Raw genomic sequence first — 57,671 nt, forward strand, 5'->3', positions numbered from 1 at the left:
TGCATCACGCGATTATCGCCGGCGACACCGCCTACGGCAGCTGGCGCGACGGCGGCCTGACCCTGCTCGATGTGCAGGATCGCTCTCAGCCGAAGCTAATCAGCCACCGTAACTGGAGCCCGCCGTTTGGCGGCGGTACCCACACCGCGCTGCCGCTCCCGGACCGGGATCTGCTGGTGGTGCTTGATGAGGCGGTACTGGATAACCAGCAGGATGGGGAGAAGCTGATCTGGCTGTTCGACATTCGCGAGCCGACAAATCCGGTGAGTATCGCCACTTTCCCGCAGCCGGATGAAGCTGATTACGTGGCGAAAGGTGCGCACTTCGGTCCACATAACCTGCATGAGAATCGCCCCGGCAGCTTTGTCAGCTCAACGCTGATTTTCGCCACTTATCAGAACGCGGGCGTTCGCGCTTACGATATTTCCAACCCTTATCGGCCGGTGGAAACCGGGGCGCTGGTGCCCGCCGCGCCGGCGAAAATGATGGATACCCGCCCCGGTCGTCCGCGGGTGATCCAGTCCTGCGATGTGTTCGTCGACGCTCAGGGAATAATCTACAGCACCGACTATAACGGCGGGCTGTCGGTGATTGAGTATCTGGGGTAGGGGATGGTGGGTTGTTGCCTTCCCGGGTCGCGGCGCAAACGCCTTAACCGGGCTACAGACGGTGGTGCCCCCGTAGCCCGGACAGATGCGAAGCATCGCCTCCGGGGAAAGAGGCCAATACCCGGAGGCGGCGCCTGACGCGCCTGTCCGGGCTACCGGCCCACAGACGGCGGTGCACTCGTAGCCCGGCTAAGCGCAGCGCGAGCCGGGAAAGGCTGGACGGAGATTCAACCGTACTGGCGAATTCGCGCAATCAGCTCATCCACGCTGTCGATGCGATCGGCAATCACAATCAGCGCTTTACCCAGGGTGATGGCGTGGCGCAGGCATTCATGACGCATGGCTTCGTCCGGGATAGCGTCGATATCCGCCACGTGCGATAGCCCGACGCTGCGGCGAATCAGCTCGGTGCCGCAGAAGCCGACCGCGTCGGCCCACACTTTTTTCAGAAACGCGGAGGCATAGCCGGGGCAGGCCAGCGCCACGTCGCGGGATTTCTCCGCCGCCAGCGCCTGGAAACGCTCGGCAAAGGTGGTCCAGAACTGCTGTATATCGTTGAGGCGCTGTTCGCGAGCGGCGGCGGCATCGCGAATGCCCAGATGCCCAGGCAGGCCGCAGTAGTTGAGCAGCAGGTTGCCGATGGCGGTGCCGATATCGAAGCCAATCGGGCCGAAAAAACCGAACTCGGCGTCGATGGCCTTAAAGCTGCCTTCGGCGACGAAAATTGAGCCGCTATGAATATCGCCATGCAGTAACGCTTCGGCATGGGAGAAAAACCGGTGCTTCAGCGCGGCCACCACCAGCTTCAGCTGGGTATCTTCTCGCAGGGCGGCGACGTCGGTTTCCAGCGCTGATGGATAGCTGTTGCGCTCATGAACCTGATACGGATCGTTAAAGAACAGATCCTCGGTAATTTCGCACATCTCGGGGTTGATAAATTGCGCCACATGGGCCTTTTTCTCGTGAGGATGCAGATAAAAGTCGCTGGTGTGGAACAGCGCCTGGGCCAGGTATTCCCCCAGCTGGCTGGCGGCGCGCGGGTAGTAAACGTTGTTAATCAGCTCACCGCGCCAGATGCGGTGATCGGAAAGATCTTCCATCACCATCACCGCCAGCTCGGGATCGAAATGCACAATCCGCACCGTGTGCTGCGGGCAGTGCTGATGGTGAGCCACCAGGGTTTGCGCCTCAAGGCGCGCGCGGTCAAGGGTCAGCGGCCAGGACTCTCCTACGCAGCGCACGTAGGGCAGCGCCTGCTTAACGATAATCCGGCTCACGCCCTCGGTATCAAAAATTTTAAACACCAGGTTGAGGTTGCCATCGCCCACTTCCTGCGCGGACACCAGTTCTGTCGGATTATCGATACCGCCAAATTGTTGGGCGTAAGCCACCGCATCGCTGGCCGTGAAAGTATGGTATTGCGACATTGCCTCGATCCTCAAAATTCTGATTAAGCCGTTCAGACGTCTATACTTCTGGATTTCATCCTGACACAATGTGATACAACAACGCAACAGGGATTTAACTAAATGCAGACACTACAGACCACCAGCCTGCGGGTAAGCGAAAATCAGCTCTTTATTCTTGACCAGCAGGCCTTACCGCAGGAAAAACGCTGGCTGGCGGCGGATAACGTCGAATTGCTGGTGGACCATATTCACGCCCTGCGGGTACGCGGCGCGCCGTTGATTGGCCTGTCCGCCAGCCTGCTGCTGGCGCTGCTGGCGCGGCGCGGTCTGACCCGCGATGCGCTATCTGAGGCGCTGGAGACGCTGCGCGCCGCGCGTCCAACGGCGGTGAACCTGATGAATAATCTGGATCGCATGAAGCTGGCGCTGGCGAAGGAGCACTATCCGCAGGCGCTGGAAGCGGAAGCGCTGCGCCTGATCGCCGAGGATAAACAGCTTTGCGCCAGCATCGCCGAGGCGGGCAGCGCGCTGGTGACGCCGGGTAGCCGCCTGTTGACCCACTGCAATACCGGCGGCCTGGCGACGGCGGGCGTCGGCACCGCGCTGGGGGTGATTGCGCTGGCGTATCAGCAGGGGAAAGTGGCAAACGTCTGGGTGGATGAAACGCGCCCTCTGTTGCAGGGCGGGCGCCTGACCGCCTGGGAGCTGGGTGAGCTGGGGGTGCCGTATCGGCTGATTACCGATTCGATGGCCGCCAGCCTGATGGCGCAGGGCCAGGTCGATGCGGTTTGGGTGGGCGCTGACCGTATTGCCGCCAACGGCGACGTAGCCAATAAAATCGGCACCTATTCGCTGGCGGTTCTGGCAAAATATCACCAGATCCCGTTTTACGTAGCCGCGCCGCAAACTACCCTGGATCGCCATTGCCCGAACGGCGCGGCGATCCCGATTGAGCAGCGGGCAGCCGCCGAAGTCACCGGCGTCGCCGGCAGCTTTGGCGCGGTGCAGTGGGCGCCGAAAGAGGCTGCGGTTTACAATCCCGCGTTCGACGTCACGCCCGCAACGTTAGTCAGCGGCTGGGTGCTGGATAGCGGCGTGGTCACCCCGGAGCAGGTCGCCGCCGGGGCGTTCAAACCAGAAAAAGCCTGAACCTGAGCCAAAAAGCGAAGCGACCGCCAAAGCTTCGCCTTCTACTTATTTATGGCAGCACCATCTCCACCGCCGGAGCGGACTGCGGATCGATATTGCGGCCCAGCGCGGTCAGCGCCGCCTGGTAAGGGCACAGCGTCCCGACATCGGTCGTCTGGCAGCCCGCCTGACGCCACTCCTGGCGCAACAGCGGATGCTGGCTATCCGGCGTTTGCAGGCGGCGCAAATCGTCCAGACTTTGCGCCTGGAAGTAGACGCGCAGGTAGCGTTGACCGCTGCGGGTATCGCGCCAGCGTTCCAGCACCAGGCTGCTGCCCGGCGGGATATTGCCGCGGCTGTACCCTGGCAGCTGCCAGCTAAAGTCCATTAACGTCCGCACCATGGCGATATTCGTATCGTGCGCTACCAGCAGCAGCCAGCGCACGTTCGGCGCGGCGCCCTCTTTTACCCCTTCAAGCATGGCGTTGAGCAGAATCGAGCCGCGTTTTTGCGCGGTATAAAACACATCGTTGCTGAGATCGTAGTTCTCCGTCAGCAGCGGCAGCAGGGCGGTTATCTGGCTGGAACGGGTAATATGGCCCCACGCCAGCTGGCTGAGAGGCAGGTTCTCGCTCCACCCCAGACGCAGCGTCTCAACCATATTGGCCATCACGCTCAGTCCGCTAATCGAGGTTTTGCCGCTTTTGCTCTGCTCCACCTGCCACGGTAGATCAAACACCGGGCAGGGCTTATCGGGTACGCAGACCGCGTTTTTCAGCAGCTGAATTGCCGGAGCCAGCGCCTGCCGACGCTGCGCCAGATCGCCGGCCTTCTTCTTCACTTCCGCCAGCTGGCGGGCGGGGTCGGTTTGCGTGGCGGCAAATTTGTCGGTCTGAAACAGCGGATCCGCGTCGCCGCTGACGTGATGAATCATCACGCCGCAGCCGGGAAAGGCGCCGTCCACCAGCGCCTGGGCGGTGGCCCGCGTACGCTGCAGGGGGCTGGCGCGTACATAAATCTCACCGCTCGCCGGGCAGCCCGCCGTCAGTAGCCCCAGCTGGCGAAAGCGCGCGCCCTCATCGCGCCCCTTATTGACGACGGCGGCATAGCCGTGGCCGGTCAGCTCGCCGTCGTGGGTGGTCCACTGCGTCCACGGACGCTGGGTCGCGGCTTCGATGGCCTCCCGGTTGCCCTCGGTCGGCGGACGAATGCCGTGGCGGCTGAGTTCAACCACTTTTTCCAGCGCATACTGCGTGGCGGCATGGCCCGGTGCGGCCAGCAGCGGCAGAGCGCAGGTAAGCAGCAGGCGTAGCAAAACCTGATGTCGTACAGGCATCATAAAATCTTCCTTATAAGTTAAAAGGTTATGACGAGAATGAGGTCTGACGTTCTATCGCGTGTCGCCTGGCGACAATCGCAGCGGTGGTAAAACAGAATAGCGCGGACACGAGGCCGGTGCCTACCCAAAACAGCGACAGCGTACTGAAGTCATATAGCGTTTTGCCGTTTTCGATCATCGAGGTTTTATCGATGATGATGCCGGTGAGAAACTCGCCGAGTCCCGCCCCCGCGTAGCTGGCGATACCGATAGTGCCGAGCGCGGCGCCCGCGGCTTTACGCGATGAAATATCGACCGCGATCAGTCCGCCAAGGAAGCAGGTCAACGCTCCGATGGTGGCGCCGAAGATAATCATCGCCAGAATATCGGTGTAGTAGCCGTGCGGCGACCAGAGCATCAGCGCGAAGCCGGCGGTGTTGAGCAGGCTGATAAACCCGGCCATCACGCTGCGGTTACGCGGGAAAAAGCGGTCGGAGAGCATCCCGGCGATAATGGTTCCGGCAATACCCGCGATAGCGTTGACCCCGATAATCCCGGACGCTTCGAGAGTAGAGTAGGCTTTATCCTGTTCCAGAAAGAAGATCCCCCACGAGTTCACCGCGTAACGGTCGATATACATAAACGCCGAGGCCAGGGCCAGCGTCCACAGGGCCGGGTTACGCAGCGCCAGCAGCTGGTTTTTAAATACCGAGCCGCGGGCTTCCGTCTCCTCCTGCGGTTCATCGCGAATGACGTTGATGGGCGGGAAGCCGCAGCTTTGCGGCGAGTCGCGCATAAACAACAGCATCAGCACCACCCCGGCGGCGCCGAGCGCGGCGGTCGACAGGTAGCCCATCTGCCAGCCGAATCCGGCAATCACCGCGGCGATCACCATATAGGTCATCGCTTCGCCGATGTTATGCGCCGTCGACCAGATCGCGTAAAAAGTGCCTCGTTCTTTACAGCCGTACCAGCGCGCCAGCGATACCACGCACGGGCCAACGCCCATCGACTGCGCCCAGCCGTTAATCCCCCAGAAGATTGCCAGCAGCATGGCGTTGCTGGTCATCCCCATCATCAGGTTCATTCCGGCGCTTAGCAGTAGCCCAAGGCTCATGTAGCGCACTACGTTGGCATGATCGGCAATAAAGCCGTTAACCAGCTTGCCGATGGCGTAGCTGAAAAATAGCGTTGAGCCGATCATGCCCAGCTCCGTTGGGGTTATGCCGAGTTCCACCAGCGCGCTTTTGGCGACGGTGAACGATAGCCGGCAAACGTAGAACGTGACGTACGCCAGGGTCATGGTGATAAAGGTTTGCCAGCGCACGCTGCGAAAGCGCCGTTCATCGAACTCTCCGCCCGCTTTGGGCGGCGAAGCGCGAAAAAATGCGATAATTCTTCCAGACATAATGGTATCTCCGAAGGTCGGAGGCCTGACTGATTAGTGTGGTTCGTCCATGAGGTTTATCGTCGTTGTGTAGAGTACATAATCAGATAAAGCCTGACCCGATACGGTTAAGGTAATGGGTGACAAAGCATGTTTTTTAATTGTGGGTAGAGCGTCTTGCTGGCCAGCAGCAGCGGGTTGCCGTGACGAATCCCGTCGTTTGCCAGATAATCGTTGCTAAGGCCGCCCGCTTCGCGCATCAGCACCAGCCCCGGCAGCCCGTCCCAGGGGTTCATATGCGGTTCGTAGTAGCCGATAAGCCTGCCTGCCGCCGCCCAGGCGCTCATCAGCGCTCCGGAGCCGTTGCGGATAAACATCCCGCCGTCGCTCAGCAGCGCATCGAGGAAGGGCAGAAAGAGCGCAGGCGTCACGCGGTGCGAGGTGCCGACGCCCATCACTCCCTCTTTGACCGTCGCACCCGGATGCGGCGCGACAGGCGCATCGTTAAGCCATGCGCCCTGGCCTTTCAGGGCGTGGAACAGCTCGCGATGGTTGGGGTCGTACACCACGCCGATAACCGGTTCCCCGTCGGCGACGATAGCCAGCGACAGGCACCAGGTATGCAGGCCGTTAAGAAAACAGCTGGTGCCGTCGATAGGATCGACAACCCACAGGACGCGGGCGTCCGGCATCTGCGTTCCGCTCTCTTCGCCGAGAAAGCCGTCCTGCGGGAAGGCGTCCATAATGCGCTGCTTCACAAACGCTTCGACCTGTTTATCGGCGACGCTGACCACGTCCTGCAGGTCATCGCCTTTATGATCCACCGCCAGCCGGTCGCGCTGCTGATAGAATTCGAACGCCAGTTCCGCGCCGGCCTGCGCCAGCTCGCAGGCCAGGCGGTAGCGGGCCTGCAGTTCATGTAATTCCAGTGATTTCATCGTAACTCCCTATTTTGCACACGTGTGCAATTTGCCTGAAAAAAACAGCCCCGAAGGGCAAAATGAGTGTGGATGGATTAAAAAAATTATTCTGTGATCGCTCCGGCATAAAATGAATTTTTCATTTTGCACTTTGACGAACGATCAGTTTCACCGGCACTTCACGATGGCGTGACGGCAGACTGAATTTGGCGATCCGCGTGACCAGCAGATCCACCGCATGGTGGGCGAGCAGGGCAGTATTTTGCTGCACGGTAGTCAGCTGATAGGGCTGCCAGTCCGCCTGCGGGATATCATCGAAGCCGATAATAGCGGGTAGCGAAGCGGCGGGGTTGTCTGCCCGCAGACCGTCCAGGGCGCCGAGCGCCAGCATATCGGTGGCGCAGAAGAGCGCCTGCAGCTGCGGATGTGCGGCAAGCAGCTGTCTGGCGGCGGCAAATCCCGCCTGATAGCCGCTGCTGTCGCAGAAGTGCGCGGCGATCTCCATGCCCTGGCTATGGGCAACAAACGCTTCGTAGCGCTGGCGGGTGCTGAAGTTATCCAGACTTTCGCCGATAAACCCGGCCTGGCGCCACTGGCGCTGAGTACACAGGTCGGCGACCAGCTTCGCGCCCTGCGCGTTGTCGCTGCACACGCGATCGCAGCCGGCCAGGTCGGCGTGGCGGTTGATAAGGGTGACCGGGATTTTTCGCTCCAGATACTCCTCCGCCAGCGACAGCGGCGGCGCCCCGGAGGTAATAATGACGCCTGCGACGTGATAGCTCAGCAACTGTCTGAGCGACGGGGCGAGCTGCTGCGGATCGTCGGCGTTCATCAGCAGCGGCATAAAACCGTTGAGCGCCAACTGGTGGACCAGCGGCGACAGCAGCTTACTGCGGAACGGGTTATCAAATCCGGCGGTGACGATGCCGATAAAGTTGCTGCTGCCGGTGTTCATCGTGCGGGCGATGATATTCACCTGATAACCCAGCGTTTCCGCCGCGGCGAGAACCTTCTGGCGGGTTTTTTCCGCCACCGACGCGCCGGGGGTAAAGGTGCGGGAAACTGCGGAACGGGAGACGCCAGCGAGCCGGGCAACGTCCTCTGCCTTAATCCATTTTTTTTCGCTCATAGTATCAGGGTACGGGTTGTCCTCAGTGAGCCCGCGCCGACGCAGGAGCCCATCGTCGGCACGGAAAAAGTAGTAAGAAGGTACCACATAAATCCTCGGCCGAGCAGCGGGTTGACGCGGCACAGGTACCGCGCCAACGTCAGGCTTATGCCGGATAGCGAATCTGCTCCGCCTGGCGCTGCAAAATGATTTTGCCGTGACGAATGGAGGTCAGCACTTTTGCCTGGCGGCGCAGCGCGTCATAGTCGTTTTCCGCATCGAGGATCAGCAGGTTCGCCGGGCGCCCTTCGGCAATACCGTAGTTATCGCCGAGGCACAGCGTGCGGGCGCTGTTATCGGTAATCAGATCGAGGCAGCGCTGCAAATCTTCGTATCCCAGCATATGGCAGATATGCAGCCCGGCGTCGAGAATGCGCATGATGTTACCGTTGCCCAGCGGGTACCACGGGTCCTGAATGGAGTCCTGGGCGAAGCAGACGTTGATCCCGGCGCGGTCCAGCTCCGCCACCCGCGTCACGCCGCGGCGTTTCGGCCAACTGTCGAAGCGCCCCTGCAGGTGAATGCTTTCGGTCGGGCAGGAGATAAAGTTGATGCCCGACGCTTTGAGCAGGCGGAACAGCTTCGAGCAGTAGGCATTATCGTAAGAACCCATAGCGCAGGTATGGCTGGCGGTGACCTGCGCGCCCATGCCGCGCACCCGGGCCTCTTCCGCCAGCACCTCCAGAAAGCGCGACTGCGGATCGTCGGTTTCATCGCAATGCACGTCCACCAGGCAGCCGTGGCGCTGGGCCAGGTCCATCAGAAAAACCAGCGAGCTGACGCCCTTATCGCGGGTGTTTTCGTAGTGCGGGATACCGCCCACCACGTCGGCGCCCATTTCGATGGCGCGGGTCATCAGCTCGCGTCCGCCGGGGAAGGACTCAATGCCCTCCTGCGGGAAGGCGACGATCTGCAGATCGATAAGATGAGCCGCCTCCTTTTTCACCCTCAGCATTGCCTCAAGGGCGGTCAGGGAAGGGTCGGTAACATCAATGTGGGTACGCACGTGCTGCACGCCGTTGTCGCGCAGCATGCCGATGGTTTTCAGCGCCCGCTGGCGGGTATCTTCGACGGTGACGCTCGCTTTACGCTGGCTCCAGCGGGCGATGCCCTCAAACAGGGTACCGCTCATATTCCACTCCGGCTCGCCCGCCGTCAGGGTGGCATCGAGATGAATATGCGGCTCGACGAACGGCGGGATCGCCAGCTTTTGCTCTGCGTCGATATCGTCGGCGTCAGCCGTCTGCACGGCGGTCTGCGCGGTGATGCTCTTAAACAGACCGTCCTCTAGCTCAAGGGTATAAAGCGCTTCTTGCTGGCGCAGACGCGCGTTGATAATTTTCATGGTTGTTCCCGTAAATGGTTTTGCGACATACGCCAGATCGCCAGGGCGACCGAGGCGTTGAGATGAAATTGCGGATGGCTGACCGGATAGCCGGTCAGCTTTTCAATACGCTGAATGCGTTGATGCAGCGTGTTGCGGTGGATACCCAGCCGCTCGGCGGCCCGGACCACGTTGCCGCTCTCCTGAAGCAGCGTTTCCAGCGTCTCCATCAGCAGCCATGGGCTTTTGCGATCGGGTTCGATCAGACAGCCGAGGGTGTCGTGCATAAAATCGCTCAGTAGCCCAGGGTCGCCGACGGCGGAGAGCAGCTTGATAAAGCCCAATTGCTGGTAGTCGCTGATACGCTGGGCCGGACGCAGGCTATCGCTGAGGTCCAACGCCTGACGGGCCTGCGACAGCGCGCGCTGATATTCCTGTAGCTGCTGCACCGGCGCCGAAAGGCCGCACAGCAGCGATAGCCCGTCGTCGCCCTCCGCCAGCGCATGCAGCCACGTCTGGAGCCACGTTTTCTGCTGATAAAACTCGCCCTCTTCATCCGGCAGCAGGAAGAGAAACATATTGCCGCGCTCGACCAGCGGAAAGGGATTGCCCTGCTGATTGAGCTGCTGCTGCAGGCGCTGGCGTACGGTGCGGCGGGCCTGCTGCAGCCAGGCCTCGGCCTGCTCCGGCGGAAACTGACGAAACAGGCGTTGGATACCTTCCAGCCGCAGCGCCGCTACCCGCAGCGGCCGGGTAAAGTCCAGCTGCTGGTGGAGCGCGCGCTGATGCAGAATTTGCAGGTCGGGAAAGTCGCCGGTTAACAGCTGCAGCAGAATATCGCGCTGCGATTGCAGGGCGTTTTCGCTGCGCACCAGCGCGGTACCGATGCGTTCGGTCACGATCACCATCTTCAGCAGATAGGGCTGTTCGATCAGCGGTATGCCCAGTTCATCGGCCAGCGCAATCAGGCGCGGCGGGATCGCCTGAATGTACGCATCGCCGGTGAGGATCACCATCCCGGCAATCCCGCGCTGCTTGCCCTCCATCAGCAAATGGATCAGGTTGTCTTCATCGCGGGGATGGTTGATCCCGGTGATGAACACCAGCTCCCCGCCCATAATCCATTCGGCGATATTTTCATTTTCCGCCACGTAGTACCAGCGCACCGCCAGCTGTAGCCCCTGCTTACCGGCGCGCAGGCGCATGGCGGAAAGCCCATCAAGGGCGAGGATTTCGCCCACCGTCAGGCTCATGACTACTGTTCCACGACGGAATCAGCGGCGGGCTGGCGTTTGCTCAGACGAGTCAGCGCGATATAGACCAGCGCGGAAACGGTGATACCGACCAGCGGGGCGATCCACGGCGAGAGGTAGGCCACCACCGCGCCCACGGCGTAGGCGCTAAGCCCCAGCCAGTTAAAACGCGGCAAACGGGCGGTGTGCAGCAGCGGGTAGCGGCCGCCGCGATAAAACCAGTAGTCGGCGAGGATCACGCCGCCGATGGGGGGAATGATGCTGCCCAGCAGCACCAGGAAAGGAATCAGCATTTCATACATACCGCCAATGGCCAGCAGAATGCCGACTCCGGCGGCGACTACGGTCAGGGTGCGGCGACGCTCGCTGCGCAGCAGATGGCAGGCCGCCGCCGAGACGTTATAAATCGTCGGCCCCTGAATGGTCAGCAGATTGAGGCACAGCATCACCACCGCGGCGACCGACAGCCCCTGCAAAATCAGCACTTCCACGATATCAGCCTGCTGGTAAACGATGGCGCACCAGGCGCCGGCGATAATCATTAGCCCGTTGCCGATCAGGAAGCTACTCATGCTGGCGACGATGGCGGTACGGCTGGAGTTGGCCAGCCGCGTCCAGTTGGTCGCCTGGGTCGCGCCGCTGGCAAAGGTGCCGAATACCATGGTGATGGCCGCAGACCAGCTCATGGTTTCGCCGGGTTCGATTTGGGTCATCGCCTGCCAGCCGCCGGCGTGATGGGCGGCAAGGTACATCGACACCACCAGCAGAATAAACATCAGCGGCACCGATACACGCGACAGTGCATCCAGCCCCTTGTAGCCCACCAGCGCGGTGACGCAAAACAGGATACCGAACAGGATCATCAGCGGAGTCGTCAGCGCCTCAGGAAGGGCGAGGATTTTGACCAGCGAGATGGCGACCGTCGCCGTACCCCAGGCGTACCATCCCAGCTCGGCGAAACCGAGGATAAAATCGGCGAGCTTGCTGCCGATTTCCCCGAAGCAAAAACGCCCCATCAGCACGGTATTTAGCCCGCTGCGCGCGGCAATCCAGCCGAGCGACGCGGCGTACAGAGCCAGCAGAAAGTTACCGATTACCGCAATCCACAGCAGGTTAACGATGGAGAAAGAGACGCCCAGCTTGCCGCCCGCGAACATGGTGCCGGTGAAAAAGGTAAAGCTGAACAGAACCATCGAGATGGAAAATACGCCCTTGCGCCCGGAAGCGGGCGCTTCGACGAGTGGAAAATCATTGCTGTTTGACATGGTGGAACCTCTGAGTGGCTATCCGAATAGCGATGGCTGATGGGTAGCAAGAGGTATGCCAAAAAAATCAAGGCAGGCATAACACAAGAGGGTGGGCAATCTGCACATAAAATCGTATTTCTCGGTCGTCGATTGCCATCAATCTGTGCACAGTGCCATGTTTTGCACCATCGCGGGGCGCGGGGGTTGGTACGGTAGCCGCATAAATACCGGGCGGCGGCTGGCGCCTCACCCGCCCCGAAAGACCGTGCCGAATCGACAAATGATGTCAATTTTGCGCCTTTTCCCGCTGGAACGATTAGCCATCTTTTTAACACTCCGCAGCCGGTAATTTTGGCGTCATGAAAATGTGTAGTTGTATTGTTGTTAAAAATCGTAATTACATATGCATTTCTGATATAACCATTCTCAATGTAAGTCTTTCCTGAAATATTGTTCGCTTACGTCGGCGGTGTTAGTATCGGGTAAATAGCCATTTAGACGGCTAAATACAACATCGCTAAACTAAGGAACTGCTATGTGGCAAGAAAGACTCGCGCAACTGGTCACCACCTGTCATTGGATCGGTGCGAAAGGTTGGGCGCCCGCTACCGGCGGCAATATGTCGGTGCGTCAGGATGAGACCTGGTGCTGGCTGAGCGAGTCGGGGCGCGATAAAGGTAGCCTGACGACGGAGGATTTCCTGCAGGTGGAGATCGCCAGCAATAAAGCGCCTTCCGGGCGTAAACCCTCAGCTGAAACCGGCCTGCATACCCTGGTGTATCGCCTGTTCCCGGAAGCGAATGTCGTACTGCATGTGCATACCGTCAACGCGACCGTGCTGTCGCGGATTGAAAAAAGCGCCACCCTGGCGCTACAGGGTTATGAGATGCAGAAAACCCTGGCCGGCCAGCACAGCCATCTTGATACCGTGCCGGTCGCCATTTTTGATAACGACCAGGATATCGACGCCCTGGCGGCGCGCATTGAAGATTATGCGCAGACCCACCCGCTGCGCTACGGCTTCCTGCTGCGCGGCCACGGCCTGACCTGCTGGGGCAAAGATATTCCCGAAGCCCGTCGCCAGCTGGAAGGACTGGAGTTTCTTTTCGAATGCGAGCTGATGCGCCGCCGCTACGAGCGCGACTAAATTTCCCTCCATCAACGGGTCAGGCATGGATTTTTATCTCGGAATTGATATCGGCACTTCGCGCGTGAAGGCGGTGCTGTTTGATCAACATTTTCAGGCGTGCGCCAGCGCGGCGCAGAACACCGGCCCGCGCCTGTCGGCCAACGGTGAAGCCGAACAGGATATGGCCCAGCTGTGGCAGTCGGTGGTGGCGATTTTGCGCGATATCGCGCGGCATCCGGCGCTGCAAAACGGGCGTTTACGCGCCATTGGCCTCGCCGGGCAGGGGGAGGGCGTCTGGCTCTGCGACGCCGAGGGCGAACCGGTCGGGCCGGGTATCCTGTGGAGCGACACCCGCAGCCGGGAACTGATGAACGAACTCCTCAGCCGCCCCGGTTTTGACCGCCGTTTCTTTGACGATACCGGTACCCATCTTCAGCCCTGCAACACCAGCATGCAGCTGTGCTGGCTCAAGCATCATCAGCCGGAGCGGCTGGCGGCGGCCCGCTATCTGTTCTTCGCCAAGGATTGGATCCGCTTTCGCCTCACCGGCGTCGCGGCGCTGGATCTCACCGATGCCAGCACCTCTTTGCTGAATCAGCAGAGCGGGAAGCTATCCGCGGTGGTGCTCAACGAGATGGGGCTGGCAGATTTACAACCTCTGTTTCCGCCGCTGCTGGCGCCGGACGCGCAGGCTGGCGCGCTGCGTGAAGAGGTCGCGGCGCTGACCGGGCTTCCCGCTGCCACACCGGTAGCGGCCGGCGCGCTGGATGTCTGCAGCGCGGCGCTGGGCTGCGGCGCGGTCAACGATGGCGACATTTATACTATTCTCGGCACCACCTGCTGCACCGGCATCGTCTGTCACGGTCGCCAGACGGTCAATGAGGGGACGCGCTACGTTACCCACACCGAAGCGGGCAGCTTTATTAACCTTTTTCCGATGCAGGCCGGGACGCCGAACATCGACTGGCTCCAGCAGCAGATTTCGCTGGATCCGGATTTACAGCAGCTGGAACAGCATATCGCCAGCGTTGAACCGGGCAGCGGCGGCGTCTTCTGGCAGCCTTATCTCAACGGCGAACGCGCGCCGTTCTTCAGCCCCGAGGCGCGGGCAGGCTATTTCGGCATTAGCCAGCACACAACCCGCGCAGAACTGCAGCGGGCGGTATTTGAAGGTCTGGCTTACGCTATCGTCGACTCGCTTCAGGGCTACCCGCAGGGCGGCGAACTGTACCTGACCGGCGGCGGCGCGGCTTCAGCGACCTGGTTGCAAATTATTGCCGACTGTACCGGCAGAACGGTGGTTTCCAGTACTTTCAACGAGCTTAGCGCGCGCGGTGCGGCGATTCTGGCGGCGCGCAGCGTTGATGCCCTCAGCCGCTATCCGGCGCTGGAGCAGACCCGCTATCGGCCCAATCCACAGGCGCACAGCCGCTACGTCGCGCTCTATCCGGTTTATCGCCTGCTACGCGAGCAGATGCTGCCGGTGTGGCACGCCCGCCGCGAGGCGCTTCAACGTATTTCTCAGGAACAACGCATATGAAAATTGTTTTTACCGCCGAACACGCCGGCGACCTCAGCGCTTTTCAGCAACTGGGCGAACTGCGGGTGGAAGGCTGGGCGCTGGGCAAGCCAAAGCTGAGCGCAGACCAATTGATCGAGCTGGCCCACGACGCCGAGGTGCTGGTGACCAGCTACGATGAGGTGACGGAAGCGGTGATCGCCGCCTGTCCGCGTCTGCAGGTGATCGCCTGCACGCGCGCCAATCCGGTGAACATCGATACCAAAGCCGCCCTGGCGCGCGGTATCCGCGTGCTCTATACGCCGGGGCGTAACGCGGACGCCGCCGCCGAGCTGACGCTGGGGCTGATGCTGAGCCTGGCGCGGCATATTCCGCAATCGCACGCGGCGCTGAAGCGCGGCGAATTCACCCACGCCGAAAACGCGGCGCAGGCCACCCAGAGCGGACTGCGCCGCGATGTGGTGTGGGACGTCAGTCCGCAAAGCCCTTATGAAGTGTTTAAAGGCAGCGAGCTGCGTAACAAAACCCTGGGGCTGATTGGCTACGGTAATATTGGCCGCCGCGTGGCGCGCATCGCTCGCGCCTTTGGCATGGCGGTGCTGGTGGTGGACCCGTTTGTCGCCGCCGAAGAGATTAACGAGCCGGGGCTGCAAAAAACGACCCTTGAGGGACTTTTCCGCGAGGTGGATATCGTAAGTCTGCATCTGAGCAGCGGTCCGCACAGCGATGGCCTGGTGAACGCGGCGTTGTTGAATAGCATGAAGCCGGGCGCGCTGCTGATTAATACCTCGCGCGCGGCGGTCGTGGATGAAGAGGCGCTGATTCACGCGCTGCGCCACGGCCCGCTGGGCGGCGCGGCGCTGGATGTCTACCATCGCGAGCCGCTGTGGCGCGATCATCCGTTTGTCACCGAGTTGAATAACGTCATTATCACCCCGCATATTGCCGGGGCGACGCGGGAGAGCATCGCTAAGCATACGGCGATGATTGCCGCCGACCTTCAGCGCTATGTCGCCGGTGAGCCGCTGCTCTATCAGTGGCGTTAACCGGCTTTTGCCGCCGCGCGATGCGGCGGCAAAGCTTGTTATCCGCGCCGGTTTGCCGCCATAAACTGCCGGGTATGCGGCCAGTCCACCACCCCTGCATCCGACCCCATCCCGGTCGCCACCAGCGCGGCGACGGCGGAAGCCACCTCGCATGCCTGTCTGACGCTTAGCCCGCGGGCCAGCGCGGCAATAAAGCCGCCGCAGTAGCTGTCGCCGCAGCCGGTGGTATCCACGGCATCGACCCGGTACGCCGGGATATGTTCAACGGCGCCGTTGCGGGTCAGCAGCCAGGAACCGTTCTCGCCGTCCTTCAAAATACAGGTCCCGACGCCAAGGGCAAAAAAGAAGCGGGCGATCGCTTCCGGCTGGGTCTCCCCGGAGAGATACGCCGCTTCTTCAAGGGAGGGCATAAAGTAGTCCACCGACGGCAGCAGCGGGCGCAGCAGTTCCAGGGTATGTTCATTGGGGGCAATCAAATCGAAGCTGGTGGTGACGCCGCGAGCCTTCGCCGCTTGCAGCAGAAGGGCGCTCTGCCCGCGATCCATCGCCGCCAGCAGGCCGGTGCCGCCGTGGTGCAGGAAGCGGCAGTCGAGGACGGCAGCAAACTCCTCTTCGCGGATAAAAAGCGTATCGGAAGCGCCCCGGCAGTGTAGCGCCGGGCGCTCGCCGTTGGGGCGGATAGGGAGGATCGTCGCCGACGTTTCCTGCTGCGCGGTACGCTGGACCAGCGAACAGTCGATTCCCAGCCGTGCATAGCTGGCGAGTATAAAATCGGCCTTTTCATCTTTGCCGAGGCAGGCCACTGCGGCGGTACGAATGCCCAGCTTAGCGGCATTAATATTGGCTCCGGCGGCGGTTCCGGCGGGGTTCAGACGAATTTGTTCGATAAAAGCCACCCCGCCGCGCGGCGGGATGTCGATCACCGGGCGACCGGCGATATCCAGAATAGTCAGGCCGACAAAGACGGCGTCAAAAGCTGCCATAGGTGCTCCGCTTAACGGTGGGTCTGGCGCAAACGCGCCTGCCAGAAGGAGAGGGCCAGCGCCACCACCAGGATTACGCCAACCAGCGCATCTTTCACCAGGTAGTTCAGCCCCATCAGGTTCAGGCCGTTATCAATAATGGCGAGGAACAGCACGCCGCCGAGGGTGCCAGCAATGCTGACCCGGCCCAGCCGGTTAAAGGCGGTGCCGATAAAGACCGCAGCGATGGCATCCATCAGGTAGGCCTGGCCGGCCAGCGGCGTAAACTGGCGCAGGTTGGCGGAGAGAATGACGCCGCCGACGGCGCACAGCGCGGAGGCCGCTACCAGCACCCACAGCATGGTCCGGCGGTCGCGGATCCCGGCGATACGCGCCGCTTCGCTGTTCTGACCGATAGCGCGCACGTACTTGCCGAACAGCGTGCGTTCGGTCAGCAGCCAGGCCGCCAACCACAGCGCCAGAACTATCACCACCGGCGTCGGAATTCCGGCGACGGTGCCGACCGCCAGATCGTGATACTCCGGCGCCATCCGGCGGTAGGAGATAGAGCCGCCGCCGTCGGTATAGATGCGCTCGGCGCTGCTGGCGATAAACCAGGTGCCGAGGGTGGCGAGGAACGGGCGAATCTGGCAGACAAGGATCAGGAAGGCGTTCAGCAGGCCGATAATCACCCCGCCGAGCAGCGCGCAGCCCACCGCCGCCTGCCACGGCAGGTGCCAGGTTTTCAGCGCCACCAGCGCAAAGGCGGCGCCGAAATCCAGCGCCACGCCGACGGAGAGGTCAATCGCTCCGGCGCTAACGATAAGGGTCATCGCCATCGCCACGATCAGCAGAATCGCGCTGCCCTGCAGCAAATTGGCCCAGTTATCGAAGGTCAGAAATACCGGGTTCGCCCAGCCGAACAGGGCAATCGCCAGCAGGGTAATGATGCCGAACCCTGCCCGTGATAGCCACGCCAGCGGGCTGCTGCCGGTTTGTCCCGTAGAGGGGGTCTTGAGCGTCATCTGGCTCATCAGTTGCCTCCTTTATGTCTGACCGCTGACGCCGCCAGCACCACGAGGATCAGGCCGCCTTTGATCGCGCCCATCCAGAAAATATTTACTCCCAGCAGGCCGAGCCCGTTAGAGAGCGCGTTGACCAGCAACGCGCCGAGCAGCGCTCCCCAGATGGTGACCACGCGACGCCGCGAGAACGCCGCGCCGATAAAAGTGGCAAGGACGGTTTCCAGCAGTAGCGGCGTCGCCGTGCCGCTCGAGCTGCCTGAGCCCTGGCTGAGCAGCGGTAAAATCGCCAGACCGGCTGCGAGGCCCGCCAGCAGCCAGACGAGAAGGGTTAAACGGCGAACGTTGAGCCCGCTCATCTGCGCCATATCGCGGTTACCGCCCACCGCCTGTAAATGCTGGCCGAAGCGGGAGTGGTGGAGCAAAAGCTGAAACAGCGCGAAGACCGCCAGCAGATAGAGAAGCGGCCAGGGAATGCCAAAGAGAGCGTTATCGCGAAAGGCCACCATCAGCGGGTCGCTTACCGCGATGCGTCGCTGGCCGGTCAGCAGGTCGGTCAGGCCGGTGAAGGCTACCGAGGTCGACAGGGTCGCCAGCAGCGGCGGCAGGCCTGCCGCCAGCACCAGCACGGCGTTGACCGCGCCGCAGGCCAGGCTCACGGCGACCAGCAGCAGAATCAGCGCCAGGTAAGGGGTGTTCCACTCCGCCATACCGAGGCTGAGTAGCGCGACGCCGAGCACCGCGATGGCGGGCAGCGACAGATCGATACCGCCGGAAACTACGTCATCGCCGCCGACGGCAATCACGCAGACCAGGCCGAAACAGAGGATCGCCAGCGGCACGCTCTGTACCAGCATCATGCTGATATTCTGCCAGCTTAAAAAGAAAGGCGACTGCAGGCTGAGCCAGACCAGCAGCGCAAAAAAGAGAATCAGGGGGAATTTTTCGATAAGCGTCGTGATGCCCGGAAGGGGGCGGCGCTGAATATCTGCACTCATACCTGTTGTTCCTGTCCACCGTTAATCGTCACCAGCAGCGCGTCCAGCGTCAGCCCCCGGGTCGGGAGATTGGCCACCAGCTCGCCGCGCCACATCACCAGGATGCGGTCGCAAAGGCCGAGCAGCTCCGGCGCATCGCTGGATGAGACCAGCACGCCGCGACCGCGATCCGCCAGCTCGCGGGTGCGCTGATAAATATCGCTGCGCGCGCCGATATCCACCCCGAGAGTGGGTTCATCAAGAATAAAAAGCCGCGCATCGGTGCCGAGCCAGCGGGCAAGTATCGCCTTTTGCTGGTTGCCGCCGCTCATAAAGCGCACCGGCAGCTCCGGACGGCCAGGGCGGATGGAGAGCTGCTCAATCCAGCTGCGCGCTTTTGCCAGCGCCCGGCCGCGATGCTCCCAGCCGAAAGTGGCGGTCTCCGCTAGCGAGGCCAGATTGATATTGTCGGCGGTGGAGAAGGGGAGAATCAGCCCCTGATGGCGGCGGTCGCGCGGCACCAGCGCCATCCCCGCACGGGTGGCCTGATACGGCGTGCGCAGCCGCTTCGGCTGGCCGTCGATGCTTATTGTGCCGCTGCGCGCGCGGCGCAGCCCATAAAGCAGATCGACCAGTACGTCGCGCCCGGCGCCCAGCAGGCCGGCGACGCCGACGATCTCGCCCGGCTGAATATCAAAGGTAATATCATTCAGATGGACGCCGTCGCTGAGATGGCGAACCGAAAGAACCGGCGCGGCGGCATCTACCCGTTGAGCGCTGCTCTGGCGCGGGGTATAGAGCTGTTCGATGTCGCGACCGACCATCATTTTAATCAGCGCGTCGGTGTCCTGCAGCAGCGCCCTGTCGGGATAGCCAACGACCTCGCCGTTACGCAGTACCGTGCCGCGATCGCAGAGGGCGGCGATCTCGTTGAGGTAGTGGGAAATATAGAGAATGCCGATCCCCTGCTCCCGCAGGCGCAAAATCGCTGAGGAAACCAGGCTGGCCTCCTGCGCTTCCAGCGGCGCGGTGGGTTCATCAAAGACCACCAGCTTTGCCGCGCCGTCAATCAGCGCCCTGGCGATCTGCACCAGCTTGCGTTCGGCGAGGCTGAGGTCGCGAATCAGGCGGCGGGGATTGATGTCCAGCTGCCAGCTGTCGCGGAAAAACGCTTCGGTGGCGGCATTCATCCGCCGCCGGTCCAGCGCGCCCCAGCGGGTGCGGTACTCCTGGCCGAGAAACACCGATTCCGCCACCGTAAAGTGGGGGATCAGGTTGAGCTCCTGGTGAATGACGCGGATACCCAGCGCTTCAATCGCCGCTGGATTGCCAAGCGGCAGCGGCGCGCCGTCAAGGGTGGCGCTGCCGCTATCGGCCTGGTAGACCCCGGCGAGGATTTTTATCAGCGTCGATTTTCCCGCGCCGTTTTCGCCAATCAGACCGTGAATTTCACCGGGATTCAGAAGCAGCGTGACCGCATTTAATGCAGTCACGTTGGCAAAGCTTTTGCCGATCTGGTTCATCGCCAGACCAGCGGCGGGATTCGCCCCGCCGGAGGATTGAGTGATCACTGCAGTTCGCCATATCCCAGCTGTTTGTAGACCGCTTTCGCCTCCTGCGGGCCTTTCACCGGGACCACCGGGATAAAGGTTTGCAGCGGCAGCTTCTGTTTTTCGAAGTAGCGAGCGACGTTATCGGCTGAAGTCTGGCCGATCAGGTGCGGCTGCTGGGCGACGTTGGCGACAAGCGGGCTACCCGGCTCGGCCATGATCTCCAGCGTCTCCGGGCCAGCATCAATAGCGGTAACCTTGACGTCTTTATCGCGGCCGGTCTCTTCCAGCGCCTGGACAATACCGATAGCCGGCTGATCCCAGCAGGCAACGTGAATCGCATCGAGTTTGCCTTTCGGATACTGGCTCAGCAGTTCGAGGGTTTTCTTCCGCGCATCTTCCGGCGAGTTGGCGAACTGTTCGGCCAGCTCTGGCTGAATAATATGAATATCCGGGTAATCCTTAAGGACATATTTCCACTGGTCGTAACGAATCCCGCAAATACGCAGGGAACTGGAGAATGCGTTAAATACCGCCACGTTGCCTTTGCCGCCCAGTTCATCGGCCATATAGCGACCAATGGTTGACCCCAGCGTGTAGTTATCGGAGGTGGTGTTATTGACCGAGTATTTTGAGACATGGTCAACGGTAAATACCGGGATGCCGGCATCGCGCAGCGCTTTAAATTTAGGCTCAACGGAACTGTCGCCCAGAATGCTAATTACCGCATCAACTTTACGCGACAGTAAAATATCGTGGTTATTAGCATGAACCTGGTTATCGCGTCCGCCGTCGACGCCGATCGCTTTACCGCCCAGTTTCTCAACCTCTTCGCTGGCGCCTTTATAGGCTTCGCGATCCCAGAAGTGCTGCGTGCCGACGACGGCAATACCGATGGTTTTTCCCTGAAGCGATAAAGCCTCTGCTGCCAGAGCGTTAACGGAGGCAAGCGAGAGCAGGCCCAGCGCGATGGGCAATAATTTCTTTTTCTGCGACATTCTTATTATGGTCCTGTAATGGAGGTGGTTGTGCGGAGCAATAGCATGACAACAACAACTACACAACCTCAAATACAAAATATGTCTAAGTTATATCAACAATGTTATATCGCAGATTTGCCTGAGGAAAACGTAAATTTGTCATCTGCAACCTGAAAATATTTCATGATGCAGTTTAATCCCTTTTTATTTTGTGGGCTTAATTTGCTTGCAACTCTTATTTATTCAAATAAAGATTGCTGCTTAATTAAAATTATTCTGTCGCTGTAATATATCGCATCCCGGAATAGCGTAGAACTATTCTGCGTGGAAAATCCTTTCTCAGCAGCAGATTGTATGGTGATACGTATTTTATTCCCAGGATTCGCACGCTTTATTATAGCGGCCGTTAGCAGGTGAGAAAAAACCGCATGAGAAAACAACATAATCTGACCGTAATGCACTGGGGAACCTGGCGAGTACAGGCCGGTGACGGCAAAATTGAGGCGGTGACGCCGGTGCCCTGGGATAAAAATCCCTCGCGCATTGGTCAGTCGCTCCCCGATGCGGTCACCAGCAAGACGCGCATTCGCCGTCCGGCGGTGCGCGCCGGCTACCTGCAAAATGGCCCGGCTTCCCGCGACGGGCGCGGTAAAGAGCCGTTTGTTGAGGTGAGCTGGGAAGTGGCGCTCGATCTGCTGGCCCGCGAGCTGCAGTCGGTCAAAGCGCGCTGCGGCAATGAGGCGATTTTCGGCGGTTCCTATGGCTGGGCCAGCGCCGGCCGTTTTCACCACGCGCAAAGCCAGCTGCACCGTTTCCTCAAATGCTTTGGCGGTTATACCGCCAGCACTAATACCTACAGCAGCGCGGCGGGGGAGCGTATCCTGCCGCATATTCTCGGGCCGCTGAGCCCGCTGCACCGTCAGCATACCCATTTTTCCGAGCTGGCGCGGGAGTGCCAGCTGTTCGTCGCATTCGGCGGCCTGCCGCTGCGTAATGCGCAGGTCAACGGCGGCGGCGCCAACGACCATATGCTGAAATACTGGCTGGAAAAGATGCAGGCGCAGGGGACACGCTTTATCAATATTAGTCCGGTGCGCAACGATCTGAGCGCCGTGGAGAGCGCCGAGTGGCTCGCCGTCCGTCCCGGAACCGATACCGCGCTGCTGCTGGCGCTGTGCTACGTGCTGATTAATGAATCCCTCTACGACAGCGGTTTTATCGCCAGCCATACCGTGGGTTTCGCACCTTACCGCGCCTACCTGATGGGGGAGAGCGATGGCGTCGCAAAAACGCCGGAGTGGGCGGCGGCGATAACCGGTATTGACGCGCAGCGGATTGTCGCGCTGGCGCGTGAGATGGCCAGCCAGCGTACGATGGTCAATATCTCCTGGTCGATTCAGCGGGCGCGCCAGGGCGAGCAGGCCTACTGGGCGACGGTGGCGCTCACCGCGCTGCTGGGGCAAATCGGTACGCCGGGCGGCGGGCTGGGATTTGGCTATGCCTGCACCAATCTGGCGGGGGCGGGGCGTAAGGCCTTTTCCGGGCCGCGCCTTCCCGCCGGGGAGAACGCGGTGAACCAGGTGATTCCGGTGGCGCGCCTCTCCGATATGCTGCTGCATCCGGGCGAAGCGTATGAGTTTGACGGCCAGCATCTGCGCTATCCCGACATCCGCCTCGTCTACTGGGCCGGCGGCAACGCGTTTCATCATCATCAGGATATTAACCGCCTGTGCGAAGCCTGGCGGCGACCAGAAACGGTGGTGGTGCACGAACAGTACTGGACCGCGCAGGCTAAATTTTCCGATATCGTCCTGCCGGTCACCACGTCGCTGGAGCGGGAAGATATTGGCAGCGGCGGTCACGACGGTTTTATGATCGCCATGAGCGCACAGATCCCGCCGGTGGGCGACGCGCGTGATGATTACGCCATCTTTTGCGATCTTGCCGAACGGCTGGGCTGCGGCGAACGTTTTAGCGAGGGGCGCGATGCCGGGCAGTGGCTGAGGGAGATTTACGAAGCCTCGCGACCGCGCGCGCAGGAAGAGGGGATTACGCTGCCGTCATTTGAGGCATTCTGGCAGCAGGGAGTGCTGGAGTACAGCGCGCCTGAGCAGCCGCAGGTTTTTCTGGCGGATTTTCGCGCCGACCCGCAGCGCTATCCGCTCTCTACGCCTTCCGGCAAGATTGAGCTCTTTTCAGAAACCATTGCCGGCTTTGGCTATCGCGAGTGCCCGGGCCATCCGTGGTGGGATGAGCAGGAAGCGGCCTGGCGGCGGCAGGAAGCTGCGCGCTGGCCGCTGCATCTGCTCTCCAGCCAGCCGCGTACCCGCCTGCACAGCCAGTACGATCACGGAAGCGTCAGCCGGGCGACGAAAATTCAGGGACGCGAGCCGCTGTGGATGCATCCGCAGGATGCACAGGCGCGGGACATCAGCGAAGGCAGCGTGGTCAAGGTCTTTAACGCGCGCGGAGCGATTCTCGCCGGCGTCCATCTCAGCGAGCAGATTTTGCCGGGAGTGGTGCAGATATCGACCGGGGCCTGGTACGATCCGCTGGACCCGAATGAAAAAGGCTCACTGGATAAGCACGGCAATCCCAACGTGTTAACCGAGGATCGCGGCAGCTCGCGCCTGGGGCAGGGCTGTAGCGCTCAAAGCTGCTGGGTGGAGATCGAACCGTGGCGGGACGCGCTGCCGCCGGTAACCGCTTTCGATCCGCCGAGGTTTATTGAGGGTTAGGCGCCCGGTAATACCCGGCTTACGGAATCAAAGCCCTCCGCGGGCGGATAGCCCGAACAGATGCGCAGCATCGCCTCCGGGAAAATCAGCCACGCTGCGTTCTGCTCCCGGGGGCGGCGCAGGGCGCCTGCCCGGGCTACATGTTCACAGTTGTCTGCAGATCGGTAGCCCGGATAGGGCGCGTTACGCCAGCCGCGGGTAGGCGCTGGCAATATCGTCGCCGGTAAACCGGGCAATCCAGCCTTCCGGATTATCGAAGATACGGATGGCGGTGAAGTTGGGTTCCGAGCCCATATCAAACCAGTGCGGCGTGTGCGCCGGGACCGAAATCAGGTCGTTCTTTTCACACAGAACCTGGAACACCTCGTCGCCAATATGCAGGCAAAACAGACCGGCGCCCTCGACGAAGAAACGCACTTCGTCTTCTCCGTGGGTATGCTCATTGAGAAACTTCTCCCGCAGCGCCTCTTTCTGCGGATTATCGGCGCGCAGGCTAATCACATCCCAGCTCTGATAGCCCTTTTCTGCAACCAGCTTATCAATCGCGTGCTGATAGGCGGCAATGACCGCTTCAGACGTTGGCGCCGCGCCTAAATCGCGGTCGGCCTGCCAGCGCTCAAAACGCACGCCTTTAGCGTTGAGCTGCTGCTGGATCTCTTCGGCGTTAGTACTGTGCCAGAGAGAGTTTTGCGGGTCGTTTACGGAAAATATGGTTAATGCGCTCATGCTGGGATCTGCTCCGGGTGAATATCGTCGAAACGCTGAACCTGCGGATGATGGCTGGCCGGGTCGCGGTCGCCGCGTACCAGCTGCAGGGTACGGAAACCGGCCTCTTCAGCGGCATCCAGCTCCTGATGGATATCGGACAAAAACAGGATGGCGGCAGGAGGCTGCCCCAGTTGTTCAGCAATATTGCGGTAGGACTGTACTTCACGCTTGGCCCCTACCAGGGTGTCAAAATAGCCGTTGAACAGATGAGTAATATCACCTTCATCGCTGTAGCCAAATAACAATTTCTGCGCAGCGACAGAGCCTGAGGAATATACATATAAATCAATCCCCTGTGACTTCCATTTTTCCAGTGCCGGCAATACGTCCGGATAGAGATGGCCGGTGAAGTCGCCGTTGACGTAGCCTTCGCGCCAGATAATCCCCTGGAGCGCCTTGAGGGCGGTGGATTTGCGGTCTTCATCCATAAACGTGAACAGGGTAGCAATAAGCTGTTCGGCGCCAGCCGCCGGCTGGGCGATCTCCTGGCGCAGGTTATCGAGAATGGTCTTGACCGGCTCGCCAAACTGCTGAGCGGTCACAAAACCGGCCAGACGTTCGCGGGCGTACGGGAACAGGACGTTGTGGACGAAGCGTATGTCGCTGGTGGTGCCTTCAATATCGGTCACGATAGCGCGGATCATGAGTTCTCCAGAGTGAGCGGTGGGTCGTGCTGACGGTGGCGTTGTGTTGAGAGCTGTTATTAAAGCCTAAGCGAAATAACATTATCATTTAGACGTCTAAGCGTCTTGATTGCCAAATATTAACATCGTGTTATAGTGGCTTCAACAACAGCATCACAGACGGTACAAAAAGAATGAGCAATAAGCCACTGATTCCTGAGAGTAAACTCCCTTCACTGGGCACCACTATCTTTAGCCAGATGAGCGCCCTGGCCCAGCAGCATCAGGCGTTTAATCTGTCGCAGGGTTTTCCGGATTTCGATGGCCCGCGCTATCTGCAGGAGCGTCTGGCGTATCACGTCGCGCAGGGGGCCAATCAGTACGCGCCGATGACCGGCGTCGCCGCGCTACGCGAAGCGATTGTCGATAAAACCGAAGAGCTGTACGGCTATCGCCCCGATGCCAATAGCGACGTAACCGTCACCGCCGGGGCGACGGAAGCGCTGTATGCGGCGATTACCGCGCTGGTCCGTTCCGACGACGAAGTCATTTGCTTTGACCCCAGCTACGATAGCTACGCCCCGGCGGTTGAGCTGTCGGGCGGCGTGCTGAAGCGCATTGCTCTGCAGCCGCCTCATTTTCGCGTTGACTGGCAGCAGTTCGCCGCTACCCTCAGCGACAAAACTCGTCTGGTTATTCTCAATACGCCGCACAACCCGTCAGCGACGGTGTGGCAGCGTGAAGATTTTGCCGCGCTGTGGCAGGCGATTGCCGATCGCGAAATCTATGTACTTAGCGATGAAGTTTATGAACATATCTGCTTTGCTGCCGAAGGGCATGCCAGCGTGCTGGCGCATCCGCAGCTGCGCGAGCGCGCGGTGGCGGTCTCTTCATTCGGTAAAACGTTTCATATGACCGGCTGGAAGGTGGGCTACTGCGTGGCGCCTGCCGCTATCAGCGCCGAGCTGCGTAAAGTGCATCAGTATCTGACCTTCGCCGTCAACACCCCCGCTCAGCTGGCGATCGCCGATATGCTGCGCAGCGAGCCGGAGCATTATCGCCAGCTGCCGACGTTTTACCGCGAGCGTCGGGACCTGTTTATTGATGCGCTGCGTTCCAGCCGTCTGGAAATTTTGCCCTGCGAAGGGACTTACTTCCTGCTGGCGGACTACAGCGCAGTCTCCGATCTGGATGATGTCAACTTCTGCCGCTGGCTCACCACCGAGATCGGCGTCGCGGCGATCCCGCTGTCGGTGTTTTGTGCCGATCCGTTCCCGCATAAGCTGATACGCCTGTGCTTCGCCAAACAGCCAGCCACGCTGCTGGCTGCTGCGGAACGCCTGTGCCGTCTGTAGTTATTTAACGGTCCACGCCTGAGAAAATTGACGGTCGCCGAACATCTCCACCAGACCGTTGATTTGCTTCAGGCGTAATACTTCGTCGGCGTCCATCCCTAACTCTTTGCCGATTTTCTCATCGGTCCAGCCGAGACGCGCCAGTTCCTGAACGATTTCCGACATCGCATGAATCTGGTGACGCCCGCGCGCCCGGTTATGGCGGATGGTGGCGGCCATCAGTGAATCACGCCTGGCGCTGCTCCTTTCCAGACAGGTGACGGGGAGATAGCCTTTCAGCCGTTTTTTCAGCGCCGCTTTGCCGTTGGCCAGTTCATGACGATGAAAACCATCGACAATCGAATAGCGCTCCCGCCCCTGTTTCAGCACCACGATAGGCTGGGTGAAGCCATCCGTCTCCAGCGAGGTGAACAACAGGCGTTTTTCCGGTGGCGCAAGGTTATTTGGGTTGTAATCATTAGGCGAAACGGCTTCCTGTTTTACCCACAGTACGCAATCAACCGGTTGGGATTTGAAGGGGCTATATTCATGCAGAATCTGGCGAAAGGCGTTAAGCGCAGTAATCTTTTCTTCTTCATTTTCCAGCGATTGCAGATAGCGTTCTATTTCCTGGATTAATTGTCGTTGCATAGTATTCCCCATTGCTGGCGCTTTTTATTCATCCGCTCGCGATAGCGTTTATATTGAGTCGCTTTGGTTGGGCTGAAAGAGAGCTGGCGGCACCAGTAATCATTGTTTAACAGCACTTTACAGATGCGCCGCCAGGACGGGACGTCTTTGGAGCCAATATCCGCCGGCTGGGTGTCCGGAATATCCAGCATGCCCTTTTTTTGATACCAGTGGAGATAGACGGCGATTTTATTGCGGTAATGCTCCGCCGTTTTCTCCGGCATGCTGTCGAGTAAAAACAGGGCGTAGCTTTTCCACGTATGATGTTCGGGTTTATCCAGCTTTCGATGGCCGTAGAACTGATTGTCGTGACCGGCGTAAACCCCGCCGCAGTGAACGCCGCTGACGCGCTGGCACATGGCGGCCCAGCGTTCAGGCTCCAGGACGTGGTAGAGCCACAGACCCTGGCGCTGCTCCGGGCCAAAGGGTTCGCAGATGCGCATATAACGCAGCGGTACCCCCGCCTGATACATCAGGTTATAGAGCGGGTTATAGGAAAGACCGCTTTTGCCGAACCAGGTCCAGATATCGGCGGTTTTCCAGTCATAGATGGGATAGATATACCAGGCGTGTCCGCCCGGCGCCGACGTGGTCCAGGGTTTGTCGTCGGCAAAGCGCAGTTTGCGCTGCGAGGAGATGGTGATAAACCGGTTAAGCGATTCATCGGCGCGGATGCCGACCATTACCGCGGCCGGACGATTTTGCGAGAACCAATCGGCGAATTCGCGGACGAAGGTTTCAAAACTCATTCCGGGTTGATAAAACGAGAAATAGTCGGGATCGGTGATGGCATCCTCCGGCGGCTGGCGCACCCAGGGCGCGCCGGGTTCCCAGCACTGCCACTCCGGCGTGAACTGGGTTAGCGAGTTCTGGGTGGTGAGAGGTAGCGCCACCCAGAAAAATTGCTCAATAACGTCGCGATACTCCTCGCGCATCTTTTCGCAATGAGCAATGGTGCAGGAGAACTGCGCTTCCCAGTCAATAAACAGGACGCAAATCTTTTTACCGGCCTGGCGGGCATGCTGCGCCGTGAGATGCAGCATGGTTGTTGAATCTTTACCGCCAGAAAAAGAGACGCAAACGCGGGAGAAGTTTTCCATAACCCACTCTATTCTTTGCTGACTGGCTTGCAGAACAGATTCTGGTAATGGAATTTTAATAAAAGACACAGCCATTATTCCTTTAATGCCAAAGAGACTGTGTACTTATATCATATTCGTTTCTTAATCAAGAGATTAGTTATCATTCACCAATTCAATGAAATCACTTTAACTATTCAATAATATTATTTCTTTCACACTCTTCGATAAAATTTGCGAAGTTGGGGTCGTCAAGATTCACCCGGTTGTAAATCATATAAATATTGATAGATGGAATTTTGAAGGGAGTCTCAATGATCCTGAATTTATTCTGAAAGCTAATGTGTTCTAAAATACATGTCGGAACGAAACCAATTATATCCGTTTGTTGAATAACATTAAGAATGGCTATGTATGAATCGCTGCTGAAAGAGATTTTTCTGTCAGAAAGCATACCTGCAGTTTGACTCTGAAAGGATTTTGTACCCTGATCGTTACAAATATAATAGGTGAAACGCTCCTGCATTATGGCTTTTGTCGTCGTTAGCGACGCCAGTCGCGGATGGTTTTCATTACACACTAATGAAATGTCCAGCTCCTGGATGCGTTTACAGACGGTCGCTCGTGATGACAGCGCCGTGGTGCTAAATATCAGATCGGCCTTCCGGTAGGATAACAAACTTTCTATCGATTCACCTGAAGCGAGCAGATCATGATGTTCAACCTGCAGATTTGAATCATCTAATAACATATGAATCAGGCTGGTGGTTTTGGGCGTTATAAAAAGCTGCGGCGCATAGACAACGAGGCGTTTCCTTAATTCAGAACGATTGGTGAGATTGATGGTTTGTTCTAACTGATTAAGGTTATTTTCCAGGTGATGATGCAAATTAACGCCGACGGTAGTTGGGGTAATCCCTTTACCTGAACGCACGAATAGCGGATCGTTGAGCTGGTTGCGTAGCCGCTGAAGCGACTGGCTTACCGCAGACGGCGTAATAAATAGCGTTTCTGCAGCCTTACTGATACTTAAATGCTGGTAAATACATTCGAAAATAACGAGTAGGTTCAGATCGAACTTCTTGAGATCGTAAAGATTAGCCATTTTCAACGTCCTGTTAAGCTGGCGAGTAGAAAAAGAGGTTATTATATGTCTGCATTATATACATTACGTGATTATTCATTTTTTATTATTAATTGCTAATGCCTTATTAAGTTTATCTAAATATATACTACAGCGGCGCATTCCGCCAGATCCTTTTGTGTACTGCTAAACCCGGCGGAGGAGTTAGTTTATAAATGCTTATCTTGCCCCCATCATAATCTGTAGTTTTTCTTTATCTGGAAGCCCGATCGCTTGTTGCAGCATATTTTCTTTATTCATGTAATAAATAGCAGGGGTGACGCTGGCGCCGAGTTCGTCCATCAGCTGTTGGTTGAAATTAAGTATCTTCATTTGCTCTGGCTGAATACTGGTGGGAATATTTAGCGCTGCTTTGCCACCAGACTGCTCATAGTGATGCCAGGTTTTCGCCGGGTCTTTGCTGGCCAGGATGGCCGCCGCGGCTGAGGGACTTTCCGGTTTTATGACGCCAACCAGCAGGGTGCGCAGCTGAACTTTCCCTGATTCTACCCACGGACGAGCCTGTTGCCAGAACTGTTGGCAGTAGGGGCAGAAGGGATCGGCAAAAACGTACAGAATCGTCGGCGCGTTTTCGTTACCGTCAAGCAGCCAGCGAGCGCTTTCCAGCTTTTTCCACATCTCCTGGCCCGCGGGGGTATAGAGCTCTTGCTGGAAGAGTTGTTCACTAAGATTAGTACCGCTTTCGTCGTACATATAGCCCGAGATGGCGTGTTTGCCGTCCGGCGTGAGGTAGATGGCGACGCCCATATCCTGATACTTCCCTAACCAGCCTTTCATCCCTCCGGGCGCCTCGAAGGGTTTAATAATGGTAATTCCCTGTTTTTCTATCGCTTTTACGGGGGCGGGAAGCTCCTCTGCAGAGCAGTAAAAAGGTAATAAGCTCAGAAAGAACAGTCGTTTTAACATAATTATGCCTTGTAAAATCAAAGAGAAGAGTAAGTGTAGCGGTAAAACCTATTACAGCCATAGGTAAGACCTGCGGCCGGGCGGATTGCCCTTTCGTTCTGTGGGTGATGTAATCCCTGAGCTGTTACATTAAGGTGTAGAGCGCAACACATTGCCAGCTACTGGCGCTGAACCTACCTGCGGGTGTTTCAGGTAACGGGGCCGCCTGCGAGGGCGGCCTTTTTACTTTTCAGCGCATATAATGCGAAACGCGACAGAAGTTTGCCATCGCGTTGACAGGTTCACAAAGTTGTCTTGTTCCGGTTGTTAGATAACGCTTATTGATTCGATAATGCAAACGCATTGGTCGAGTCAGGAAAAATTCGTTAACTTAGACCTCAACGAAAACACGGAGGAAGTATAGATGTCCTTAATTAATACCAAAATCAAACCTTTTAAAAACCAGGCATTCAAAAACGGTGAATTCATCGAAGTAACCGAGAAAGATACTGAAGGCCGCTGGAGCGTCTTCTTCTTCTACCCGGCTGACTTCACCTTCGTTTGCCCGACTGAACTGGGCGACGTGGCAGATCATTATGAAGAACTGCAGAAGCTGGGCGTAGACGTTTACTCCGTCTCTACCGACACCCACTTCACCCACAAAGCGTGGCACAGCAGCTCTGAAACCATCGCTAAAATCAAATATGCGATGATTGGCGACCCGACTGGCGCCCTGACCCGTAACTTCGACAACATGCGTGAAGATGAAGGTCTGGCAGATCGTGCAACCTTCGTTGTTGACCCGCAGGGTATCATCCAGGCTATCGAAGTTACCGCTGAAGGTATCGGCCGCGACGCGTCTGACCTGCTGCGTAAAATCAAAGCAGCTCAGTACGTAGCTTCTCACCCAGGCGAAGTTTGCCCGGCTAAATGGAAAGAAGGTGAAGCGACTCTGGCTCCGTCTCTGGACCTGGTCGGCAAAATCTAAATTTCCGTCTCCTTTCACGCAATTGCTGCGTTGGCGTCGCCTGCTCACCCCGGTCACTTACTGAGGTAAGCTTCCGGGGATTCTCAGGCTAGCCGCCTTGCTCTTGCGTGAAATGCTGAGGAAATTGCGTAGTAATATCTGGGCGCATCTGCGCCCGTTTTATTCCAACACCATGATGCAAGCGCATTCAGGCTGCCTGAACGAGGCCGCTTGCATGATGATGTTTTAAGCCCAGGAGATAAAAATGCTCGACACCAACATGAAAACCCAGCTCAAGGCCTATCTTGAGAAGCTGACCAAACCTGTTGAGCTGATTGCCACGCTGGATGACGGCGCTAAATCGGCAGAAATCAGGGAACTGCTGGCTGAAATTGCTGAACTGTCAGATAAAGTCACCTTCAAAGAAGATAACGGCCTGGCGGTGCGTAAGCCGTCATTCCTCATTACCAACCCAGGCTCCAGCCAGGGGCCGCGCTTTGCCGGCTCTCCGCTGGGACATGAATTCACCTCTTTAGTTCTGGCTCTGCTGTGGACCGGCGGCCATCCGTCAAAAGAAGCCCAGAGCCTGCTGGAGCAGATCCGCAATATCGACGGTGATTTTGAATTTGAAACCTACTATTCACTTTCATGTCATAACTGCCCGGATGTGGTTCAGGCGTTGAACCTGATGGCGGTACTGAACCCGCGTATCAAGCACACGGCGATTGACGGCGGCACTTATCAGAATGAAATCACCGAACGCAACGTGATGGGCGTACCGGCGGTATTCATGAACGGTAAAGAGTTTGGCCAGGGTCGCATGACGCTGACTGAAATTGTGGCCAAAGTGGATACCGGTGCGGAAAAACGTGCGGCGGAAGAGCTGAATAAACGTGAATCCTATGATGTCTTAATCGTCGGCTCAGGCCCGTCAGGCGCAGCGGCTGCCGTTTACTCAGCGCGTAAAGGCATTCGTACCGGTCTGATGGGTGAACGCTTCGGCGGCCAGGTGCTGGATACTGTTGATATCGAAAACTATATTTCGGTACCGAAGACCGAAGGTCAGAAACTGGCTGGCGCATTAAAAGCGCACGTCAGCGAATACGATGTTGATGTTATTGATTCTCAAAGCGCTTCCAGGCTGATTCCTGCGACGGTTGAAGGCGGATTGCACCAGATTGAAACCGCCTCCGGCGCGGTGCTGAAAGCGCGTAGCGTTATCATTGCCACCGGTGCGAAATGGCGTAACATGAACGTTCCAGGTGAAGATCAGTATCGCACGAAGGGCGTAACCTACTGTCCGCACTGCGACGGCCCGCTGTTTAAAGGTAAGCGCGTGGCGGTTATTGGCGGCGGTAACTCCGGTGTGGAAGCGGCCATCGACCTGGCAGGCGTTGTTGAACATGTAACGCTGCTTGAATTCGCGCCGGAAATGAAGGCCGACCAGGTTCTGCAGGATAAAGTCCGCAGCCTGAAGAACGTCGATATTATCCTCAATGCCCAGACCACAGAAGTGGTGGGCGACGGCAGTAAAGTGACCGGCCTGCAGTATCGTGACCGCGTGAGCGGCGATGAGCATCACGTCGCGCTGGCGGGGATCTTTGTACAGATTGGCCTGTTGCCGAATACCAACTGGCTGGAAGGGGCGATTGAGCGCAACCGCATGGGTGAAATCATCATTGATGCGAAATGTGAAACTAACGTGAAGGGCGTCTTCGCGGCGGGGGACTGCACAACCGTACCGTACAAGCAGATTATTATCGCCACCGGCGAAGGTGCAAAAGCGTCTCTGAGCGCGTTTGATTATCTGATCCGCACTAAAACGGCATAATTCATAATAAAGTAAGACCGAACCTGCACAGCAAAGAGGCTACCCCTGGGTAGCCTCTTTTTTTTAGCTCTCTGACGCTATCTCACCACCATCACCGGAATATGCGCATGGCGGATCACGCTTGAGGCATTGGAGCCGAGCAGATGCGTGCTGATAGACGGATTACGCGAGCCTATCACCACTACGTCGGCTTTAATTTCATTGGCCAGTTCATTGACCATATCGCGCACGTTGCCAAAGCGAACGTGCATTTTGATTCGCGACGGGTCAATGCTGAAATGCCCGGCCATTGTTTTCAGGCGCGTTTCTGCTTCATGCTGCAAATGCTCTTCAAAGCGGCGCAGATCGGCGGTAAACCGGCTCATGGTAAAGCTTGATGAACCGGGCAGTACGTGGAGAAGATGGATAACCCCGTCCTGCTGGGCTAAAAACTCCGCATGGCGAACGGCTTTATCGCTTAACTCCATTTCAAAGACATCAACGGGCATAATGATTGTTTTATACATATGCATTCCTCCTTGTTCGTCTGCTTTTATATCAACATATTATAGGAAAATATTGTGCCATTCAGGTCGCAAAATTGTCAGATCGGTTAGAGGGTGGCGTAAAAGTTTGTCAAAAGAGAGGCGTAGAGGAGAAGGTGCAGAAAGAGGATGTAGCGACATCCTCTGGATAAAGCGCGAAACGCTTCAGGCAGCGGGGAGATTAACGGTGAAAATCGCCTGCGGCCTCCGGCTGGTATAGCAGTTCCAGCACTTCAAGATGCGTTGAGGTGCCGCCGGGCAACTCCCAGTGAATGGCGCTGCCGACCTTGAGCCCCAGCAACGCTGCGCCAACCGGCGCCATAACCGAGAGCTGGGTGGCGCTATCGGTCACCTGAGCCGGGAAAACCAGCGTGCGGATGCGCTCTTCGCCGGTGGTTAAATCGCGGAATCTCACCTGGCTATTCATGCTGACAACATCATGCGGCATGGCTTCCGGAGCCAGCATCTGCGCGCGGTCAAGCTCGTCGTTCAGTGCGTCCGCTACCGGCGAGTTAGCGAATGCCGGTTGTTCCAGCAGCCTGTCGATGCGTTCTGCATCCAGTTCATTAATGATGATTGCGGGTCTGGTCATCTCATACTCCATGTTATCCAGGAACCTGTCCGTAAAAGAAAACCCTCACCGAAAATGGCAAGGGTTAATGTTCTCTCATCATACTGAGACTTGCGGATGGTTTGAAGTGATTAAACGCACATTCATCAACGAACAATAGTTAAACCGTATGAAACTTAGCCGGCTTTATCCAGCAGAAATTGTTTACCGCAGTTCCCGGGATGAGGCTGAGGTAAGAATGAATTTACCGCGAGAGGCGCGTTGATGGCCGCCGCTTTGATGGAAATTTGCATCTCGGTCAGATAGGCGGGATTGCCGTTACAGGTTAACTTGAAAGCCTTAACGTTCTGATTTCCATAGGCCTCTGCGACCGCGGCGTTGAAATCATCCCGGCTAACGGTCTGCCCATAGTGACTGGCCAGGAAATGACCAAGGGGGCTTTGTTTAATCTCGCCGTTCAGGCGCACCATGGTGCCGAAATAACTGTCAGGATCGAAACCAAAACAAACCCCGTGCTTGGCGTATTCATAACGCTCAAGACATGAATTGCCGCCGGATCCCGGCATCACGCCGTTAAGCTTATTCGCCATTTCCAGCGAAAGGCCGGTTTCAGCCGCCCGACATTTTTGCCCGGCTTTCGCTTCAGGCATATTGGGAACAGGGCGGGTCGCGCAGCCAAAACGCATCCAGCGGCGTTCGTCCACTCCGCGCGCGGCGATAGATTTGGGCAGGCCTGGCCACAAGCCGTGAACGGTGAGAAAATCGGCTTTGTTGTCTGGTTCCTGCTGCAGGCGGCACTCTTCCGGCTCGCTGCGGTTTCGGTCCTGCATACTCTGGCAAAACCCCGTTTGCCAGGAGAGGGCCAGCACGTAGCGATCGAAATCGCCGTATTGCGTTGCGATCAGCGGATCGGCGCTGACCTGAGGAGCGCTTAGCAAAAGAGCGAGAGCGACGAAATCCTTCCTGAACATTTTTATTCCTGATGACGAATGGTCATTAATAACTTTGAGTTATTAAAGCATAAAAAAGGCGCCAGCAGGCGCCTTTTCACACGGTTTCAGCGTTAGCGGATTGCGCTACCGGGAACGAGGACTTCGGTGGCGATAATAACCACTAATAAACCAACCAGTACCGGGACAGAGGTGCGTTTCACCACTTCGAACGGCGAAATTTTTGCCATACCGGCCACGGCGACCACGACGCCGGAGACCGGAGAAATGGTTCGGCCAAGGTTAGACGCCTGCAGCATCGGGATCGAAAGATAAGCCGGGTTAATGCCGGACGAGTGCGCCAGCTTCGGGATCATCTCAACGAAAGCATAGAAGGGGGCATTACCAGAGCCTGTGGTCATCGCCGCCAGCATGGTCAGAATGACCAGTACCAGCATCAGAATAATACTGGCGGAGCCGAAAGAAGTTGCAATGGAGATCAGGCCGTTAATAAAGCCAATGGTGCTCAGCCCCTGCGCAAAGACGCCAGCGGCGACCAGCAGCATCACCACACCGGCAAAGGCGTCGGCCATCCCGCGATATGCCGCTTCCAGCCCATTAAACACATTTTTAGTATTAAAGCCGCGGCAGAATTCCAGAACTGCCGCCAGCAGCATGCAGAGTACGAGGATGGTAATGATGTGCAGCTCCGGACCCCATTTGCCATCAAAAATCAGCACCCCGATTATCGGCGTAAACGGCAGGATGGCGTAGAAAGAAGGGGCGGTGGTGGTGATCTCGTTCACATCAAGCATTTCATGCGCGACGTTTTCCTTCTTATCCAGATAGCGCTGCCAGAAGAAGTGAGCAATCGCCATGCTGATAATCGCCACGATAGAGATAGGCAGCGTGGTTTTAAAGGCAAAGTCAATCAGCGGCATTTCGGCGGCTTTGGCGGCCAGCACGACGTCGCCGGAAGTCGGTGAGAGAATAATCGCCGCCGGGGAGGCGCAGATTGCGGCGGCGGCGCCGCGGCTGATACCAACGTTGACCATGACCGGGAACAGCGTGGCCATCAGCAGGACGCCCAAGCCGGTGGCTGAGGAAACAGCCAGCGACATCAGGCAGGCCACGAAATAAGCAGCGATCATCAGTAGATAAGGGGAGTTAATATAGCGCAGCGGTTTTGAGGCCAGTTTGACGACCATATCGTTGGCGCCAATATGCGTCATATAGGTGGCGAAACCGCAGAGCATCATGATCATCATGCCGAGGTCGCCGCCGCGGCTCATGAGCAGTATCTTAATATACTCAACGATATCGGTAGCAGAGTAGCCGGTGCTCTTTGCGTCGCCAGGTAAAATCTTATGCCCCATTAGCGCGCTGGCGATGAGTAATACTAAGCCACCGACGAACAGCACTCCGGTGGCGGAATAACCTTTAATGATATAGCGGGCGACGCCCACAATGACCACAATCCCAATCAGGATCTCTACTAGCGTAAGCATTCTTAAACCCCTAAACCATTAACCCAAAGAATCTACTGATAAATAAAGCGAAGGAAAAATTTAGTGAGGGAATGTGCCTAAAAAACGGGCAAAACTCGCTGATGCAAATCAATAAATCGATGAGAATCCCTGGATGGTTGGGCTTTACTGGCGTAACCGGCAAAACCGCGCGGAGAGTTTTTCAGATTTTTTGTAGCGGGCAAATCAAGAGTTTGCCTAATTTCGTTAAGGAAGTATTAAGCTTATCCTTGCTATTTTAACCCGCTCAAAAAATGATACTGGTAAGAGAAAAGTGTTAATGCATCGTCGATTTATAGGTTTTTTTCTTGGGTGCCTGGGGCTGCTGCTGTCGTCTACTTCTGCTAACGCTTCGTTCAGCTCGACGCTTCGCGATGGTTACAACACGCTGACTGATAACGTTGCGCAGACCTGGAATGAGCCTGAGCACTACGATCTTTATATCCCTGCGGTGACCTGGCATGCGCGTTTTGCCTATGACAAGGAGAAAACCGACAGGTACAACGAGCGCCCCTGGGGTGCCGGTTTTGGCGTTTCACGCTGGGATGATAAAGGGAACTGGCATGGCATCTATCTGATGGCTTTTAAGGATTCTTATAATAAGTGGGAGCCCATCGGCGGCTATGGCTGGGAGAAGACCTGGCGTCCTTTGGCAGATGATAATTTCCATCTTGGCTTAGGCTATACGCTCGGCGTCACGGCGCGTGACAACTGGAAATATATCCCGATCCCGGTAGTGCTGCCTTTGGCTTCCATCGGCTACGGCCCGGCCACCTTCCAGATGACCTATATTCCCGGCACCTATAACAACGGAAACGTTTACTTCGCATGGGCACGCATTCAGTTTTGAGGCGATTTTCCATAGCAATAAAAGAGATAAGCAGGCTGTCTTGAGGAAAAACAAAGACTAAAGTGAACCCTGCCCAAAAAGATAGAGACTTTTATCACTTTTTAGCAAAGTTGCGCTGGACAAAAGGTACCACAATTGGTGTACTGATACCCGACACAGTATTAGTGTCGATTTTTTCATATAAAGGTAATTTTGATGTCTAAGATTAAAGGTAACGTTAAGTGGTTTAATGAGTCCAAAGGATTCGGTTTCATTACTCCGGAAGATGGCAGCAAAGATGTATTCGTACATTTCTCTGCAATCCAGTCCAACGGTTTCAAAACTCTGGCTGAAGGTCAGCGCGTAGAGTTCGAAATCACTAACGGTGCCAAAGGCCCTTCTGCTGCAAACGTAATGCCTATCTAAGCAACGCGTCAGCAGAATATAAAAACCCGCTCTCAGCGGGTTTTTTTTTGCCTGCGTCTAGCGGCTGGCGGCTTGCGAAAACAGCCAGAACGCAGCGGCCGTCATGGCAAATGAACCTAACAGATTGACGAAAACGTTCAGCAGCGCCCAGCTAACGCGCCCCTGCTGCAGCAAAAACACCACTTCAGCGGAAAATGTGGAGAAGGTGGTCAACCCGCCGCAAAAGCCGGTAGTGATGAGTAGCTTCCACATCGGATCGACGTCCGTCAGGCGATTAAACCAGGCCAGACCGGCCCCGATAATAAATGCCCCTAGCAGGTTAGCGGTGAGAGTACCAATGGGGATAGCATGGTGCATGGGGTTAAACTTCATACCCAGCCACCAGCGCAAAACGCTGCCGGTGCCGCCGCCAAGAAATACAGCCAAAAGGAGTTGCAACACGATTGTTCTCTGCTTATTGATTGCGACTAAACTTCGAGTGTAGCGCGCGAAATACCTTGCTGGCTATGAATTACCTGACGGGAGAGAAAAGATGCTTGTTGCTGCCGGACAATTTGCCGTAACGCCGGACTGGACGGTCAATGCTCAGACCTGCGTGAGCATGATGCGTCAGGCCGGGGAGCGCGGAGCAACGCTTCTGGTGCTACCCGAGGCGTTGCTGGCGCGAAACGACGCCGATGCGGATTTATCAGTCAAGTCCGCCCAGCAGCTGGACGGCGGTTTTTTACAGCTTCTGCTGGCGGAAAGCGAAAACAGTCCCTTGACGACGGTGCTGACCCTGCACGTGCCTTCTGCAGAAGGGCGGGCAACGAATACGCTGGTGGCGTTACGTCACGGGAAAATTATTGCGCAATATCAGAAACTGCATTTGTATGATGCTTTCAATATTCAGGAATCCCGGCTGGTCGATGCCGGTCAGCAAATTCCGCCGCTCATTGAGGTCGACGGGATGCGAGTCGGGTTAATGACCTGTTACGATTTACGCTTTCCTGAGCTGGCGCTATCCTTAGCGCTCAGCGGCGCGCAGCTTATTGTCCTGCCCGCCGCGTGGGTAAAAGGGCCGCTGAAAGAGCATCACTGGGCGACTCTGCTGGCGGCACGGGCGCTGGATACCACCTGCTATATTGTCGCTGCGGGGGAGTGCGGAACGCGTAATATTGGTCAGAGTCGAATTGTCGATCCTTTAGGAACGACGATTGCCGGGGCAGGGGAGCAGCCGCAGCTGATTTTCGCGGAGCTTTCAACCGATTATATTCAGCAGGTAAGAGAGCGCCTGCCGGTGCTGCAGAATCGTCGCTTTGCGCCACCGCAATTATTATGACGTTTTTTTAAACAAGGCTTGATTCACCTTGTTACAGATTGCTATTGTGTCCGCGCGTCAAATAGCCGTTAATTGTATGCGTGTATGATGGCGTATTCGCAGCTTGTATTAGAGAAGAAGGTTAGCTATGGGTGAGATTAGTATTACCAAACTGCTGGTAGTCGCAGCGCTGATTATCCTGGTGTTTGGTACCAAAAAGTTACGCACGCTGGGTGGAGACCTGGGCTCGGCTATCAAAGGCTTCAAAAAAGCCATGAGCGATGACGATGATAGTGCGAAAAAGACCAGTGCCGAAGAGGCTCCGGCGCAGAAGCTCTCTCATAAAGAGTAATTCGCGACGAGTTTCCTGGTGAAGGAGGCTCGCTACCGACGGGGAAACCGCGTCGGCAAAGAGGCCGCAGCGATAGCGCTGCGGCCTCTTTTTGTCATCTGCACGGATTTTGCTTAAAAAGATGCAACTAACTGTTACCGCGTTGGGTTTTATTATTGGCGAGCAAAATGAGTGGCAGGAAAGACCGCAGCGCTACAAATATAACGCCGCGGTCGCGACAGGAATTACTTCACTTCCATACCTTTGGCCTGCAGGTCGGCATGATAGGACGAACGAACAAAGGGTCCGCAGGCGGCGTGGGTAAAGCCCATCGCCATCGCTTCGGCTTTCATCTCTTCGAATTCATCCGGGCTCACGTAGCGCTGTACCGGCAGGTGGTGGCGGCTCGGCTGCAGATACTGGCCTAAAGTCAGCATCGTCACGCCGTGGCGACGCAGATCGCGCATGACTTCAATGATTTCAGCATTCGTTTCGCCTAAACCCACCATCAGTCCCGATTTCGTCGGGATCTCCGGGTGCGCTTCTTTAAAGCGCTCCAGCAGCTTCAGGGACCAGTTGTAGTCGGCGCCAGGGCGAACCTGACGATAGAGGCGCGGAACGTTTTCCAGGTTATGGTTAAACACGTCCGGCGGCGTGGCCTGGAGGATCTCCAGCGCACGATCCATACGGCCGCGGAAGTCCGGCACCAGAGTTTCAATTTTGATCGTCGGGCTTTTTTCACGAATCGCGCTGATGCAGTCGGCAAAGTGCTGAGCGCCGCCATCGCGCAGATCGTCGCGGTCCACGGAGGTTACAACCACATAGCGCAGCGCCATATCGGCGATGGTTTGCGCCAGCTTTTGCGGCTCGTTGGCGTCCGGCGTTATCGGGCGTCCGTGGGCAACATCGCAGAACGGGCAACGGCGGGTGCAGATGGCGCCCAGGATCATAAAGGTCGCCGTTCCGTGGTTAAAACATTCCGCGAGGTTAGGGCAAGAGGCTTCTTCGCACACGGAGTGCAGGCCGTTCTTACGCATCGCTGCCTTGATCCCCTGGATACGGGACGAGTCAGCCGGAAGTTTGATTTTCATCCATTCCGGTTTTCTGAGCAGAGCTTCACGCTCAGTTGCCACGTTTTTCACCGGGATAAGGGCCATTTTATCGGCATCGCGGTATTTAACACCGCGTTCCATCACAATGGGTTTACTCATAGCGTGCGTGTTCCAGTTGCGAGTGACGAAGGAAAGCGAATCAATTCAAGTAAATGTTGCATTTATCAACTATTTTTGAATTAAACGCAGGCAGTATATCATTGATACGGGGCATAAAGCAGCCTGCTTGCCGGGCAAATTGTAAAATAGTTGTTGTTTTATGCTTTTCCCACACGTGCCTTATCGACTAGAAAGCCTGACGAATTGTCCCGACGATCTCTTTCAACAAGGGTTCCTGCGCGCTGAGCTTGTTATAGTGCAGCGCAATATCAATTTTTTCTTCGCGCAGAGGGGCGAAATCGATCATTTTCAAAGGCCATATTCTGTCAACCAGAGAAAACATCCCGGAAGTTATCAGCCCCAGCATATCGCTTTCGCTGACCAGCGCCGCCTGAGTTAACAGATTGTAGCTACTAAAACCGCAGCGGCGTTCGCCGAGGTGTTCCTGCAGGCGACGCAGGATGGTGGTGTAGCGCTGCCCCTCAGGCTGCAGCAGAGCGAATTCATATTGACTAAGATTATCTGCGGTTGCAGGCAAGGCGAGAGCCGGATGTCCTGCCCGGCAGAAGATGTGCACGCTGTCCTGGTACAGCACATGGTGCGTAATCGTCTGCCCGCTGTGGGGATAGCTGTCGATAAGCAGGTCCACCTGACGCTGATTTAGCTGACTGACTGCGTCGTTGATAGCGATATTGTGCAGCAGTATCTGGGGAAAGACGGCCCGCAGTTTTTGGGTGATAACCGGCATGATTAACGCGCCAATAGCCGGGGAAGTGGCAATCGTTATCACCCGCTCCCGCTGCGTATTGCCGGTGAGATCCAGCGCGTTGAGAAACGCCTCCATCCCCTGACTAATATGCTTATGCAGATGCGTAGCGTAGGCCGTGGGGGTCACGCCCTGTCCCTTACGAATAAATAGCGGGTCAGGGAAGAGCGCGCGCAGCTTGTTGATTGACTGGCTTATCGCCGACGGCGTGATATTGAGTACCTTTGCCGCGTTAACGATGCCTTTATGGACGTAAACCGCTTCAAAAATAGTGAGTAAATTGAGGTCTATCGTACGCAGAATGCGAAACATCTGCCGACCGTGGCGATCGTCAAGCCGATCGCCTGATTCTGCCTGAGAGTTATTGTCGTCCACTCTTTATTTCCGCTAGTGATAATTAGCACCATTATAGCGGTCACATTTATTTTATTAGTGATGATAGATTGCAAATAAAAGGCTTAATCCGGTCCGAGGAAAAACGAGACGTCCCGCGGCAACGGGACGTGATGGCTAACGGGATAAAATGTATTCCGATGGCGGATCGTTCAGGAGCGCCAGCAGATGAGCGACCAGACGTGGCGATACGTTTTCCGGCTGGGCATCTGGCTGCCACTGACGCATCTGCGTCATCTCCATTCCGGCATAGCCGCAGGGGTTAATTCTCAGGAACGGCGACAGATCCATGTTGATATTTAGCGCCAGGCCGTGGAATGAGCAACCTCTACGAATGCGCAGACCCAGAGAGCAGATTTTCCGATCGCCCACGTAGACGCCGGGAGCATCGGCGCGCGGGTGTGATTCGATGTCATATTCCGCCAGGGTGTTCACGACGGTTTGCTCCAGAAGCGTGACCAGCTCGCGCACCCCCAGCTTACGGCGTTTCAGGTTCAGCAGAACGTACATCACCTGTTGGCCGGGACCGTGATAGGTGACCTGCCCCCCGCGATCGCTCTGAATTACCGGGATTTCGCCGGGAACGAGAACATGTTCGGCTTTGCCTGCCTGCCCCTGAGTGAATACGGGATGGTGCTCTACCAGCCAGATTTCATCCAGCGTAGTCTCGTCGCGGGTGTCGGTAAACTCGTGCATTGCCTGCGAGACAGGTTCGTAAGGTTGCAGGCCGAGCTGGCGGATGAGAATTTTATTGTGCTGCAAAACAACGTCTCCGCAGAGAGAGAATGATTTGAGTGGGAAAGTATATCACAGCAAGAAAGCGAGAATGACCCGGCGTGGACGCCGGGTCAGGGGAAGAGATTTACAGCACCATCCGAACGATTTCAATATTGCCCAGCTCTTCGTAGAGAGTTTCTACCTGCTCAATATGGGTTGCATTGATGGTAATAGAGACAGAGTGGTAGTTGCCTTTGCTGCTGGGTTTTACCGTCGGAGAGTAATCACCTGGTGCATGGCGCTGTACCACTTCAACCACCTGGTCAACCAGCTCCGGCAACGCCTGTCCCATTACTTTGTAAGTAAATGGGGTAGGGAATTCAAGCAGTTCGTTAAGTTTGGTTTTCATGTCAGCTCCGGTGTTACAACAAAAAATAATAACTCCCACGACGTGTGGGAGTTATCAGGATATCTAGTATATGGGGATGTAAATCACACTTTCAAGCGTTCGGTTTTTAACCAAACCAGTGATGGAACATTAATTTAATGTAATCAATGATTTTACCGAAGAAATTGCCTTCCGGGATTTCCTGCAGGACCACCAGCGGACGCTGATCGATGGTTTTGCCATCAAGCTGGAAGTTAATGGTGCCCACAACCTGGTTTTTCTGCAGCGGCGCGTGCAGCTCGGCATTATTCAGCACGTAGCTGGCTTTCAGATCTTTCATCCGACCGCGAGGAATCGTCAGATAAACGTCTTTATCCACGCCGAGAGAGGCGCGATCGCTATCGCCGAACCAGGCAGGTTCAGAGGCGAATTCTTTACCGGCTTTAATCGGGTTAACGGTTTCAAAGAAGCGAAAGCCCCAGGTCAGCAGCTTTTTGCTTTCGGACTCGCGTCCTTTATAGGTACGACCGCCCATCACGGCGGAGATGAGGCGCATCTGGCCTTCAGTTGCCGATGCCACGAGGTTGTAGCCCGCTTTATCCGTGTGGCCGGTTTTAATGCCGTCGACGTTGAGGCTGTTATCCCACAGCAGGCCGTTGCGGTTGAGCTGACGAATACCGTTGAAGGTAAACTCTTTCTCTTTGTAGATGGTGTATTCGTTTGGAACATCGCGAATCAGCGCCTGGCCAATCAGCGCCATGTCGCGCGCTGAGCTGAACTGACCATCGGCATCCAGGCCGTGAACGGTCTGGAAATGGGTGTTCTTCAGGCCCAGCGCGTTAACGTAGTTGTTCATCAGGCTGACGAAGGCGTCCTGGCTACCGGCGACGTAGTCGGCCATCGCCACGCAGGCATCGTTGCCCGACTGCAGGTTGATACCGCGGATCAGCTGGGATACCGGCACCTGCATACCCGGTTTGAGGAACATCAGCGAAGAACCTTTGAACACCGGATTACCGGTTGCCCACGCGTCGTTGCCTACGGTGACCAGGTCGGACTCTTTAAATTTGCCCGCTTTCATGGCCTGACCAATGACATAGCTGGTCATCATTTTAGTCAGGCTTGCCGGGTCGCGACGGGAGTCAGCGTTGTTTTCCGCCAGCACTTTGCCTGAGTTGTAATCGATAAGAATCCAGGATTCGGCGTCAATCTGCGGGGCGCCTGGGATCATAGTTTTGATATTCAGGTCATCGGCGCGGGCAGCGGAGGACAGCGCTGCCACGGAGAGCGCCGTAACGAGTAAACGAGCGGTAAAAGAGGTCTTCATGGTCTGAACAACGGCATCCGTGATGGAGTTAAAAAAAGTGCCTTACTATAACAAATGCACTACGAACCAGCATCCGACATTGCATACGACTTTGTTAATGACTTTGTCATACGCAATGAACCGGGCGGCTGGACCAATGCCTTTAGTTGGCGCGAGTTATAAATGATTGCAGCTGAGCTTCGCTTTGCAGGCGCTGTTGGATCGTGCTGGCCTCCGCTTTGCTGCTGAATGGGCCAAGCTGAATACGCCATACCGCGCCGTTTTGCATGACGCGGCCCGGAACGGAAAATTGCTGACTCAGACGCTGCTGGTACTGTTGCGCACGGGACTGGTCGCTGACGGCGCCGACCTGTACGACGAAATCGCCGTTGGCGCTTGCCGCTGCGGCTGGCGTCACTGCTGCGGTCGCGACGGCGGCGGGCGCTACGCTTCCCTGAACAGAACCCGGCGCGGTAACCGGCGCGGTTTGCACCACGGGCTCGCTGCCTTCCAGCACACCGTTATTCAGCGGCGTCGGCGCGCCGAGAAAACCGCCGCTGTTGACCGGTGCGCCGGTGCTATCCTCCGGCTTCAGCGTTGCGTTGCTGATGGCGTGCACGTCAGTTGGCGCGGGTTGCCCCATCGCCGCGCTGCCGTCGCCGTCAAGATTCGGGCGCGCCGGCAGGGCGTAGGTCTGTTTGGCCACCGTCGTACATGCCATGCCCGGCCCGGAAAGCGAGCCGTCCGGTGCGACGATGATAGGGTCGATACGTACTTTGGTATTATTTGATGTATTCAGACGATCGGCTGAGGCGCGCGACAGTGAGATCACGCGATCGTTACCGTAAGGCCCGCGATCGTTGATGCGCACGACGATCATGCGGCCGTTCGCCAGGTTGGTGATCCGCGCGTAGCTTGGGATCGGCAGCGTAGGATGGGCTGCGGTGAGCTGCGTAGGATCGAACGCTTCTCCCGATGCGGTCAGATTGCTGTTGGGCTCGGCGTCATAGATAGCGGCGAAACCGGCCTGGGTAAAGTTGGACGGATCCTGAACGATTTTGTAGCTTTTGCCGTCGCGTTCATAATCCTGATTCGCCGTGGCGTTAGGCGTTTCGTACTGCGGATCGGCGCCGCTAATCTCCACCGTTGGGCCATTGCAAACGGCCGGCTGTGGAGTGCTGACCGTTTTCTGTTGAACGTCTTCACCCGAACATGCCGCCAGCAGCCCTGCTGCTATGCAGATCCCCAGCCATTGCTTACGCATCGCGAACCCCTTACACGCTTTTCGACAACATTTTTCTGTGAGTATGGATCGACATGACGATACCAAACCCGGCCATCAATACGATTAGGGCAGAGCCCCCGTAGCTGACCAGCGGCAAAGGTACCCCCACCACCGGTAAAATACCACTTACCATACCAATATTTACGAAGACATAAACGAATAAAATCAACATTAAACCACCGGCCATCACTCGGCCAAAGGTGGTTTGCGCCTGGGCGGCGATCCAGAGTCCGCGCATGATAAGCAGTATATACAGCGCCAGCAGGATCAGTACGCCAATCAGCCCCAGTTCTTCCGCCAGTACCGCAAAGATAAAGTCGGTATGGCGTTCTGGCAGAAACTCCAGCTGCGACTGGGTACCGTGCAGCCAGCCTTTACCGCGCAACCCGCCGGAGCCGATAGCGATCTTTGACTGAATAATGTGGTAACCCGCGCCGAGCGGATCGGTTTCCGGGTCGAGCAGCATCATTACGCGCTGGCGCTGATAGTCATGCATCAGGAAGAACCAGAGGATCGGAATAAAGGCGGCGACCAGCACCACCGCAATACCAATCAGACGCCAGCTCAGGCCAGAGAGAAACAGGACAAACAGACCGGACAGGGCGACCAGAATCGAGGTTCCGAGGTCAGGCTGCGCGGCGACCAGCAGCGTGGGCAGGAAAATCAGCACCAGCGCGATGGCGGTATTTTTCAGCGATGGCGGACACACGTCGCGGTTGATAAAGCGCGCCACCATCAGCGGTACGGCTATTTTAGCGATTTCCGACGGCTGGAAGCGGACGATGCCGAGATCCAGCCAGCGCTGCGCCCCTTTGGAAATGGCGCCGAAGGCATCAACCGCCACCAGCAGAATAATACAGAAAATATAGAGATAGGGCGCCCAGCCTTCATAGACCCGCGGCGGGATTTGCGCCATGACGATCATAATAACAATCCCCATAGCGATCTGGCCGATTTTACGCTCCATCATTCCCATATCCTGACCGCTGGCGCTCCAGATAACCAGTGCGCTGTAGGTCAGCAGCGCCAGCAGGATAAGCAGCATGGTGGGATCGAGGTGGATTTTATCCCATAGCGATTTTTTGTTCGGATTATCAGTCATTATTGATCCTCCCCAGCCGTTACCGCCGGATTTTCAGTCGGCAGATTGGTGTTGTTATCGCCCAGCATTATATGATCGAGAATCTGACGCATAATGGTACCGACTGCCGGACCTGCGCCGCCGTTCTCAAGAATAATGGCTACGGCAACCTGGGGGTTGTTGTAAGGGGCAAATGCCGTCATCAGTTTATGGTCACGCAGGCGTTCGGCGATTCTGTGTGCGTTATAGGTCTCATTGGCTTTCAGGCCAAAGACCTGGGCGGTACCCGACTTGGCCGCGATTTTATACGGTGCGCTGGCAAAGTATTTATGCGCGGTACCGTTGCCTCGGTTGGCTACGCCATACATCCCGTCTTTAGCGATTTCCCAAAAGCCAGAGTGAATGTCTCCGACCGGCGGTTCATGCGGCTGAACCCAGGGCACCGGTTTACCGTCTTCCACCGTGCTTTGCAGCAGATGCGGTACTTTAACTACTCCGTCGTTAATCAGGATCATCAGCGCCTTGTTCATCTGAATAGGCGTTGCGGTCCAGTAGCCCTGACCGATCCCGACCGGAATGGTATCACCCTGGTACCACGGTTTCTTGAAGCGCTTGAGCTTCCATTCGCGAGTCGGCATATTACCGGAGCGCTCTTCCGCCAGATCAACGCCGGTATAGTGGCCGTAGCCAAATTTACCCATCCACTCAGACAGGCGGTCGATGCCCATATCATAGGCAACCTGATAGAAGTAGGTATCGGCGGACTCTTCCAGCGCTTTGGTGACATTCAGATGGCCGTGGCCCCACTTTTTCCAGTCACGGTAGCGTTTTTCCGAGCCGGGAAGTTGCCACCAGCCGGGGTCAAACAGGCTGGTGTTGCGGGTTATGACCCCGGCGCTGAGCGCTGAGACCGCAACGTATGGCTTAACCGTCGAAGCCGGCGGGTAAACGCCCTGGGTCGCGCGGTTGACCAGCGGCGTATTAGGATCGTTGAGGAGTCCGGAGTAATCCTTGCTGGAAATACCGTCAACGAACAGATTAGGGTCGTAGCTTGGCGTCGAAACCAGCGCGAGGATAGCGCCGGTTCGCGGGTCCGTGACGACGACCGCCGCGCGGCTGCCGGCGAGCAGGGTTTCAATATACTGCTGGAGCTTAAGGTCGAGCGTTAAATAGATATCGCGCCCGGCCTGCGGGGGCACCTCTTTGAGCTGACGAATCACGCGGCCGCGGTTGTTCACTTCAACCTCTTCATAGCCGGTTTGCCCGTGCAGGACATCTTCGTAGTAGCGCTCGATCCCCAGCTTGCCGATATCGTGCGTGGAGGCGTAATTAGCCAGCTTGCCCTCTTTATCCAGGCGATCGACGTCTTTATCGTTAATTTTAGAGACGTAGCCGATAACGTGGGTCAGAGCGGAGTTATAGGGATAGTAGCGGCGCTTATAGCCTTTAACTTCCACCCCGGGAAAGCGGTACTGGTTGACCGCGAAACGGGCAACCTGCACTTCGCTGAGGTTAACTTTGACCGGAATGGAGGTAAAACGATGCGAGCGGGCGCGCTCTTTTTTAAAGTTCGCCACATCGTCATCGGTGAGATCGATAACGTCGCGCAGCGCATCCAGCGTTTGCTGAACGTTGTCGACCTTCTCCGGCATCATCTCCAGCTGGTAAATCGTGCGGTTAAGCGCCAGCGGCGTGCCGTTGCGATCGTAGATAATGCCGCGGCTCGGCGGAATCGGGACCAGTTTAATGCGGTTTTCGTTTGAACGCGTTTGATAGTCGGTATAACGCACAATCTGCACGTTATAAAGGTTGGCGATCAGTACGCCGGTAAGCAGCAAAATCCCCAAAAAAGCGACCAGCGCCCGGCGCACGAACAGCGAGGATTCAGCCGAATAGTCGCGGAAAGAATTCTGTAATTTCATTCGCTGCTTAGTCTACCCTGGTCATCATTACTCACGGTGGTAAGGGTGGTTGGTGGTAATGCTCCACGCCCGATACAGACTCTCGGCCACCAGTACGCGAACCAGCGGGTGAGGTAGGGTGAGCGTTGAGAGCGACCAACTTTGTTCCGCCGCCGCTTTGCAGGCGGGTGAAAGGCCTTCCGGGCCGCCGATAAGCAGGCTGACGTCGCGGCCATCCTGTTTCCAGCGTTCCAGTTCGCGCGCCAGCTGCGGCGTATCCCACGGTTTCCCCGGAATATCCAGGGTGACGATGCGGTTTTTGCCTGCTGCCGCCAGCATCATTTCGCCCTCTTTTTCAAGAATGCGTTTGATGTCGGCGTTTTTGCCGCGTTTACCGGCGGGGATTTCCACCAGTTCGAACGGCATATCCTTTGGAAAACGGCGCAGATATTCACTAAAGCCGGTCTGAACCCAGTCCGGCATTTTGGTGCCAACGGCTACCAGGTGCAGCTTCACGCGTTAACTCCAGAGTTTTTCCAGCTCGTACAGACGACGGCTCTCTTCCTGCATGACGTGAACCATAACGTCGCCGAGATCGACCACGATCCAGTCCGCGGCGGCTTCGCCTTCAACGCCCAGCGGCAGCATCCCGGCGGCGCGAGACTCCTGCACGACGTGGTCAGCGATGGACATAACATGGCGCGTGGAAGTGCCTGTGCAGATGACCATGCAATCTGTAATGCTGGATTTGCCATGAACGTCAATGGCAACGATGTCCTGACCTTTCAGGTCATCAATTTTGTCGATAACAAAATCCTGGAGTGCTTTACCCTGCAAGAGTTCCCCCTGGGTGTGTGAAGAGTGAAAAACAATAAACAGCCTGACAGTATACCCGAACTGTTGGCAAAGTCGGGATAAATGTCGATAAACGGGCGGTGAAGGCGGCTATCATCCCATCCATCGCCGATGATTGCATCGCCATTTTTGTAAAACAATTTCTGCAAAGTTCAAATAGCGGATACAGCCTGGCTGCGGAGAATAGCAGCCTGCTTTGCACTGTCAATGGTCTGCGCGCAATTCTTCTTCCGCCAGCCAAACGGCCCGGCTATTTAGCACCCGCAGCGTGGTGAATTCAGGCTGGAGATCGATCAGGCTCCACGCGCCATGCTCGATGGGAAAGTGCCACATCGCCGAAGCCGGCATGTGCAGAAGATGAGCGATTAACAGGCTCAGAACCCCCTGGTGACCGACGATCAGCAGATGATTAAGTTCCTGATACTGAGAGAGGGTGGCAATAAAGCGGCAAACGCGCTCGGAAAAGGCCTGAAAGCCCTCTCCGTTGGTAGGCGCCGCATGCTGCCAGTCGGCGCACCAGGCGGCGTAGTTTTCAGCATCTTCCTGCTGCAAATCGCGATGGTGGCGCATTTCCCAGTCGCCGAAGAACATTTCATTGAGCTCAGCGAAGGTATGACGGGGGATGCTCCGTTCCCCCAGCAGCAGGCTGGCCGTGCGCTGGGTGCGCTCAAGCTCACTACAAAACACGCGCTCAAACGGAACGGCATGCAGACGCTGTCCGAGCGTTTGGGCCTGTCTGATTCCACGTTCCGTTAACTCAGTGGGGGCATGCCCGCTGTAGAGGCCTGCGACGTTGGCCTCGGTTTCGCCATGCCGAACTAACCATAATTTCATGATGACCCTCTCGAAAGGCGTCTCTGAGACCGTCCTGGCTGCCAGGCTAGCAGTAAAGCTTTTGCTGGTGGATATACTCAAGCACGCTTTCCGGCATCATGTCCGCGCAGGACTCGCCTGCTTCCAGACGCTGGCGAATAAGGGTTGCTGAGATATCAAACCACGGCGTTTCGGCCAGGTAGATAACGCCTGCCGGGGCGCTATGCAGCCGCTCGACGTCATGGGTGAGATGCTTGTCCAGCCACTGCTGATCCTGCTCGCACGCCATAGTCAGCGGGTAGCCGGGGCGTCGGCAGACGATCAAATGAACGTTATCAAGGATGCTGGCATAGTCGTGCCAGGAGGTAAAAGTCAGCAGCGAATCCTGGCCTATGATAAACGCCAGCGGCCGTTCCGGCCCCTGCTCCTGGCGCCACTCGCGCAGGGTCTGCGCAGAATAGGACGGCGTGTCGCGCCTAAGTTCACGATCGTCGAGGATAAACAGCGGCTTATCGGCGATAGCCAGTTCCAGCATATGCCGTCGCTGGTCGCTGGTCGCTTCGGGCTGCGGGCGATGCGGCGGCACGTTGTTAGGCACAATGGTGACGCGATTGAGGCCGATTTGGTTGGCCAGAATTTCCACCGGTTTGAGGTGACCGTAATGCACCGGATCGAAGGTGCCGCCGTACATCGCCTGTAACTGAGTCATATCAACCATCAATAAAAACGTCTGCCAGCGCTTTATGGCAGAGCAACAAAGAGAGACTTTCCAGCTCGGGCCAGACGGAGTGCCCGTAATCCTGCTTAAAGGTGAGCTCGGCGCGGGTCAACAACGTGACGGCCTGGCGCAGCTGGTCGGCGCTCAGGCGGGCCAGCGCGTCGCTGACCAGCTGGCGTCGGTTTTGCCACACCCGATGCTTGTCAAACAGGGTACGCAGCGGCGTATGGGCTGATTGCCGCTTCAGGTTGACCAGCAGCAGCAGTTCACGCTGTAGGGTGCGCAGCAGGATAGCCGGTTCACTGCCTTCCAGCCGCAGCTGTTGCAAAACGTGCAGGACGCGTTTGCTTTTACCCGCCAGCAGCGCATCAACCCAATGATAAGGCGTGAAATGCGCGGCGTCGTTGACTGCCTGCTCAACGCGCGGCAGGGTCAGTTTACCGTCCGGCCACAGTAGCGACAGGCGCTCCAGAGCCTGCGCCAGCGCCAGCAGATTGCCTTCATAGCAGTAGCACAGTAGCTGGCTGGCTGCGTCATCAAGCTGCAGATGATGCTGCTTTGCGCGCGCGGCAAGCCAGCGCGGCAGCTGGGCATATTCCGGCGTCTGACAGCTAACCTGAACGGCACGGCTGGCAAGAGCGGCGATCCACGCGGCGTTCTCCTGGGCTTTCGTCAGCTTATTGCCGCGCACGATCAGCAGAAGATCGTCATGCAGCATGCTGACAAGCGTGGCGAGCTGTTCGTTGATTGCCGCATTGGGGCCGTTCTCCGGCAGGATCAGCAGCAGCGTCTGGCGGCTGGCAAACAGGCTCATCGCCTGACTGAGGGAGAAAAGGGCAGACCAGTCGGTGCTGGCATCAATGCTGGCGGTATGGTGTTCGATAAAGCCCTGGGCGGCAGCGGCTTCGCGGATGGCGTCCTGGCTTTCCTGCAACAGCAGCGGGTCGTTGCCAAGCAGCAGATAGGCCGCGCGCAGCCCTTCAGTGAGCTGCGCGCGGAGCTGTTCCGGGTACAACCGAATCATCAGTTACCCAGCGTGGTGGAGACGCGATTGCCGGAGGTGGAAGCGGCGTTCACCGGCTTCTCATCCTCTTTGGTGGCTTCGACATCCGCAACGTGTACGCTCGGCAGCTTACGGATCAGCTGTTCGGCTGCTTTGTCGTACATTTCCTGAATGATCATGTCCTGCTCGGCATCTTTCGCTAGCGCCGCCTGCGGGTTATCGAAGAACGAACGGTAGACTTTGGTCGTGATGGGATAGATATCATGACCAGGGATCAGGACGCTGGCATTCACCGTCATCACCATCTGATATTCAGCAGTACGGCCATCCTGGAAAATAGATGCCGTGTCTTTCTGAATGGACGATGACTCCAGACGCAGGGAAGGGATATCCTTGCGCAGCGTACTGGCATCAACCAGCTCGACGCCGTTCAGGCGCAGCTGATTACGGACAGCGCGACTTAATGGACCATTTGGATCGCCCGACTGGAAGATCATGGTTTTCATTGCGGTCGGAACCTGCGTAGTACTACGCAGGTGCCAGCCACAACCGGCGGTGATTAACACCGCCAGAGTTAACAACAATGTTGCCAGATATCGCACGCTTCCTCCCGCGCTTAGCCAACGACCAGATTGAGCAGTTTACCCGGAACGTAGATCACTTTACGCACGGTCACACCGTCGAGATATTTCGCGACCAGATGCTCCTGAGCCGCACGCTCGCGCACCTGCTCTTCGGTTGCATCTACCGCAACGGTAATTTTACCACGAACTTTACCATTTACCTGGACGACAACCAGCGTGGTGTCTTCAACCATAGCGCTTTCGTCCGCAACCGGCCACGGCGTGTTGTCAATATCGCCTTCGCCGCCCAGCTCCTGCCACAGGGTAAAGCTGGCGTGCGGGGTGAACGGGTTGAGCATGCGAACGACCGCCAGCAGAGCCTCACGCATCAGCGCGCGATCCTGTTCGCTTTCCTGCGGCGCTTTCGCCAGCTTGTTCATCAGCTCCATAATCGCCGCGATCGCGGTATTGAAGGTCTGACGGCGGCCGATATCATCGGTCACTTTAGCGATCGTTTTGTGTACGTCGCGGCGCAGCGCTTTTTGATCTTCGCTGAGGCTGGCAACGTCCAGCGCGGCAACTTCACCCTGCGTGGTATGCTCGTAAACCAGTTTCCAGACGCGTTTCAGGAAGCGGTTGGCCCCTTCCACGCCGGACTCCTGCCACTCCAGCGTCATGTCAGCCGGCGAGGCGAACATCATAAACAGACGCACGGTGTCGGCACCGTAACGTTGAACCATGACCTGCGGGTCGATGCCGTTGTTTTTCGACTTGGACATCTTGCTCATGCCGGTATAGACCAGCTCATGGCCTTCAGCATCTCTCGCTTTCGCGATGCGGCCTTTCTCATCGCGCTCAACGATCGCATCAACCGGAGAGACCCAGTTACGCTCGCCGTTCGCGCCAACGTAGTAGAAGGCATCCGCCAGCACCATGCCCTGGCAAAGCAGCTGTTTTGCCGGTTCGTCAGAGTTAACCATGCCCGCGTCGCGCATCAGCTTGTGGAAGAAGCGGAAGTACAGCAGGTGCATGATGGCGTGTTCGATACCGCCGATATAAATATCCACCGGCAGCCAGTAGTTCGCCGCTTCCGGGTCCAGCATGCCCTGGTCGTACTGCGGGCAGGTATAGCGCGCGTAGTACCAGGAGGATTCCATGAAGGTATCAAAGGTATCGGTTTCACGCAGCGCCGGCTGGCCGTTTACGGTGGTTTTCGCCCACTCAGGATCGGCTTTAATGGGGCTGGTGATGCCGTCCATGACCACATCTTCCGGCAGAATTACCGGCAGCTGATCTTCCGGAGTCGGCATTACGGTACCGTCTTCCAGCGTCACCATTGGAATCGGCGCACCCCAGTAGCGCTGACGGGAAACGCCCCAGTCGCGCAGGCGGTAGTTCACTTTACGTTCGCCGACGCCAAGTGAAGCCAGCTTATCGGCGATGGCGTTAAAGCCAGCTTCGTGATCCAGACCATCGAATTCGCCAGAGTTGAACAGCACGCCTTTTTCGGTCAGCGCCTGTTCGGAGAGATCCGGTTCGGAACCGTCGGCGGCCAGAATGACCGGCTTGATCTCCAGACCGTATTTACTGGCAAACTCGTAGTCGCGCTGATCGTGACCCGGAACGGCCATTACCGCGCCGGTGCCGTACTCCATCAGGACAAAGTTTGCCGCCCAGACCGGGATCGCTTCGCCGGTCAGCGGATGAATCGCTTTATAACCGGTATCGACGCCTTTTTTCTCCATAGTTGCCATTTCGGCTTCGGCAACTTTGGTATTGCGGCATTCGTCGATAAACGTCGCCAGCGCGGGGTTATTGGCTGCTGCCTGCTGCGCCAGCGGGTGACCCGCCGCCACGGCCAGATAGGTACAGCCCATAAAGGTGTCCGGGCGGGTGGTGTAGACGGTCAGCTTGTCGGCGTAGTCGTTAACATCGAAGGAGATTTCGACGCCTTCGGAGCGGCCAATCCAGTTACGCTGCATGGTCTTCACGGTATCCGGCCAGTGATCCAGGTTGTCCAGATCGTTCAGCAGCTCGTCAGCGTAGGCGGTAATTTTAATAAACCACTGCGGGATCTCTTTACGCTCAACTTTGGTATCGCAGCGCCAGCAGCAGCCGTCGATAACCTGCTCGTTCGCCAGAACGGTCTGGTCGTTCGGGCACCAGTTCACCGCGGAGGTTTTTTTGTAGACCAGGCCTTTTTTATACAGCTCGGTGAAGAACTTCTGCTCCCAGCGGTAGTATTCAGGGGTGCAGGTCGCCACTTCGCGGCTCCAGTCATAGCCAAAGCCCAGCTTTTTCAGCTGATTCTTCATGTAGGCGATATTGTCGTAGGTCCACGGTGCCGGAGCTGTGTTGTTTTTCACCGCCGCGCCTTCCGCTGGCAGGCCAAACGCATCCCAGCCGATAGGCTGCAGCACGTTCTTGCCTAACATGCGCTGGTAACGGGAAATCACGTCGCCAATGGTGTAGTTGCGCACGTGGCCCATGTGTAGTCGACCAGAAGGATAGGGAAGCATCGACAGGCAGTAATACTTCTCTTTACTCTCGTCTTCGGTAACTTCAAAGGTACGCTTCTCGTCCCAGTGTTGCTGGACTTTTGATTCTATCTCTTCCGGGCGGTATTGCTCTTGCATGGCAGCCAGTGGTCCTGTTTTCAATACAGCTACAAAATGTAGCCAATGGATGTGTTATTTCAGATCGGCATAGCATAGCCCAAACGCCAACGTCAAAACAGCCTTTCACACACTTACCGCGAGGAAAGCGCCAGAGAATATTTCGCGACTCTGTGGCATGACGGGCAGAGCTATGCGCAGATAACGTCTATCATTAGAAGAAGTTAACCACACCGGAGGCGAAAAGATGAACAAGGTAGCTCAGTTTTACCGAGAGCTGGTGTCGACGCTCAGCGAGCGGTTACGCAATGGAGAACGCGATATCGATGCGCTGGTGGAGCAGGCCAGGGTAAGGATTAGCCAGTCCGGCGAGTTAACGCAGAGTGAAATCGACAACGTCATTCGCGCCGTCAGACGCGATCTGGAAGAGTTTGCGCTCAGCTATGAAGAGAGCCAGGAGGAGCTCACCGATAGCGTCTTTATGCGCGTGATTAAGGAGAGTCTGTGGCAGGAGCTGGCGGATATCACTGACAAAACCCAGCTTGAGTGGCGCGAAGTCTTCCAGGATCTCAGCCACCACGGCGTTTATCACAGCGGCGAAGTGGTTGGACTCGGCAATCTGGTTTGTGAGAAGTGTCATTATCATCTGCCGGTTTATACGCCGGACGTGCTGCCGCGTTGTCCAAAATGCGGGCACGATCAGTTCCAGCGTCGCCCGTTCGAGCCCTGATCGATCGGGTCTGGTGCATAATTATTGCATCGGGCCCGATTAAAAATGATTAATTGTAAGTTTTTTAGCCAATATAAGTTATATATTGGCTTCCGTTTTAAGAATACGTCGTGCATCTTTTTTATCTCAACTGGTTTGCTACACATTTTTTCACTCAGCTACGGATTATCGTGCAGCCCATCGCAGGTATCACCGCATATTCTATTGACCCAATTAGTTTGCAATAAGATGCTCGATGCACGAAGTGATGATGGCGATCGCGTGCTAAAGGTGGATGGGCTTTGCCTGATGCAAGGCGTGGCCTGCTGTGGTTAATTATTGGCGATGCGCCGTTACCAGCGCATCGCTTATTTTCTAACGAATAGTATTTATTTCAGCATATTTATACTGTTGTTGCCCGCCCATTTCAGAGGCATAGTTATGATAAGAGTTAAGGACCAGCTTGTTAGCGGAAATAGAGCCTTTACCGCAGGTTGCCAGATTTAAAAAGCCGCAGCGGTAGCCGCCATTTTTAACAGTTCCTGTGGTCATGGTGAGAGAACCATTGGCTTTGATGGTGTTGTAGTTGGTGATATTAGCATTATTTAGCGTCTTCAGAGTCAAATCTCCGCTCGCAGAGATTTGCCCTTCATTAAGAATGCCGTTGGCCGCGCTAATAGTGTTATTATAGCCATCGATTGTTGCTCTGTTGCGAACATAATTACTTTCAATATTTAGTGACTTCCCATAAATATAATAAACATTGTCTAAAACATTAGTTTTAATCGATAACGAGTTTTGACCAATAATATTACCCTCCTGATCCAAATTTCCGTTAGTGATAATCGTTACATCATTACCGGAAATACTTCCTGTGTTATAAATTAATCCCGAATTGACTTTGTCATCCTTTTTAGATTGCACGGTCAGAGTGGAATGACCCCGGAGCTCACCGGTGACTTTGAGTTTATCGCCGCTGAATTCGACGTAGGTTATATTGCCGCGCATTGAACCCGCGTTGTCAATATTGTTGGCGGAAACCGCTAACTGACCATCGGAAACGGTATTTGAGCCCTTACGGGTGGTGAGATTGCCCCCGCTGGCTACGGATAACAATTGCGTTCCCTTCATCGTGCCGGCGTTAACAAGATCGCCGGTCGCGCTGATGGCAATCTGTTTACTACTGGCAATTGTGCCTTCATTGGTCAGGGTGCCCACACTACTGAGCTGCGTAACGTAAGCAGTACTATTAATTGTACCTGTATTTTTCATATCGCCCAAAGATGCCATTTTAGCCATAAGGCCGTTCGTGTTGATGGAACCTTCATTAACCAGAGAACCATAGCTGGTCATGGCGAGCGCGGCATTTGCGGTAATAGTGCCTTTATTACGCACGCCAAGACCTAAGGTATTACCCACCATGCTAATACTATTGGCCTTGATACCGCCCAGGTTGCTGATATCAATGCTGTATTCTGGAAAGATCATCTGCATAACCGTTGCTGTTTTACCCAGGGAGTTCATTTCCCCGGTCTGGTTATTATACGTAAAATTGCCCGCGCCGATGGCTGCATTGGCGGCGGTCACAGTGCCGTTAATCGCAATAGCATCCGCAAGCAGGGCGGCATAGTTAGTGGATGCGTTCATACCTTTATCACCGATGGTGATTTTCCCTTGTGTGACCGTATAGCTATCAATCGCCCCGGTATCGCTCAGGTTGACCTGGCCTGTGGTGAGTACCGCTTTGTTGGTGTTGATAAAACTGCACCCGGAGCAGGTGATGCCGTTGGGGTTGGCGATCACGACATCGGCTTTTTGCCCGTTAACTTCGATAAAGCCCTGTAGGTTACTCATTTTATTGGAGGTGACTTCATTCAAAATAACGGAAGCGCTGCCGTTGGTCAG

54 protein-coding genes (2 of these 54 cut by a window edge) are annotated in these 57,671 nt (G+C 56.6%); 14 read left to right on the forward strand and 40 right to left on the reverse strand.

Annotated features, from left to right (window positions below; translation table 11 throughout):
- Positions 1–608: the end of an LVIVD repeat-containing protein gene (locus KO1_RS21340; protein ID WP_004100095.1), read on the forward strand. It extends 634 nt beyond the left edge of the window; only the last 608 of its 1,242 coding nucleotides appear in the window; its start codon lies off the left edge, out of view; the stop codon is at positions 606–608.
- A 227-nt stretch (positions 609–835) separates the two neighbouring features.
- On the opposite strand, the gene mtnK is transcribed toward KO1_RS21340, so the two are convergent.
- A complete protein-coding gene (gene mtnK, locus KO1_RS21345) occupies positions 836–2,035 on the reverse strand; it encodes an S-methyl-5-thioribose kinase (RefSeq protein ID WP_004100097.1) in 1,200 nt (399 codons plus the stop codon).
- A 102-nt stretch (positions 2,036–2,137) separates the two neighbouring features.
- Between mtnK and mtnA the strand changes: the two genes are divergently transcribed.
- On the forward strand, positions 2,138–3,166 hold the full coding sequence (mtnA, locus tag KO1_RS21350; RefSeq protein ID WP_024273900.1) for an S-methyl-5-thioribose-1-phosphate isomerase: 1,029 nt from the start codon (positions 2,138–2,140) through the stop codon (positions 3,164–3,166).
- Positions 3,167–3,215: 49 nt separating this feature from the next.
- Here mtnA and KO1_RS21355 read toward each other — a convergent pair whose 3' ends face one another.
- The 7 genes from KO1_RS21355 to codB all read right to left on the reverse strand — a co-directional run bounded on the left by KO1_RS21355 (position 3,216) and on the right by codB (position 11,780).
- Complete coding sequence (locus KO1_RS21355; RefSeq protein WP_024273901.1) at positions 3,216–4,484, reverse strand: histidine-type phosphatase; 1,269 nt, start codon at positions 4,482–4,484, stop codon at positions 3,216–3,218.
- 25 nt (positions 4,485–4,509) lie between these two features.
- Positions 4,510–5,871: an MFS transporter gene (locus tag KO1_RS21360; RefSeq protein ID WP_004100101.1), complete on the reverse strand. Its 1,362-nt coding sequence runs from the start codon at positions 5,869–5,871 to the stop codon at positions 4,510–4,512.
- 107 nt (positions 5,872–5,978) lie between these two features.
- On the reverse strand, positions 5,979–6,788 hold the full coding sequence (locus tag KO1_RS21365) for an inositol monophosphatase family protein (protein WP_004100102.1): 810 nt from the start codon (positions 6,786–6,788) through the stop codon (positions 5,979–5,981).
- Between the two features lie 121 nt (positions 6,789–6,909).
- Entirely contained in the window at positions 6,910–7,899 is a 990-nt protein-coding gene (locus KO1_RS21370) for a LacI family DNA-binding transcriptional regulator (protein WP_024273902.1), read from the reverse strand.
- Between the two features lie 145 nt (positions 7,900–8,044).
- The gene (codA, locus tag KO1_RS21375) at positions 8,045–9,283 is read right to left on the reverse strand and encodes a cytosine deaminase (protein WP_004100106.1); all 1,239 of its coding nucleotides are present in this window, start codon (positions 9,281–9,283) and stop codon (positions 8,045–8,047) included.
- Positions 9,280–10,515, reverse strand: coding sequence for a PucR family transcriptional regulator (locus tag KO1_RS21380; RefSeq protein ID WP_024273903.1), 1,236 nt, complete (start codon positions 10,513–10,515; stop codon positions 9,280–9,282). Before KO1_RS21380 ends, codA begins: the two co-directional genes overlap by 4 nt.
- A gap of 2 nt (positions 10,516–10,517) precedes the next feature.
- Positions 10,518–11,780, reverse strand: coding sequence for a cytosine permease (codB, locus tag KO1_RS21385; protein ID WP_004111297.1), 1,263 nt, complete (start codon positions 11,778–11,780; stop codon positions 10,518–10,520).
- A gap of 517 nt (positions 11,781–12,297) precedes the next feature.
- Here codB and KO1_RS21390 point away from each other — a divergent pair.
- Genes KO1_RS21390 through KO1_RS21400 form a run of 3 tightly spaced genes read left to right on the forward strand, consistent with a single transcriptional unit; the run spans position 12,298 to position 15,456 of the window.
- Positions 12,298–12,909 carry a methylthioribulose 1-phosphate dehydratase gene (locus KO1_RS21390; protein WP_004111298.1) on the forward strand — a complete coding sequence of 204 codons (612 nt, stop codon included), beginning with the start codon at positions 12,298–12,300 and terminating at the stop codon, positions 12,907–12,909.
- Between the two features lie 25 nt (positions 12,910–12,934).
- On the forward strand, positions 12,935–14,431 hold the full coding sequence (locus KO1_RS21395) for an FGGY-family carbohydrate kinase (RefSeq protein WP_004100114.1): 1,497 nt from the start codon (positions 12,935–12,937) through the stop codon (positions 14,429–14,431).
- The gene (locus tag KO1_RS21400; protein ID WP_023320553.1) at positions 14,428–15,456 is read left to right on the forward strand and encodes a 2-hydroxyacid dehydrogenase; all 1,029 of its coding nucleotides are present in this window, start codon (positions 14,428–14,430) and stop codon (positions 15,454–15,456) included. The genes KO1_RS21395 and KO1_RS21400 overlap by 4 nt, the downstream gene beginning before the upstream one ends.
- Before the next feature lie 38 nt (positions 15,457–15,494).
- Here the strand turns inward: KO1_RS21400 and KO1_RS21405 are convergent, their stop codons facing one another.
- From KO1_RS21405 to KO1_RS21425, 5 genes are read right to left on the reverse strand one after another with little or no spacing between them, the layout of a single operon-like run.
- On the reverse strand, positions 15,495–16,439 hold the full coding sequence (locus KO1_RS21405) for a carbohydrate kinase family protein (protein ID WP_024273905.1): 945 nt from the start codon (positions 16,437–16,439) through the stop codon (positions 15,495–15,497).
- A gap of 11 nt (positions 16,440–16,450) precedes the next feature.
- The gene (locus KO1_RS21410) at positions 16,451–17,452 is read right to left on the reverse strand and encodes an ABC transporter permease (RefSeq protein ID WP_024273906.1); all 1,002 of its coding nucleotides are present in this window, start codon (positions 17,450–17,452) and stop codon (positions 16,451–16,453) included.
- Positions 17,452–18,438 (reverse strand): ABC transporter permease, encoded by a 987-nt coding sequence (locus tag KO1_RS21415; RefSeq protein WP_024273907.1) that lies wholly within the window; start codon positions 18,436–18,438, stop codon positions 17,452–17,454. Before KO1_RS21415 ends, KO1_RS21410 begins: the two co-directional genes overlap by 1 nt.
- Positions 18,435–19,940: a sugar ABC transporter ATP-binding protein gene (locus KO1_RS21420; RefSeq protein ID WP_024273908.1), complete on the reverse strand. Its 1,506-nt coding sequence runs from the start codon at positions 19,938–19,940 to the stop codon at positions 18,435–18,437. The genes KO1_RS21415 and KO1_RS21420 overlap by 4 nt, the downstream gene beginning before the upstream one ends.
- A gap of 44 nt (positions 19,941–19,984) precedes the next feature.
- Complete coding sequence (locus KO1_RS21425; RefSeq protein ID WP_004111301.1) at positions 19,985–20,965, reverse strand: sugar ABC transporter substrate-binding protein; 981 nt, start codon at positions 20,963–20,965, stop codon at positions 19,985–19,987.
- Positions 20,966–21,375: 410 nt separating this feature from the next.
- Here KO1_RS21425 and KO1_RS21430 point away from each other — a divergent pair, with 410 nt between their 5' ends.
- Positions 21,376–23,685: a molybdopterin-dependent oxidoreductase gene (locus tag KO1_RS21430; protein ID WP_024273909.1), complete on the forward strand. Its 2,310-nt coding sequence runs from the start codon at positions 21,376–21,378 to the stop codon at positions 23,683–23,685.
- Between the two features lie 183 nt (positions 23,686–23,868).
- Here KO1_RS21430 and KO1_RS21440 read toward each other — a convergent pair whose 3' ends face one another.
- Positions 23,869–24,411 (reverse strand): 1,2-dihydroxy-3-keto-5-methylthiopentene dioxygenase, encoded by a 543-nt coding sequence (locus KO1_RS21440; protein WP_004111302.1) that lies wholly within the window; start codon positions 24,409–24,411, stop codon positions 23,869–23,871.
- A complete protein-coding gene (gene mtnC / locus KO1_RS21445; protein ID WP_004100131.1) occupies positions 24,408–25,097 on the reverse strand; it encodes an acireductone synthase in 690 nt (229 codons plus the stop codon). Before mtnC ends, KO1_RS21440 begins: the two co-directional genes overlap by 4 nt.
- Positions 25,098–25,285: 188 nt before the next feature.
- Between mtnC and KO1_RS21450 the strand changes: the two genes are divergently transcribed.
- Positions 25,286–26,431 (forward strand): pyridoxal phosphate-dependent aminotransferase, encoded by a 1,146-nt coding sequence (locus KO1_RS21450; RefSeq protein ID WP_163470786.1) that lies wholly within the window; start codon positions 25,286–25,288, stop codon positions 26,429–26,431.
- Here KO1_RS21450 and KO1_RS21455 read toward each other — a convergent pair whose 3' ends face one another.
- The 4 genes from KO1_RS21455 to dsbG form a co-directional block, all read right to left on the reverse strand.
- A complete protein-coding gene (locus tag KO1_RS21455; RefSeq protein WP_004100133.1) occupies positions 26,432–27,061 on the reverse strand; it encodes an IbrB-like domain-containing protein in 630 nt (209 codons plus the stop codon).
- A complete protein-coding gene (locus KO1_RS21460) occupies positions 27,046–28,269 on the reverse strand; it encodes a phosphoadenosine phosphosulfate reductase (RefSeq protein WP_024273911.1) in 1,224 nt (407 codons plus the stop codon). Before KO1_RS21460 ends, KO1_RS21455 begins: the two co-directional genes overlap by 16 nt.
- 103 nt (positions 28,270–28,372) lie before the next feature.
- Positions 28,373–29,284, reverse strand: coding sequence for a DNA-binding transcriptional repressor CitR (citR, locus tag KO1_RS21465; protein WP_004100136.1), 912 nt, complete (start codon positions 29,282–29,284; stop codon positions 28,373–28,375).
- A 198-nt stretch (positions 29,285–29,482) separates the two neighbouring features.
- Positions 29,483–30,229, reverse strand: a complete 747-nt coding sequence (gene dsbG / locus KO1_RS21470; RefSeq protein ID WP_024273912.1) for a thiol:disulfide interchange protein DsbG — start codon at positions 30,227–30,229, stop codon at positions 29,483–29,485.
- Positions 30,230–30,632: 403 nt separating this feature from the next.
- On the opposite strand from dsbG, the gene ahpC reads away from it, so the two are divergent.
- Together ahpC and ahpF are read left to right on the forward strand one after the other, a co-directional pair.
- Positions 30,633–31,196, forward strand: a complete 564-nt coding sequence (ahpC, locus tag KO1_RS21475; RefSeq protein ID WP_002894394.1) for an alkyl hydroperoxide reductase subunit C — start codon at positions 30,633–30,635, stop codon at positions 31,194–31,196.
- A gap of 244 nt (positions 31,197–31,440) precedes the next feature.
- Positions 31,441–33,006, forward strand: a complete 1,566-nt coding sequence (gene ahpF, locus KO1_RS21480) for an alkyl hydroperoxide reductase subunit F (protein ID WP_004100138.1) — start codon at positions 31,441–31,443, stop codon at positions 33,004–33,006.
- A gap of 77 nt (positions 33,007–33,083) precedes the next feature.
- Here ahpF and uspG read toward each other — a convergent pair whose 3' ends face one another.
- The 4 genes from uspG to dcuC all read right to left on the reverse strand — a co-directional run bounded on the left by uspG (position 33,084) and on the right by dcuC (position 36,538).
- Positions 33,084–33,512, reverse strand: coding sequence for a universal stress protein UspG (gene uspG / locus KO1_RS21485; protein ID WP_004100140.1), 429 nt, complete (start codon positions 33,510–33,512; stop codon positions 33,084–33,086).
- Positions 33,513–33,711: 199 nt separating this feature from the next.
- A complete protein-coding gene (gene rnk, locus KO1_RS21490; RefSeq protein WP_004111326.1) occupies positions 33,712–34,122 on the reverse strand; it encodes a nucleoside diphosphate kinase regulator in 411 nt (136 codons plus the stop codon).
- 155 nt (positions 34,123–34,277) lie between these two features.
- Positions 34,278–35,072: a ribonuclease I gene (gene rna, locus KO1_RS21495; protein ID WP_017146359.1), complete on the reverse strand. Its 795-nt coding sequence runs from the start codon at positions 35,070–35,072 to the stop codon at positions 34,278–34,280.
- A 92-nt stretch (positions 35,073–35,164) separates the two neighbouring features.
- Positions 35,165–36,538 carry an anaerobic C4-dicarboxylate transporter DcuC gene (dcuC, locus tag KO1_RS21500; protein WP_004100144.1) on the reverse strand — a complete coding sequence of 458 codons (1,374 nt, stop codon included), beginning with the start codon at positions 36,536–36,538 and terminating at the stop codon, positions 35,165–35,167.
- A 292-nt stretch (positions 36,539–36,830) separates the two neighbouring features.
- Between dcuC and pagP the strand changes: the two genes are divergently transcribed.
- Positions 36,831–37,406: a lipid IV(A) palmitoyltransferase PagP gene (gene pagP, locus KO1_RS21510; protein WP_160887563.1), complete on the forward strand. Its 576-nt coding sequence runs from the start codon at positions 36,831–36,833 to the stop codon at positions 37,404–37,406.
- A gap of 195 nt (positions 37,407–37,601) precedes the next feature.
- A complete protein-coding gene (gene cspE / locus KO1_RS21515; RefSeq protein ID WP_004100146.1) occupies positions 37,602–37,811 on the forward strand; it encodes a transcription antiterminator/RNA stability regulator CspE in 210 nt (69 codons plus the stop codon).
- 57 nt (positions 37,812–37,868) lie between these two features.
- On the opposite strand, the gene crcB is transcribed toward cspE, so the two are convergent.
- Entirely contained in the window at positions 37,869–38,252 is a 384-nt protein-coding gene (gene crcB / locus KO1_RS21520) for a fluoride efflux transporter CrcB (RefSeq protein WP_004100147.1), read from the reverse strand.
- A 91-nt stretch (positions 38,253–38,343) separates the two neighbouring features.
- On the opposite strand from crcB, the gene KO1_RS21525 reads away from it, so the two are divergent.
- A complete protein-coding gene (locus tag KO1_RS21525) occupies positions 38,344–39,132 on the forward strand; it encodes a deaminated glutathione amidase (protein ID WP_004100148.1) in 789 nt (262 codons plus the stop codon).
- Between the two features lie 127 nt (positions 39,133–39,259).
- Positions 39,260–39,463, forward strand: a complete 204-nt coding sequence (gene tatE, locus KO1_RS21530; RefSeq protein ID WP_004100149.1) for a twin-arginine translocase subunit TatE — start codon at positions 39,260–39,262, stop codon at positions 39,461–39,463.
- 224 nt (positions 39,464–39,687) lie between these two features.
- Here the strand turns inward: tatE and lipA are convergent, their stop codons facing one another.
- The 15 genes from lipA to leuS all read right to left on the reverse strand — a co-directional run bounded on the left by lipA (position 39,688) and on the right by leuS (position 55,078).
- Positions 39,688–40,653 carry a lipoyl synthase gene (lipA, locus tag KO1_RS21535; RefSeq protein WP_004100150.1) on the reverse strand — a complete coding sequence of 322 codons (966 nt, stop codon included), beginning with the start codon at positions 40,651–40,653 and terminating at the stop codon, positions 39,688–39,690.
- A gap of 187 nt (positions 40,654–40,840) precedes the next feature.
- Positions 40,841–41,794 (reverse strand): YbeF family transcriptional regulator, encoded by a 954-nt coding sequence (locus tag KO1_RS21540; protein WP_004100151.1) that lies wholly within the window; start codon positions 41,792–41,794, stop codon positions 40,841–40,843.
- Between the two features lie 135 nt (positions 41,795–41,929).
- Entirely contained in the window at positions 41,930–42,574 is a 645-nt protein-coding gene (gene lipB, locus KO1_RS21545) for a lipoyl(octanoyl) transferase LipB (RefSeq protein WP_004100152.1), read from the reverse strand.
- A gap of 100 nt (positions 42,575–42,674) precedes the next feature.
- Complete coding sequence (gene ybeD, locus KO1_RS21550) at positions 42,675–42,938, reverse strand: DUF493 family protein YbeD (RefSeq protein ID WP_004100153.1); 264 nt, start codon at positions 42,936–42,938, stop codon at positions 42,675–42,677.
- 106 nt (positions 42,939–43,044) lie between these two features.
- Positions 43,045–44,244: a D-alanyl-D-alanine carboxypeptidase DacA gene (dacA, locus tag KO1_RS21555; protein ID WP_004100154.1), complete on the reverse strand. Its 1,200-nt coding sequence runs from the start codon at positions 44,242–44,244 to the stop codon at positions 43,045–43,047.
- Between the two features lie 142 nt (positions 44,245–44,386).
- Positions 44,387–45,487, reverse strand: a complete 1,101-nt coding sequence (gene rlpA, locus KO1_RS21560; RefSeq protein ID WP_004100155.1) for an endolytic peptidoglycan transglycosylase RlpA — start codon at positions 45,485–45,487, stop codon at positions 44,387–44,389.
- 10 nt (positions 45,488–45,497) lie between these two features.
- Positions 45,498–46,610 carry a peptidoglycan glycosyltransferase MrdB gene (mrdB, locus tag KO1_RS21565; RefSeq protein WP_004100156.1) on the reverse strand — a complete coding sequence of 371 codons (1,113 nt, stop codon included), beginning with the start codon at positions 46,608–46,610 and terminating at the stop codon, positions 45,498–45,500.
- The gene (gene mrdA / locus KO1_RS21570; RefSeq protein ID WP_004100158.1) at positions 46,610–48,511 is read right to left on the reverse strand and encodes a peptidoglycan DD-transpeptidase MrdA; all 1,902 of its coding nucleotides are present in this window, start codon (positions 48,509–48,511) and stop codon (positions 46,610–46,612) included. Before mrdA ends, mrdB begins: the two co-directional genes overlap by 1 nt.
- A 27-nt stretch (positions 48,512–48,538) precedes the next feature.
- The gene (gene rlmH, locus KO1_RS21575) at positions 48,539–49,006 is read right to left on the reverse strand and encodes a 23S rRNA (pseudouridine(1915)-N(3))-methyltransferase RlmH (RefSeq protein ID WP_004100160.1); all 468 of its coding nucleotides are present in this window, start codon (positions 49,004–49,006) and stop codon (positions 48,539–48,541) included.
- A 3-nt stretch (positions 49,007–49,009) separates the two neighbouring features.
- Positions 49,010–49,327 (reverse strand): ribosome silencing factor, encoded by a 318-nt coding sequence (gene rsfS / locus KO1_RS21580; protein WP_004100162.1) that lies wholly within the window; start codon positions 49,325–49,327, stop codon positions 49,010–49,012.
- A 222-nt stretch (positions 49,328–49,549) separates the two neighbouring features.
- Positions 49,550–50,179 (reverse strand): adenosylcobalamin/alpha-ribazole phosphatase, encoded by a 630-nt coding sequence (locus KO1_RS21585; RefSeq protein ID WP_024273913.1) that lies wholly within the window; start codon positions 50,177–50,179, stop codon positions 49,550–49,552.
- Positions 50,180–50,225: 46 nt separating this feature from the next.
- The gene (gene nadD, locus KO1_RS21590; protein WP_024273914.1) at positions 50,226–50,876 is read right to left on the reverse strand and encodes a nicotinate-nucleotide adenylyltransferase; all 651 of its coding nucleotides are present in this window, start codon (positions 50,874–50,876) and stop codon (positions 50,226–50,228) included.
- Entirely contained in the window at positions 50,869–51,900 is a 1,032-nt protein-coding gene (gene holA / locus KO1_RS21595; protein ID WP_023320564.1) for a DNA polymerase III subunit delta, read from the reverse strand. The genes nadD and holA overlap by 8 nt, the downstream gene beginning before the upstream one ends.
- Positions 51,900–52,481 (reverse strand): LPS assembly lipoprotein LptE, encoded by a 582-nt coding sequence (gene lptE / locus KO1_RS21600; RefSeq protein WP_004100169.1) that lies wholly within the window; start codon positions 52,479–52,481, stop codon positions 51,900–51,902. Before lptE ends, holA begins: the two co-directional genes overlap by 1 nt.
- Positions 52,482–52,495: 14 nt before the next feature.
- Positions 52,496–55,078 carry a leucine--tRNA ligase gene (leuS, locus tag KO1_RS21605; RefSeq protein WP_004111380.1) on the reverse strand — a complete coding sequence of 861 codons (2,583 nt, stop codon included), beginning with the start codon at positions 55,076–55,078 and terminating at the stop codon, positions 52,496–52,498.
- Between the two features lie 226 nt (positions 55,079–55,304).
- Here leuS and KO1_RS21610 point away from each other — a divergent pair, with 226 nt between their 5' ends.
- Positions 55,305–55,787, forward strand: coding sequence for a zinc ribbon-containing protein (locus KO1_RS21610; RefSeq protein ID WP_004100180.1), 483 nt, complete (start codon positions 55,305–55,307; stop codon positions 55,785–55,787).
- Positions 55,788–56,141: 354 nt separating this feature from the next.
- Here the strand turns inward: KO1_RS21610 and KO1_RS21615 are convergent, their stop codons facing one another.
- On the reverse strand, positions 56,142–57,671 hold the 3' portion of the coding sequence (locus KO1_RS21615) for a filamentous hemagglutinin N-terminal domain-containing protein (RefSeq protein WP_047720154.1). It continues 249 nt past the right edge of the window; the window shows 1,530 of its 1,779 coding nt (coding positions 250–1,779); its start codon lies beyond the right edge, outside the window — the gene reads right to left on this strand; its stop codon occupies positions 56,142–56,144.

Source organism: Klebsiella oxytoca NBRC 105695, from assembly GCF_001598695.1.
Taxonomy (GTDB): Bacteria; Pseudomonadota; Gammaproteobacteria; order Enterobacterales; family Enterobacteriaceae; genus Klebsiella; species Klebsiella oxytoca.

Coding starts and splice junctions, on each gene's coding strand:
- mtnK (WP_004100097.1), bottom strand. CDS start 2,035: ATGTCGCAATACCATACTTTCACGGCCAGCGATGCGGTGGCTTACGCC.
- mtnA (WP_024273900.1), top strand. CDS start 2,138: ATGCAGACACTACAGACCACCAGCCTGCGGGTAAGCGAAAATCAGCTC.
- KO1_RS21355 (WP_024273901.1), bottom strand. CDS start 4,484: ATGATGCCTGTACGACATCAGGTTTTGCTACGCCTGCTGCTTACCTGC.
- KO1_RS21360 (WP_004100101.1), bottom strand. CDS start 5,871: ATGTCTGGAAGAATTATCGCATTTTTTCGCGCTTCGCCGCCCAAAGCG.
- KO1_RS21365 (WP_004100102.1), bottom strand. CDS start 6,788: ATGAAATCACTGGAATTACATGAACTGCAGGCCCGCTACCGCCTGGCC.
- KO1_RS21370 (WP_024273902.1), bottom strand. CDS start 7,899: ATGAGCGAAAAAAAATGGATTAAGGCAGAGGACGTTGCCCGGCTCGCT.
- codA (WP_004100106.1), bottom strand. CDS start 9,283: ATGAAAATTATCAACGCGCGTCTGCGCCAGCAAGAAGCGCTTTATACC.
- KO1_RS21380 (WP_024273903.1), bottom strand. CDS start 10,515: ATGAGCCTGACGGTGGGCGAAATCCTCGCCCTTGATGGGCTTTCCGCC.
- codB (WP_004111297.1), bottom strand. CDS start 11,780: ATGTCAAACAGCAATGATTTTCCACTCGTCGAAGCGCCCGCTTCCGGG.
- KO1_RS21390 (WP_004111298.1), top strand. CDS start 12,298: ATGTGGCAAGAAAGACTCGCGCAACTGGTCACCACCTGTCATTGGATC.
- KO1_RS21395 (WP_004100114.1), top strand. CDS start 12,935: ATGGATTTTTATCTCGGAATTGATATCGGCACTTCGCGCGTGAAGGCG.
- KO1_RS21400 (WP_023320553.1), top strand. CDS start 14,428: ATGAAAATTGTTTTTACCGCCGAACACGCCGGCGACCTCAGCGCTTTT.
- KO1_RS21405 (WP_024273905.1), bottom strand. CDS start 16,439: ATGGCAGCTTTTGACGCCGTCTTTGTCGGCCTGACTATTCTGGATATC.
- KO1_RS21410 (WP_024273906.1), bottom strand. CDS start 17,452: ATGAGCCAGATGACGCTCAAGACCCCCTCTACGGGACAAACCGGCAGC.
- KO1_RS21415 (WP_024273907.1), bottom strand. CDS start 18,438: ATGAGTGCAGATATTCAGCGCCGCCCCCTTCCGGGCATCACGACGCTT.
- KO1_RS21420 (WP_024273908.1), bottom strand. CDS start 19,940: ATGAACCAGATCGGCAAAAGCTTTGCCAACGTGACTGCATTAAATGCG.
- KO1_RS21425 (WP_004111301.1), bottom strand. CDS start 20,965: ATGTCGCAGAAAAAGAAATTATTGCCCATCGCGCTGGGCCTGCTCTCG.
- KO1_RS21430 (WP_024273909.1), top strand. CDS start 21,376: ATGAGAAAACAACATAATCTGACCGTAATGCACTGGGGAACCTGGCGA.
- KO1_RS21440 (WP_004111302.1), bottom strand. CDS start 24,411: ATGAGCGCATTAACCATATTTTCCGTAAACGACCCGCAAAACTCTCTC.
- mtnC (WP_004100131.1), bottom strand. CDS start 25,097: ATGATCCGCGCTATCGTGACCGATATTGAAGGCACCACCAGCGACATA.
- KO1_RS21455 (WP_004100133.1), bottom strand. CDS start 27,061: ATGCAACGACAATTAATCCAGGAAATAGAACGCTATCTGCAATCGCTG.
- citR (WP_004100136.1), bottom strand. CDS start 29,284: ATGGCTAATCTTTACGATCTCAAGAAGTTCGATCTGAACCTACTCGTT.
- dsbG (WP_024273912.1), bottom strand. CDS start 30,229: ATGTTAAAACGACTGTTCTTTCTGAGCTTATTACCTTTTTACTGCTCT.
- ahpC (WP_002894394.1), top strand. CDS start 30,633: ATGTCCTTAATTAATACCAAAATCAAACCTTTTAAAAACCAGGCATTC.
- ahpF (WP_004100138.1), top strand. CDS start 31,441: ATGCTCGACACCAACATGAAAACCCAGCTCAAGGCCTATCTTGAGAAG.
- uspG (WP_004100140.1), bottom strand. CDS start 33,512: ATGTATAAAACAATCATTATGCCCGTTGATGTCTTTGAAATGGAGTTA.
- rnk (WP_004111326.1), bottom strand. CDS start 34,122: ATGACCAGACCCGCAATCATCATTAATGAACTGGATGCAGAACGCATC.
- rna (WP_017146359.1), bottom strand. CDS start 35,072: ATGTTCAGGAAGGATTTCGTCGCTCTCGCTCTTTTGCTAAGCGCTCCT.
- dcuC (WP_004100144.1), bottom strand. CDS start 36,538: ATGCTTACGCTAGTAGAGATCCTGATTGGGATTGTGGTCATTGTGGGC.
- cspE (WP_004100146.1), top strand. CDS start 37,602: ATGTCTAAGATTAAAGGTAACGTTAAGTGGTTTAATGAGTCCAAAGGA.
- KO1_RS21525 (WP_004100148.1), top strand. CDS start 38,344: ATGCTTGTTGCTGCCGGACAATTTGCCGTAACGCCGGACTGGACGGTC.
- tatE (WP_004100149.1), top strand. CDS start 39,260: ATGGGTGAGATTAGTATTACCAAACTGCTGGTAGTCGCAGCGCTGATT.
- lipA (WP_004100150.1), bottom strand. CDS start 40,653: ATGAGTAAACCCATTGTGATGGAACGCGGTGTTAAATACCGCGATGCC.
- ybeD (WP_004100153.1), bottom strand. CDS start 42,938: ATGAAAACCAAACTTAACGAACTGCTTGAATTCCCTACCCCATTTACT.
- dacA (WP_004100154.1), bottom strand. CDS start 44,244: ATGAAGACCTCTTTTACCGCTCGTTTACTCGTTACGGCGCTCTCCGTG.
- rlpA (WP_004100155.1), bottom strand. CDS start 45,487: ATGCGTAAGCAATGGCTGGGGATCTGCATAGCAGCAGGGCTGCTGGCG.
- mrdB (WP_004100156.1), bottom strand. CDS start 46,610: ATGACTGATAATCCGAACAAAAAATCGCTATGGGATAAAATCCACCTC.
- mrdA (WP_004100158.1), bottom strand. CDS start 48,511: ATGAAATTACAGAATTCTTTCCGCGACTATTCGGCTGAATCCTCGCTG.
- KO1_RS21585 (WP_024273913.1), bottom strand. CDS start 50,179: ATGAAATTATGGTTAGTTCGGCATGGCGAAACCGAGGCCAACGTCGCA.
- nadD (WP_024273914.1), bottom strand. CDS start 50,876: ATGGTTGATATGACTCAGTTACAGGCGATGTACGGCGGCACCTTCGAT.
- holA (WP_023320564.1), bottom strand. CDS start 51,900: ATGATTCGGTTGTACCCGGAACAGCTCCGCGCGCAGCTCACTGAAGGG.
- leuS (WP_004111380.1), bottom strand. CDS start 55,078: ATGCAAGAGCAATACCGCCCGGAAGAGATAGAATCAAAAGTCCAGCAA.
- KO1_RS21610 (WP_004100180.1), top strand. CDS start 55,305: ATGAACAAGGTAGCTCAGTTTTACCGAGAGCTGGTGTCGACGCTCAGC.